Origin of the sequence: Microbacterium sp. NPDC087665 (genome assembly GCF_044743285.1) — a bacterium.
In the GTDB taxonomy this organism is placed as follows: Bacteria; Actinomycetota; Actinomycetes; order Actinomycetales; family Microbacteriaceae; genus Microbacterium.
Window position 1 is genome coordinate 1 of the sequence record NZ_JBIUWD010000003.1, and the last position, 55,255, is coordinate 55,255.

The 55,255-nt window shown below is 68.8% G+C and carries 58 protein-coding genes and 1 riboswitch (1 of these 59 cut by a window edge); of the genes, 31 read left to right on the forward strand and 27 right to left on the reverse strand.

The annotated features are described in order from the left end of the window. Window positions 1–96: 96 nt before the first annotated feature. The 10 genes from ACIOSY_RS06695 to ACIOSY_RS06740 form a co-directional block, all read right to left on the reverse strand. Entirely contained in the window at window positions 97–264 is a 168-nt protein-coding gene (locus ACIOSY_RS06695) for a hypothetical protein (protein ID WP_400850984.1), read from the reverse strand. Continuing rightward, complete coding sequence (locus ACIOSY_RS06700) at window positions 261–827, reverse strand: YdeI family protein (RefSeq protein WP_400850987.1); 567 nt, start codon at window positions 825–827, stop codon at window positions 261–263. Before ACIOSY_RS06700 ends, ACIOSY_RS06695 begins: the two co-directional genes overlap by 4 nt. A gap of 1 nt (window position 828) precedes the next feature. Continuing rightward, window positions 829–1,638, reverse strand: coding sequence for an HAD-IIA family hydrolase (locus ACIOSY_RS06705; RefSeq protein ID WP_400850990.1), 810 nt, complete (start codon window positions 1,636–1,638; stop codon window positions 829–831). Window positions 1,639–1,647: 9 nt separating this feature from the next. Further along, complete coding sequence (locus tag ACIOSY_RS06710; protein WP_400850993.1) at window positions 1,648–1,920, reverse strand: hypothetical protein; 273 nt, start codon at window positions 1,918–1,920, stop codon at window positions 1,648–1,650. A 16-nt stretch (window positions 1,921–1,936) separates the two neighbouring features. Next, window positions 1,937–2,611, reverse strand: a complete 675-nt coding sequence (locus tag ACIOSY_RS06715; RefSeq protein WP_400850996.1) for a hypothetical protein — start codon at window positions 2,609–2,611, stop codon at window positions 1,937–1,939. A 16-nt stretch (window positions 2,612–2,627) separates the two neighbouring features. Then, window positions 2,628–3,299, reverse strand: a complete 672-nt coding sequence (locus ACIOSY_RS06720) for a hypothetical protein (RefSeq protein ID WP_400850999.1) — start codon at window positions 3,297–3,299, stop codon at window positions 2,628–2,630. Next, window positions 3,296–4,900 carry an alpha/beta hydrolase gene (locus ACIOSY_RS06725; protein ID WP_400851002.1) on the reverse strand — a complete coding sequence of 535 codons (1,605 nt, stop codon included), beginning with the start codon at window positions 4,898–4,900 and terminating at the stop codon, window positions 3,296–3,298. Before ACIOSY_RS06725 ends, ACIOSY_RS06720 begins: the two co-directional genes overlap by 4 nt. Window positions 4,901–5,469: 569 nt before the next feature. Continuing rightward, the gene (locus tag ACIOSY_RS06730) at window positions 5,470–6,102 is read right to left on the reverse strand and encodes a metal-dependent transcriptional regulator (protein WP_400851005.1); all 633 of its coding nucleotides are present in this window, start codon (window positions 6,100–6,102) and stop codon (window positions 5,470–5,472) included. A gap of 26 nt (window positions 6,103–6,128) precedes the next feature. Then, on the reverse strand, window positions 6,129–6,428 hold the full coding sequence (locus tag ACIOSY_RS06735) for a hypothetical protein (protein WP_400851008.1): 300 nt from the start codon (window positions 6,426–6,428) through the stop codon (window positions 6,129–6,131). Window positions 6,429–6,464: 36 nt separating this feature from the next. Then, complete coding sequence (locus ACIOSY_RS06740; RefSeq protein WP_400851011.1) at window positions 6,465–7,745, reverse strand: Nramp family divalent metal transporter; 1,281 nt, start codon at window positions 7,743–7,745, stop codon at window positions 6,465–6,467. 103 nt (window positions 7,746–7,848) lie between these two features. Between ACIOSY_RS06740 and ACIOSY_RS06745 the strand changes: the two genes are divergently transcribed. After that, window positions 7,849–8,478, forward strand: a complete 630-nt coding sequence (locus ACIOSY_RS06745; RefSeq protein WP_400851014.1) for a TrmH family RNA methyltransferase — start codon at window positions 7,849–7,851, stop codon at window positions 8,476–8,478. Window positions 8,479–8,499: 21 nt separating this feature from the next. Here the strand turns inward: ACIOSY_RS06745 and ACIOSY_RS06750 are convergent, their stop codons facing one another. Further along, the gene (locus ACIOSY_RS06750; RefSeq protein WP_400851017.1) at window positions 8,500–8,691 is read right to left on the reverse strand and encodes a hypothetical protein; all 192 of its coding nucleotides are present in this window, start codon (window positions 8,689–8,691) and stop codon (window positions 8,500–8,502) included. 132 nt (window positions 8,692–8,823) lie between these two features. Next, window positions 8,824–10,146, reverse strand: a complete 1,323-nt coding sequence (locus ACIOSY_RS06755) for an MATE family efflux transporter (protein ID WP_400851020.1) — start codon at window positions 10,144–10,146, stop codon at window positions 8,824–8,826. 229 nt (window positions 10,147–10,375) lie between these two features. Between ACIOSY_RS06755 and ACIOSY_RS06760 the strand changes: the two genes are divergently transcribed. From ACIOSY_RS06760 to ACIOSY_RS06770, 3 genes are all read left to right on the forward strand, one after another. Beyond that, entirely contained in the window at window positions 10,376–10,948 is a 573-nt protein-coding gene (locus tag ACIOSY_RS06760) for a DUF1992 domain-containing protein (RefSeq protein WP_400851023.1), read from the forward strand. A gap of 105 nt (window positions 10,949–11,053) precedes the next feature. Beyond that, the gene (locus ACIOSY_RS06765; RefSeq protein ID WP_400851026.1) at window positions 11,054–13,018 is read left to right on the forward strand and encodes a M13 family metallopeptidase; all 1,965 of its coding nucleotides are present in this window, start codon (window positions 11,054–11,056) and stop codon (window positions 13,016–13,018) included. 110 nt (window positions 13,019–13,128) lie between these two features. Then, entirely contained in the window at window positions 13,129–14,064 is a 936-nt protein-coding gene (locus tag ACIOSY_RS06770) for a serine hydrolase (protein ID WP_400851029.1), read from the forward strand. A 49-nt stretch (window positions 14,065–14,113) separates the two neighbouring features. Here ACIOSY_RS06770 and ACIOSY_RS06775 read toward each other — a convergent pair whose 3' ends face one another. Next, window positions 14,114–14,530, reverse strand: coding sequence for a MarR family winged helix-turn-helix transcriptional regulator (locus ACIOSY_RS06775; protein WP_400851032.1), 417 nt, complete (start codon window positions 14,528–14,530; stop codon window positions 14,114–14,116). Between the two features lie 76 nt (window positions 14,531–14,606). On the opposite strand from ACIOSY_RS06775, the gene ACIOSY_RS06780 reads away from it, so the two are divergent. Both ACIOSY_RS06780 and ACIOSY_RS06785 read left to right on the forward strand, forming a co-directional pair. Continuing rightward, window positions 14,607–15,551 (forward strand): zinc-binding dehydrogenase, encoded by a 945-nt coding sequence (locus tag ACIOSY_RS06780; protein ID WP_400851035.1) that lies wholly within the window; start codon window positions 14,607–14,609, stop codon window positions 15,549–15,551. Window positions 15,552–15,580: 29 nt separating this feature from the next. Next, a complete protein-coding gene (locus ACIOSY_RS06785) occupies window positions 15,581–15,982 on the forward strand; it encodes a hypothetical protein (RefSeq protein WP_400851038.1) in 402 nt (133 codons plus the stop codon). A gap of 93 nt (window positions 15,983–16,075) precedes the next feature. On the opposite strand, the gene ACIOSY_RS06790 is transcribed toward ACIOSY_RS06785, so the two are convergent. From ACIOSY_RS06790 to ACIOSY_RS06800, 3 genes are read right to left on the reverse strand one after another with little or no spacing between them, the layout of a single operon-like run. Next, the gene (locus tag ACIOSY_RS06790) at window positions 16,076–17,518 is read right to left on the reverse strand and encodes an MFS transporter (RefSeq protein ID WP_400851041.1); all 1,443 of its coding nucleotides are present in this window, start codon (window positions 17,516–17,518) and stop codon (window positions 16,076–16,078) included. Window positions 17,519–17,567: 49 nt separating this feature from the next. Continuing rightward, complete coding sequence (locus tag ACIOSY_RS06795) at window positions 17,568–17,981, reverse strand: VOC family protein (protein WP_400851043.1); 414 nt, start codon at window positions 17,979–17,981, stop codon at window positions 17,568–17,570. Window positions 17,982–18,036: 55 nt separating this feature from the next. Beyond that, on the reverse strand, window positions 18,037–19,506 hold the full coding sequence (locus ACIOSY_RS06800; protein WP_400851045.1) for a peptide MFS transporter: 1,470 nt from the start codon (window positions 19,504–19,506) through the stop codon (window positions 18,037–18,039). A 136-nt stretch (window positions 19,507–19,642) separates the two neighbouring features. Here ACIOSY_RS06800 and ACIOSY_RS06805 point away from each other — a divergent pair, with 136 nt between their 5' ends. Beyond that, window positions 19,643–21,028 (forward strand): glycine--tRNA ligase, encoded by a 1,386-nt coding sequence (locus ACIOSY_RS06805; protein ID WP_400851048.1) that lies wholly within the window; start codon window positions 19,643–19,645, stop codon window positions 21,026–21,028. 133 nt (window positions 21,029–21,161) lie between these two features. Beyond that, on the forward strand, window positions 21,162–21,644 hold the full coding sequence (locus ACIOSY_RS06810) for a hypothetical protein (RefSeq protein WP_400851051.1): 483 nt from the start codon (window positions 21,162–21,164) through the stop codon (window positions 21,642–21,644). Window positions 21,645–21,706: 62 nt separating this feature from the next. Here the strand turns inward: ACIOSY_RS06810 and ACIOSY_RS06815 are convergent, their stop codons facing one another. Genes ACIOSY_RS06815 through ACIOSY_RS06825 form a run of 3 tightly spaced genes read right to left on the reverse strand, consistent with a single transcriptional unit; the run spans window position 21,707 to window position 24,084 of the window. Beyond that, window positions 21,707–22,132 (reverse strand): DUF1801 domain-containing protein, encoded by a 426-nt coding sequence (locus ACIOSY_RS06815; protein ID WP_400851054.1) that lies wholly within the window; start codon window positions 22,130–22,132, stop codon window positions 21,707–21,709. Window positions 22,133–22,140: 8 nt separating this feature from the next. After that, window positions 22,141–22,713, reverse strand: coding sequence for an HhH-GPD-type base excision DNA repair protein (locus ACIOSY_RS06820; RefSeq protein WP_400851057.1), 573 nt, complete (start codon window positions 22,711–22,713; stop codon window positions 22,141–22,143). A gap of 48 nt (window positions 22,714–22,761) precedes the next feature. Beyond that, on the reverse strand, window positions 22,762–24,084 hold the full coding sequence (locus tag ACIOSY_RS06825) for a glutamyl-tRNA reductase (protein ID WP_400851060.1): 1,323 nt from the start codon (window positions 24,082–24,084) through the stop codon (window positions 22,762–22,764). Window positions 24,085–24,166: 82 nt separating this feature from the next. Here ACIOSY_RS06825 and hemE point away from each other — a divergent pair, with 82 nt between their 5' ends. Together hemE and ACIOSY_RS06835 are read left to right on the forward strand one after the other, a co-directional pair. After that, window positions 24,167–25,195: a uroporphyrinogen decarboxylase gene (hemE, locus tag ACIOSY_RS06830; protein ID WP_400851063.1), complete on the forward strand. Its 1,029-nt coding sequence runs from the start codon at window positions 24,167–24,169 to the stop codon at window positions 25,193–25,195. Window positions 25,196–25,293: 98 nt separating this feature from the next. Next, the gene (locus ACIOSY_RS06835; RefSeq protein WP_400851066.1) at window positions 25,294–26,433 is read left to right on the forward strand and encodes an acyltransferase family protein; all 1,140 of its coding nucleotides are present in this window, start codon (window positions 25,294–25,296) and stop codon (window positions 26,431–26,433) included. Between the two features lie 15 nt (window positions 26,434–26,448). Here the strand turns inward: ACIOSY_RS06835 and ACIOSY_RS06840 are convergent, their stop codons facing one another. After that, on the reverse strand, window positions 26,449–27,354 hold the full coding sequence (locus ACIOSY_RS06840) for an NAD(P)H-binding protein (RefSeq protein WP_400851069.1): 906 nt from the start codon (window positions 27,352–27,354) through the stop codon (window positions 26,449–26,451). A 66-nt stretch (window positions 27,355–27,420) separates the two neighbouring features. Here ACIOSY_RS06840 and ACIOSY_RS06845 point away from each other — a divergent pair, with 66 nt between their 5' ends. From ACIOSY_RS06845 to ACIOSY_RS06895, 11 genes are all read left to right on the forward strand, one after another. Continuing rightward, complete coding sequence (locus tag ACIOSY_RS06845; protein WP_400851072.1) at window positions 27,421–27,726, forward strand: metalloregulator ArsR/SmtB family transcription factor; 306 nt, start codon at window positions 27,421–27,423, stop codon at window positions 27,724–27,726. 74 nt (window positions 27,727–27,800) lie between these two features. Then, entirely contained in the window at window positions 27,801–29,366 is a 1,566-nt protein-coding gene (locus ACIOSY_RS06850) for a protoporphyrinogen/coproporphyrinogen oxidase (RefSeq protein ID WP_400851075.1), read from the forward strand. Window positions 29,367–29,491: 125 nt separating this feature from the next. After that, window positions 29,492–29,953, forward strand: coding sequence for a hypothetical protein (locus ACIOSY_RS06855; protein WP_400851078.1), 462 nt, complete (start codon window positions 29,492–29,494; stop codon window positions 29,951–29,953). A gap of 1 nt (window position 29,954) precedes the next feature. After that, window positions 29,955–30,365, forward strand: a complete 411-nt coding sequence (locus ACIOSY_RS06860) for a phage holin family protein (protein ID WP_400851081.1) — start codon at window positions 29,955–29,957, stop codon at window positions 30,363–30,365. Then, window positions 30,352–30,621, forward strand: a complete 270-nt coding sequence (locus ACIOSY_RS06865) for a hypothetical protein (RefSeq protein ID WP_400851084.1) — start codon at window positions 30,352–30,354, stop codon at window positions 30,619–30,621. The genes ACIOSY_RS06860 and ACIOSY_RS06865 overlap by 14 nt, the downstream gene beginning before the upstream one ends. 170 nt (window positions 30,622–30,791) lie before the next feature. Next, window positions 30,792–31,469, forward strand: a complete 678-nt coding sequence (gene hemQ, locus ACIOSY_RS06870; protein ID WP_400851087.1) for a hydrogen peroxide-dependent heme synthase — start codon at window positions 30,792–30,794, stop codon at window positions 31,467–31,469. A gap of 8 nt (window positions 31,470–31,477) precedes the next feature. Beyond that, a complete protein-coding gene (gene hemC, locus ACIOSY_RS06875; RefSeq protein WP_400851090.1) occupies window positions 31,478–32,470 on the forward strand; it encodes a hydroxymethylbilane synthase in 993 nt (330 codons plus the stop codon). Next, entirely contained in the window at window positions 32,470–33,270 is an 801-nt protein-coding gene (locus ACIOSY_RS06880) for a uroporphyrinogen-III synthase (RefSeq protein WP_400851093.1), read from the forward strand. Before hemC ends, ACIOSY_RS06880 begins: the two co-directional genes overlap by 1 nt. Next, a complete protein-coding gene (gene hemB, locus ACIOSY_RS06885; protein ID WP_400851096.1) occupies window positions 33,267–34,244 on the forward strand; it encodes a porphobilinogen synthase in 978 nt (325 codons plus the stop codon). The genes ACIOSY_RS06880 and hemB overlap by 4 nt, the downstream gene beginning before the upstream one ends. A gap of 130 nt (window positions 34,245–34,374) precedes the next feature. Next, a complete protein-coding gene (locus ACIOSY_RS06890; protein ID WP_400851099.1) occupies window positions 34,375–35,697 on the forward strand; it encodes a glutamate-1-semialdehyde 2,1-aminomutase in 1,323 nt (440 codons plus the stop codon). Window positions 35,698–35,818: 121 nt separating this feature from the next. Beyond that, window positions 35,819–36,268: a hypothetical protein gene (locus tag ACIOSY_RS06895; RefSeq protein ID WP_400851102.1), complete on the forward strand. Its 450-nt coding sequence runs from the start codon at window positions 35,819–35,821 to the stop codon at window positions 36,266–36,268. 61 nt (window positions 36,269–36,329) lie between these two features. Here the strand turns inward: ACIOSY_RS06895 and ACIOSY_RS06900 are convergent, their stop codons facing one another. Continuing rightward, window positions 36,330–38,093 (reverse strand): ABC transporter ATP-binding protein, encoded by a 1,764-nt coding sequence (locus ACIOSY_RS06900; protein ID WP_400851105.1) that lies wholly within the window; start codon window positions 38,091–38,093, stop codon window positions 36,330–36,332. A gap of 112 nt (window positions 38,094–38,205) precedes the next feature. Here ACIOSY_RS06900 and ACIOSY_RS06905 point away from each other — a divergent pair, with 112 nt between their 5' ends. The 3 genes from ACIOSY_RS06905 (at window position 38,206) to ACIOSY_RS06915 (ending at window position 43,503) form a co-directional block, all read left to right on the forward strand. Continuing rightward, window positions 38,206–39,267: an enoyl-CoA hydratase/isomerase family protein gene (locus ACIOSY_RS06905; protein WP_400851108.1), complete on the forward strand. Its 1,062-nt coding sequence runs from the start codon at window positions 38,206–38,208 to the stop codon at window positions 39,265–39,267. A 169-nt stretch (window positions 39,268–39,436) separates the two neighbouring features. Further along, window positions 39,437–41,164, forward strand: coding sequence for an ABC transporter ATP-binding protein (locus ACIOSY_RS06910; protein ID WP_400851111.1), 1,728 nt, complete (start codon window positions 39,437–39,439; stop codon window positions 41,162–41,164). Beyond that, a complete protein-coding gene (locus tag ACIOSY_RS06915) occupies window positions 41,161–43,503 on the forward strand; it encodes an ABC transporter ATP-binding protein (RefSeq protein ID WP_400851114.1) in 2,343 nt (780 codons plus the stop codon). The genes ACIOSY_RS06910 and ACIOSY_RS06915 overlap by 4 nt, the downstream gene beginning before the upstream one ends. Window positions 43,504–43,727: 224 nt before the next feature. Here the strand turns inward: ACIOSY_RS06915 and ACIOSY_RS06920 are convergent, their stop codons facing one another. Beyond that, window positions 43,728–45,254, reverse strand: coding sequence for a D-alanyl-D-alanine carboxypeptidase family protein (locus ACIOSY_RS06920; protein WP_400851117.1), 1,527 nt, complete (start codon window positions 45,252–45,254; stop codon window positions 43,728–43,730). Window positions 45,255–45,336: 82 nt separating this feature from the next. Then, window positions 45,337–45,448: riboswitch (TPP riboswitch) on the forward strand. Here ACIOSY_RS06920 and ACIOSY_RS06925 point away from each other — a divergent pair. The 3 genes from ACIOSY_RS06925 (at window position 45,439) to ACIOSY_RS06935 (ending at window position 48,349) form a co-directional block, all read left to right on the forward strand. Beyond that, entirely contained in the window at window positions 45,439–46,119 is a 681-nt protein-coding gene (locus ACIOSY_RS06925; protein WP_400851119.1) for an ECF transporter S component, read from the forward strand. (Overlaps the previous riboswitch by 10 nt.) Window positions 46,120–46,121: 2 nt before the next feature. Then, window positions 46,122–47,573 (forward strand): ABC transporter ATP-binding protein, encoded by a 1,452-nt coding sequence (locus ACIOSY_RS06930; protein ID WP_400851122.1) that lies wholly within the window; start codon window positions 46,122–46,124, stop codon window positions 47,571–47,573. Continuing rightward, window positions 47,570–48,349 (forward strand): energy-coupling factor transporter transmembrane component T family protein, encoded by a 780-nt coding sequence (locus tag ACIOSY_RS06935; protein ID WP_400851125.1) that lies wholly within the window; start codon window positions 47,570–47,572, stop codon window positions 48,347–48,349. Before ACIOSY_RS06930 ends, ACIOSY_RS06935 begins: the two co-directional genes overlap by 4 nt. A gap of 16 nt (window positions 48,350–48,365) precedes the next feature. Here the strand turns inward: ACIOSY_RS06935 and ACIOSY_RS06940 are convergent, their stop codons facing one another. Next, window positions 48,366–49,091 carry a phosphotransferase gene (locus tag ACIOSY_RS06940; RefSeq protein WP_400851128.1) on the reverse strand — a complete coding sequence of 242 codons (726 nt, stop codon included), beginning with the start codon at window positions 49,089–49,091 and terminating at the stop codon, window positions 48,366–48,368. A gap of 242 nt (window positions 49,092–49,333) precedes the next feature. Between ACIOSY_RS06940 and ACIOSY_RS06945 the strand changes: the two genes are divergently transcribed. Together ACIOSY_RS06945 and ACIOSY_RS06950 are read left to right on the forward strand one after the other, a co-directional pair. Continuing rightward, entirely contained in the window at window positions 49,334–50,098 is a 765-nt protein-coding gene (locus ACIOSY_RS06945) for an SDR family NAD(P)-dependent oxidoreductase (protein WP_400851131.1), read from the forward strand. A gap of 64 nt (window positions 50,099–50,162) precedes the next feature. Next, the gene (locus tag ACIOSY_RS06950) at window positions 50,163–50,996 is read left to right on the forward strand and encodes an SDR family oxidoreductase (RefSeq protein WP_400851134.1); all 834 of its coding nucleotides are present in this window, start codon (window positions 50,163–50,165) and stop codon (window positions 50,994–50,996) included. A 23-nt stretch (window positions 50,997–51,019) separates the two neighbouring features. Here the strand turns inward: ACIOSY_RS06950 and ACIOSY_RS06955 are convergent, their stop codons facing one another. The 3 genes from ACIOSY_RS06955 to ACIOSY_RS06965 all read right to left on the reverse strand — a co-directional run bounded on the left by ACIOSY_RS06955 (window position 51,020) and on the right by ACIOSY_RS06965 (window position 53,050). Then, entirely contained in the window at window positions 51,020–51,784 is a 765-nt protein-coding gene (locus ACIOSY_RS06955) for a sulfite exporter TauE/SafE family protein (RefSeq protein WP_400851137.1), read from the reverse strand. Window positions 51,785–51,790: 6 nt separating this feature from the next. Further along, entirely contained in the window at window positions 51,791–52,429 is a 639-nt protein-coding gene (locus ACIOSY_RS06960; protein ID WP_400851140.1) for a bifunctional 4-hydroxy-2-oxoglutarate aldolase/2-dehydro-3-deoxy-phosphogluconate aldolase, read from the reverse strand. A 69-nt stretch (window positions 52,430–52,498) separates the two neighbouring features. Next, window positions 52,499–53,050, reverse strand: coding sequence for a hypothetical protein (locus tag ACIOSY_RS06965; RefSeq protein ID WP_400851143.1), 552 nt, complete (start codon window positions 53,048–53,050; stop codon window positions 52,499–52,501). Window positions 53,051–53,121: 71 nt separating this feature from the next. On the opposite strand from ACIOSY_RS06965, the gene rlmN reads away from it, so the two are divergent. Next, window positions 53,122–54,423, forward strand: coding sequence for a 23S rRNA (adenine(2503)-C(2))-methyltransferase RlmN (gene rlmN, locus ACIOSY_RS06970; RefSeq protein ID WP_400851146.1), 1,302 nt, complete (start codon window positions 53,122–53,124; stop codon window positions 54,421–54,423). On the opposite strand, the gene ACIOSY_RS06975 is transcribed toward rlmN, so the two are convergent. Next, entirely contained in the window at window positions 54,372–55,013 is a 642-nt protein-coding gene (locus ACIOSY_RS06975; RefSeq protein ID WP_400851149.1) for an NAD(P)H-dependent oxidoreductase, read from the reverse strand. The two genes, rlmN and ACIOSY_RS06975, sit on opposite strands and share 52 nt — an antisense overlap. A 64-nt stretch (window positions 55,014–55,077) precedes the next feature. On the opposite strand from ACIOSY_RS06975, the gene ACIOSY_RS06980 reads away from it, so the two are divergent. Further along, window positions 55,078–55,255 carry the beginning of a TetR/AcrR family transcriptional regulator gene (locus tag ACIOSY_RS06980; RefSeq protein ID WP_400851152.1) on the forward strand. Its footprint extends 395 nt past the window's final position, so 178 of the gene's 573 nt are visible here — the first part of the coding sequence; it begins with the start codon at window positions 55,078–55,080; its stop codon lies off the right edge, out of view.

Here is a 55,255-nt window from a genome sequence, read left to right on the forward strand (position 1 = left end):
CACCTGGCTCGACTACTACAACCTAGAACGAGCCCACCTCGGCATCAGAGGCAAGACCCCCATCGACCGAATCAACAACGGTCGAGGTCAGTACACCTAGCGCCGGTCGTCGTCGTCCCAGGGACCTTCCCACCAGCCCGCGCGTCCGTCGCCCTCGGAGCCCGGGCCCCGGCGACGCGAGCGCACGAACTGCACGATGATGACGGTCAGCGAGCTCAGACCGATCAGGATGAGCACGAGGAACAGCAGGTCGCTCTGGTTCATGGTCGCTTTCCTTCCGCGGCATCCGCCACGATCTTCGCGATGCGGGCATCGCGGGTCTCGGTGCGCTTCGCCATCGCGATGTGCGTGAGTCCGAACTTCTTCACCGATTTCGGGAACGCATCCCAGTGCTCGCGCGCCGCCGGAACGGCATCGAGGGCGGCGGTCAGTGCGGGCGGCTCGATTCCGGCCTCCGGACCGTCGAGTAGGGTCCACGAACCGTCGGCCTTGGCGGCGTCGAGCACGCGGATGCCGGCCGGTGCGAGCAGCCCGGCTGCCTCGAGTTCGATGAGGCGGGCCTTGTTCGTCGCCGCCCAGCCGCTGCCGCGGCGCCGTGGTGAGAACCACTGCGCGTTGACCCCGTCGAAGACGCGCACCGGGCCGTCGATCCAGCCGAAGCAGAGGGCGTGCCGCACGGCGTCGTCGTAGCCGAGGCCGTCGGCGGTGGTTCCGCGCACGCTCAACAGCCACACGCCGGGGGTGTGCTCGTGGTTCTCTTCGAGCCAGGAACGCCAGGCTGCAGCATCCGCCGCCGTCAGTCGTTCGCCCTCGTCGAGCACTCCCATGTCAGTCCTCGTCGAGCGTCGGGATCGATTCGGTGACGGTGGGCAGCAGGTCGGCGACGGAGTCGACGATCTCGTCGGGACGGAACGGGTACTTCTCGATCTCGGCCTGGTCGCTGATGCCGGTGAGAACGAGCACGGTGTGCAGGCCCGCTTCGATGCCGGCGACGATGTCGGTGTCCATTCGGTCACCGATCATGCCGGTCTTCTTCGAGTGCGCGCCGATCTTGTTGAGAGCCGAGCGGAACATCATCGGGTTCGGCTTGCCGACGACGTAGGGCTCTTTGCCGGTGGCCTTCGTGATGAGGGCGGCGATCGCGCCGGTCGCGGGCATCGGGCCCTCGGCGCTCGGGCCGGTGGCGTCGGGGTTGGTGACGATGAAGCGCGAGCCCTTGTTGATGTGGCGGATCGCCTTGGTGATCGCCTCGAACGAGTAGTTGCGCGTCTCGCCGACGACCACGAAGTCGGGGTCGGTCTCGGTCATGATGAACCCGGCTTCGTGCAGCGCGGTGAGGATGCCGGCTTCGCCGATCACGAACGCCGAACCGCCGGGCAGCTGCTGCGCGAGGAAGTCGGCGGTGGCGAGAGCCGAGGTCCAGATGCGCTCCTCGGGAACGACCAGCCCGCTCTGGCGCAGACGCGCCGAGAGGTCGCGCGCCGTGAAGATGGAGTTGTTGGTGAGCACGAGGTACGGGATCTCGTTCTGCTCCCACCCGGCGAGCATCTCGGATGCTCCGGGAATAGCGGTGTTCTCATGCACGAGAACGCCGTCCATGTCGGTCAGCCAGCACTCGATGTCATCGCGATGTCCCATGACCACAGCCTAGAGGGAGCATGTGACAGTCGCCTGGGGTGTTTCGTCGGGGCTGGGCTGCATGCCGTAGGAACCCAGCGATCCCACCTCCCAGGGGCCGTCGTGGTACTCGAGTTGAAGCTCGTTCACGAGTTCTCGGTAGGAGAAGTAGGTCTGTTCCGCGTCGGCGTAGAGCGCGTCGCCGGTGGGGGCGGGGGTGCATCCGGTCATGAGGAGGGCTCCTGTCAGCGCCAGCACGATGCCCGGGCTGAACCGCTGTGTGGTCGGACGCTTGCGTATCACCGCTGCCGTCTGTCCATCAAGGGATTGGTGTCGGCGTGGGGGTGGGATCCTCGCGAACGAACTGTGGGTCACCGGGCGTGATGCCGAAGAACAGAGGATCCGTCGGAGCCTCAACATCGGAAGGGAGGTAGCCGCCGAGGAAGTTGACATCTCCGAAGAGCATGTCGGAGAGCTCGAAGGCATCTCCGGGACGGCAGGCGGTGTCAACGCTGATTCCGATGCTGCCGTTCTTGAGGAACCGGACCAGGAACAGCTCGTAGTCGGCTTGGTTGCGGACGATGACCTGGAGCACTTGACCATCGTTGTCGTCGGCACCGATGACTTGACGTGACGGAGAGAGACCCTTGTCTTTCAAGAAGCGCTCGGCGATGTCCGCGTACTCCTCGCGTTGGGACCCGTCCAGTCGGATGCTGCGGTGCAGAGAGAAGTTATAGCCCTTGTCGTTGTCGCACTGGTTTGGCTGCATGCCGTAGGAGCCCATCGATCCAACCTTCCAGGGGCCGTCGTGGTACTCGAGCTGAAGCTCGCTCACGACTTCCCTGTACTCGAGGTATGTCTGTTCCGCGTCGGCGTAGAGCGCGTCGCCGGTGGGCGCGGGGCTGAGGTCGCATCCGGTCATGAGAAGGGCTCCTGTCAGCGCCAGCACGATGCAGGTGCTGAACCGTTGCGCGGTCGGGCGCTTGCGTGTCACCGCTGCCGTCTGTCCATCAGGGGGTCGGTGTCGGCGTGGGGGTGGGATCGTCGCGCACGAACTGCGGGTCGCCGGGGGTGATGCCGAAGAACAGCGGATCGGTGGGCGCCTCAACATCGATAGGAAGATACCCCAGGCCAAGATTCGTATCCCCGAAGAGCTGGTCTCCGAGTTCGAAGGCGTCACCGGGACGGCAGGCAGTGTCAACGCTGATACCGACGCTACCGTTCTTGAGGAACCGAACCAGGAACAGTTCGTAGTCGCCTTGGTCGCGAACGATGACCTGGAGCACTTGACCATCGTTGTCGTCGGCACCGATGACTTGTCGTGACGGCGAGAGCCCCTCGTCTTTCAGGAAGCGTTCGGCGATGTCTGCGTACTCCTCACGCTGGGAGGCGTCCAGTCGAATGCTGCGGTGCAGAGTGAAGTTGTAGCCCGCGTCGTTGTCGCACTGATTGGGCTGCATGCCGTAGGAACCCAGCGAGCCAATCTCCCACGGGCCGTCGTGGTACTCAAGTTGAAGCTCGTTGACGACTTCCCGATAGGAGAAGTAGGTCTGTTCCGCGTCAGCGTAGAGCGCGTCGCCGGTGGGGGCGGGGGTGCATCCGGTCATGAGAAGAGCTCCTGTCAGCGCCAGCACGATGCCGGCGACGTGTCGTCGCTGTCGGTCTTTCGGGGTCGAAGTCATCCTTGCAACGCATTCTGGCTGCCAAAGCCGCCTGGGGTTGTGACCGGTTCGCCGTCGGTGATGACTCCGATGATGTTCGCGAACGATTCCGAACCGTCTTGGAGGTACCCGCCGGGCTGATCCCATGGGAGGGGGATGGTGCCTTCGCTGTGGGTGCCGTGACCGGGGGTGTTGAGAAGGGGCGTACCGTCGTGCTGCTCCCAGGTAGGTTCGGACCCGTCAAGGTTGGGCGTGTAGCCGCCGTCGGAGTCGAAGGACACTGCCCCGTCGATGCTGCCGGGATCGATGGGGTGAGGGCTCAGCCGGCCTATCCGAGCCAGGGCGTCGTCGGGGGAGGTGGTGGCGAAGACGTTCGTGCCTGAGTAGTCGACCCGGGCATCGGGGTCGGTGCCGAGCGCGTGATCGGTGAGGCCTGCGGACCCGACCGCTATCAGGTTGTCCACCCCCAGATTGTCTGCGGCGCTGCCGACAGCGAGGAACGCGGTCGTACTGCCATAGGAATGCCCGATCACCGTCGTGACCGCGTTGGGCGGTGCCGCCTGGTCGAGTCCGCGCAGGAAACCGGTCAATGTCTCTGCCCCCACGACCGCCTGCGCGGTTGAGGGCTCCGTGGCGAAATTCGGCGAGTCATACCCGAACCACACGATCGTCGCGCCTGTCCCACCAGCCTCGGCGATGTAGTCGTTCATGTCGGCGGCCGATCCGCCCCAATCCCCGATGCCGTTGAGCTGGGACATCATCCCGGCGACGAGCACGCTCACGTTCGTGACGCCTGCAAGCGGATCGCTGAGTTTGTCCGGGTCAAAAGTGACTCCGTCAACGTAGAGCAATGCTGCAGTGCCCTGGTTCTTGTCGAAGAGGTTGAGGGAGACCGGAAGACCACCCTTCCGGTTCAGTTCGATGAGAAGCTTCTCGATCTCGGTATCTGTCGGGTCTCCCCAACTCGTCTCACTGGCCTCTTCGAGCACGGCGACGTTCGCGGCGATGCGGTACTCATACGGGATGCCTTCGAGGTTGCCGACGAACTCCGGATAGGTCGCCGCGAGGCGTTCGCGCTCGGCGTCGCTCAACGAGTCCCACGCTGCCGCGACCTCCTCCGGGGTATCGGCGTCGGCGAGCCTGGTCAGGTTCGGATCAGCAGGGTTCGACACAGTGCCCGAGTCCGATGATCCGTCGAAACGCGCATCGACCCCGGCGAGCGAGGCGACGGCGCGCGCATACGCGTCGTCCCAAAAGGAGAACTGCGTCTCCCACGCCATCCACGCCTCAGTGAGCGTCTCCTCGGCCTGAGCGAGAGAGTCCTGGGCCGTGGTGGCGGAGTCCCGGTAGCGCTCGTTACGTGCAAGAAGAGTTGCGCTCGTCGCATCGGTGTTTGCCCCGGCGATCCATTGAGAATACTCATCGCTGCGCATCCATGTGCTCAGCTCGGTCTCGGCCATCACCGTTGTGTGATGCGCAGTATCCCGTGCAGTGATCGCTTCGGTCACATCCGCCATGAGCAGATTCGCGCGACCGCCATACGTTTCGACGTCGTTGCCGTACTGTACGACGATGCGCGAGAGCCGCCTGAGCATCTCCACCGGGTGCTCGAGCGAAGACATTCACCTCGCCAGCCGAGCTGCGGGCTTTGTCGAGCGCCTGGCCTGTGCCCTCGAGGTTGTCACTCACGTTGCGCAAGACGGTCTGCATCTGCTTCACGTGGCCCTTGGCGGTGCCGAGCCTGTCGTTCAGCGTGTTGATCTGTCCGACGTCGTAGACGATCGTCTCGAACGGATAGCCCTGTGGTGAGGTGGTCATCGACCCACTTCCTCCCAGCCGGAGCCGAGACTGACGTCGAGATCCTGAACCTGACTCTCGATCGTCTGTAAGCGGGTCGCCACGTTCGTTACGTCGTCTTCGTGGAGCCGGAGCTGGGCTCGTATTGAACCAATCGTTCCCTCGAGCGACTCCCGTAGACCTGTTCGCCCTACCGGTGCCTGCACCCCGGTCTCAGAGCCGTGGGCAGATTCCATCGCGCCTCCAAGGTCGAACGACGCTGCTTCCAAGGCTGTGCGTTGGTTCCATAGCGCCGTATAGACGACGCCAAATTGTTCGGACATAGCTTGGCCCCCCGACCGATGTATCTGCGGCAGATTAGCACGTCCGTACTGTAGGCCGGAGCGCAGCAGGCTTACGCGCTGATCCAGACGACCTCGGCCGCACCGTCCGGCAGCGCGACTTCCGCGCCGTCGAGCTCGACACCGGATGCTGTCACGCGCACCGTCGACGAGACATCGAGGCCGAGCGTTTCGAGGCTGCGCAGCAGCTCGGGGTCGCGGTCGTCGACGCGCAGCACGTGGCCGGTGTGCCCGGCCGGAGCATCCGCCAGCAGCACGAAGGGCTCGCGTTCGATTCGCCCATCGGCATCGGGGATCGCGTCACCGTGCGGGTCGAACCGGGGGCGTCCGAGACGCTCGTCGATGCCCTCGAGCAGGCGGTCGCTGATGGTGTGCTCGAGCACCTCGGCCTCGTCGTGCACCTCGTGCCAGCCGTAGCCGAACTCCTGCACCAGCCACGTCTCGATCAGCCGGTGGCGGCGTACCATGGCGAGCGCGCGCTGGGTTCCGGCATCCGTCAGTCGCACCGCGCCGTACGGCACATGCGAGACGAGACCGGCAGCCGCGAGCTTCTTGACCATCTCGGTCACCGACGACGGCGCGATGCCGAGCTTCGCCGCGAGCACGGACGGGGTGATCGGCGCATCCTGCCATTCGGTATGCGCGTACACCGTCTTCAGGTAGTCGTCTGCTGCCGGGGATGCCACCGCACCATCTTAGGCGGCGGTGGCGATCAGTTCGCGACCGCGACCAGCACGCCCCAGGCCGCCTGGCCCGCGAAGAAGACGACGAGGAAGCCGAGGATCGCGGCGGCCAGCGACAACCGGCCGTCGTAGTCGGGCAGGTCGGCGATGCCGATCCGGCGGGCGCGGAACGTCAGAACGAGCGTCACGATGCCGAGCGCCAGCTGCACCCACGGACCACCGAACGGCAGTACCTGGGGGAACGCCACGAGCAGACCGCCGAGCAGCCCGGTCGCGAGTCCGATCCAGCTGAGGAGACGGACGTTGCGGCGGGCGGTGTCGGAAGACATGACATCGAGCCTATCCGCGCCTCGGAATGCTCGGGTTCAGGCCCCCGTGAGCACCAGCCAGAGCAGTGCGCCGTTCAGTGCGATCAGCAGTACCGAGGCGATGACACCGGCGGCCGTCGTCCAGACGCGGTTGGTCCATGCGCCGAGGGTGCGGCGCTGCGCGGTGAGCACCACCAGAGGGATCAGCGCGAACGGGATGCCGAACGACAAGACGACCTGGCTGAGCACCAGCGCGAGCGTCGGATCGATGTTGAGCCCCAGGATCACGAGCGCCGGGATGAGCGTCACCAGGCGACGAGCGAGCAGGGGGATGCGCACGTGCAGCAGGCCGTGCATGATCTCGGCGCCGGCGTACGCGCCCACCGATGTCGACGCGAGGCCCGAGGCGAGCAGTCCGACCGCGAAGAACGTCGCCACAACCGGGCCGAGCCCTGCGGCCAGCGCGGCGTGCGCGCCCTCGAGCGAGTCGGTGCCCTCGACGCCGGCGAGGTTCGCGGCGGCCAGCAGCAGGATGCCGAGGTTGACCGAGCCCGCGATGATCATCGCGATCGTGACATCCCAGCGGGTGGCGGTGAGGATGCGGCGGATGCGCGAGGTCTCGGTGCGGGCGGCCTCGGCCACGGCATCCGTCTTCTGGTGGCGAGGGTTCGCGCCGAACCGATCGCGGCTGAGCGCGGAGTGCGCGTAGATGGCGTGCGGCATGATCGTGGCGCCGAGGATGGATGCCGCGAGCAGCACCGACCCGGTTCCCTCGAAGCGAGGCACCAGGCCACCGACGACACCGGCCGGGTCGGGCGGTGCGATGAAGACGCCCGCCACGAACCCCACGGTGATGATCACCATGAGTCCGATGATCACGAACTCGAACGGGCGTGCGCCGCGTCGCGATTGCACGGCGAGCAGCACCATCGAGACGGCGCCGGTGATGAGGCCGCCCAGCAGCAGCGGCACATTGAAGAGCAGATTGAGGGCGACGGCCCCACCGATGACCTCGGCGAGATCGGTGGCCATGGCGACCAGCTCGGCCTGGAGCCAGTACGAACGGCGCGCCCACTTGTTGCGGATGCGCGAGCCGAGCACCTCGGGAAGGCTCTGCCCCGTGACCACACCGAGCTTGGCCGAGAGGTATTGGATGAGCCATGCCATCACGTTGCCCGCGAGCACGACCCAGACGAGCAGGTAGCCGTACTGGGCGCCCGCGGTCATGTTGCTGGCGACGTTGCCCGGATCGAGGTAGGCGACACCCGCGACGAGGGCGGGGCCGAGCAGCCACATGCTGCGCGGCGGCCCGGTGCGGGTCGTCGGGGCATCGATCATCGAGGAATTTTTAGGCACACCGAAACCGTAGCGTATTTTTAGGCACACCGAAATATCAGGATGGGCGGCGGGCGACGGATGCTGCGCCGGATAGCCTGGCGGGATGGATGAGCAGACGCCCGAACGCACCACCCACGGCGTCGGCCCCTGGCCCGGAGGGCCCACCGAGTGGCCCGACGGCGAGCAGTACGACCCCGAGCTGCTCGAGAACGGCGACACCCGCAACGTCATCGACCGCTACCGGTACTGGCGCATGGAGGCGATCGTCGCGGAACTCGACACGCACCGGCATCCGTTCCATGTCGCGATCGAGAACTGGCAGCACGACATGAACATCGGCTCGATCGTGCGCAGCGCCAACGCGTTCCTCGCCGACACCGTGCACATCATCGGTCGCCGCCGCTGGAACAAGCGCGGCGCCATGGTCACCGACCGCTACCAGCACGTCGTGCACCACGAAGACATCGAGACGTTCGCGGCCTGGGCCGCCGAGCAGGGTATGCCGATCATCGCGGTCGACAACGTCGCAGGATCCGTCCCCGTCGACAAGGCCGACCTGCCGCAGCGCTGCGTGCTGCTGTTCGGTCAGGAAGGCCCCGGCCTCTCGCCCGAAGCGCTCGCCGCGGCATCCGGACACATCGAGATCACCCAGTACGGGTCGACCCGATCGATCAACGCCAGCGCCGCCGCCGCCGTGATCATGTACGAATGGTGCCGCCGCTACGCGGACTGAGGGTCGGATTCGGGCCGGGCCTCACTCACGGTCGATGCCGAGTACATGCCGATACAGCGCGCTGACATCGCGGTCGAGTGTGTCGATGCGAGTGTGGACGCTTCGGATCTCGGCCTTGATGACCTGCACGAAGAGCGTCGACACGATCGTGATCATGCCGAAGATGGCTGCGGCGAAAACACCGATCAACACCCAGATCTGCGGTTCGTTCATGCTCAGCATCCCCCCATTGTCGTTCGCCGGAGTTCAGGATGCCAGGGGGGAGAGGGTGAGATTTTCGCCTCTCGCGGGGAGTGTGGATAACTCGGCATCCGCCTCTGTTGTGCAGTCTTCGTCCGCGCAGCCCTAGGCCGTGGCGTTCAGCCAGCGCCCGGAGCGCACCCGCCAGCCGAGCGTGGCGAGGCGCGCGAGCAGATACACACCGAAGAAGGCGACGGCGAGCCAGATGAGTCCGGCGCTGCCCGTGAGTCCGAGAGCGGCGATGATCCACAGCGCGGGAAGGAACGGCACGAGGTTGAGCCCGCCCGCGATGGCGAGGTAGCGCGCATCGTTGGCGCCCATCAGCACGCCGTCGAGCACGAACACCACGCCGGCGATCGGCTGCGCGACGGCCAGGATGATGAGGGCGGGCTGCACGAGGGCTGCGATCTCGGGGTCGCCGGTGAAGACGATGCCGAGCACGCCCGAGAGGGCGCCGATCACCACGCCCACGATCACGCCGAACCACGCACCCCACGCGACCGTGCGCCCGAGCACGCGGTGCACCTGCCTCTTATCTCCGGCGCCGAGCTCTTTGCCGATCAGAGCCTGTGCGGCGATCGCGAGCGCATCGAGGGCGAAGGCTGCAGCCGAGAAGATCGTGAAGACGATCTGCCACCCGGCGAGCTCGTCGGTGCCGACCGCCGTCGCGACGGCGACCGTCGCGAGAAGGGCGGCGCGCAGACTCACGGTACGCAGGAACAGCCAGCCGCTCGATCGCGCGGTGCTGCCCATGCCGTCGCGTTGCACCCGCAGAGACGCGCTGTGGGTGGTGGCGAGTCGACGAACGACCAACGCGTAGGCGGCGACCATGCCCCACTGCGCCGCGACCGTTCCCGCCGCGGATCCGGCGATGCCCCAGCCGAGGCCGTAGATGAAGAGCACGTTGAGCAGCGCGTTCGCGCCGAATCCGAGCCCGGCGATCCACAGCGGTGTCATCGTGTTCTGCAGACCGCGCAGCAGCCCGGTCGCGGCGAACACGATGAGCATGGCCGGAAGCCCCCACATCGAGATCACGAGGTAGTCGTTGGCCTGGGCGGAGACCGCCTCGCTCGCGCCGAACAGCGACACCAGCCAGGGAGAAGAGACCGCTCCGACGACAGCCAGTACGGCTCCGAGCCCGAGGGCGAGCCACATACCGTTGATGCCCACCGACACCGCTTCGCCCGGGCGACCCGCGCCGAACCGCCGGGCGACGGCCGGGGTCGTCGAGTACGCGAGGAACACCATGAGGCCGACGATGGTCTGCAGCACGGCTCCGGCGATGCCGAGTCCGGCGAGCGGGGTGGTGCCCAGGTGGCCGACGAGCGCGGCGTCGACGATGAGGAACGCCGGCTCGGCGATGAGGGCCCCGAGGGCCGGGAGGGCGAGGCGCAGGATCTCTCGATTGAGGGAGGCGCGCGCGGTCATCCCCTGAGCCTATGGGCTGGGGCCGACACGGGGTCGCGCGGGGGAGGGGCGGGCGCCCCGCGTCATTCGGGAGGAGATCGACGCGGGGGAGGATGCTCGCGCCGAATCCGCCCTCCCGAATGCCGATCTCCTCCCGAATGACAGGACCTGACGGGACGGAACGGCGCGCGCCGGGGCTGCTCGGCCGTCGTAGGCTGGATGCCACTCGGATGCGGCAGAACGGAGCATCATGACGGATCCTCGTGACGCGGCGGCTCAGTACCGCGCGCAGCAGCAGGCACGATCCCGCGGTGAGGGCGACGACGCCCCGGAGGCCGAGGGCTCGCCGCCGGGCATCGCCGCAGCGGTCGATCGCTCGGCCTTCATCGAGTCGGCGATCCAGGTCGCGATCCGCCAGGGCGCGTTCGACGATCTCCCCGGAGCGGGGAAACCGTTGGAGGGTCTGGGCAGCCACCACGATCCGGACTGGTGGATCCGGCGCAAGATCGAGACCGAGAACCTCACCGGTCTCCGGCCGCCCGCCCTTCTCCTGCGCACCGAGGACCGCGGTCTCGACGCCGAACTCGACCTCCTCGGTCGGGAAGCGGATGTGCGCGCAGTGCTGGAAGACTTCAACCGACGCGTGGTCGAAGCGCGCCGTCAACTGCAGGGCGGGCCACCGGTCGTGACCACGCCGCGCGATGTCGAGGCCGAGGTCGCCGCGTGGGAGCGTCGTCGTGCGGAGCGATCGGTCGCCCCCGCGGCGGAATCGGAATCGGAGTCGCGCGTGCGTCGGCCGTTCCGGTTGCGCCGCCGCCGCTGAGGACCGGCCGCTGAGGCCGGGCCGCTGACGTCGGCGCGACGCTGGTCGGGTCATCGTGGGTCGCGTTCTGGCCCGATGTCGGGGGCGCGACATAGGGTGGAACGCATGACTGACGTGCTCCCCGTAGGCCTCGCCCTTGACGAGTTCAGCTCCGACATCCGCCCCCAGGACGACCTGTACCGCCACGTGAATGGCGCGTGGCTCGCGCGCACCGAGATCCCCGCTGACAAGGCTCGCTGGGGGTCGTTCCACCTCCTCGCCGAGCAGGCCGAGGCAGATGTGCGGGCCATCATCGAGGAGTCGCAGGATGCCGAGCCCGGCACTCTCGCGCGCAAGATCGGCGACCTCTTCGCGAGCTTCATGGACACCGAGCGCATCGCCGCAGCGGGCACTGTGCCGCTCGCCGAGACCCTCGCCGAGATCGACGCGATCGACGGCATCCCCGCGTTCCTGCGCACGGTCGGTGCGTACGACCGCGACGGTCGCGCCCACCTGATCGGGTTCTACGTCGACGGCGACCCGGGCGATCCCGAGCGGTACGTGCCGGTGCTCGTGCAGTCCGGCCTGTCGCTCCCCGACGAGAGCTACTTCCGCCTCGACACGTTCGACGAGACCAGGGCCGCCTACCGCGCGCACCTCGAGCGACTGCTCGGTCTCGCCGGCATCGCCGATGCGTCGGTGAACGCCGACCGCGCGATCGCGCTCGAGACCGAACTCGCCGGTCACCACTGGGACAACGTGCGCAGCCGCGATGCGGTGGCGACGTACAACCTGAAGACCTGGGACGAGATCCAGCAGCTCGCCGGTGTCGACCTCGCCCCCTGGCGCGACGCGGTCGCCCCGTCGAACCCGGCGGCCTTCGCCGAGGTCGTCGTCTCGCAGCCCAGCTTCCTCGAGGGCCTCGGCACCCTCCTCACGGCCGAGCGCCTCGACGACTGGAAGGCCTGGCTGCGCGCGCAGATCGTGCACGCCGCAGCTCCCTTCCTCACCGACGACATCGTCCACGAGAATTTCTCGTTCTACGGCACCGAGCTCACCGGCGTCCCGAGCATCCGCGAGCGGTGGAAGCGCGGCGTCTCGGTCACCGAAAGCTCTCTCGGCGAGGCGATCGGCAAGGTCTACGTCGAGCGGCACTACCCGCCGACGGCCAAGGCCGCCATGGACGAGTTGGTCGCGAACCTCATCGAGGCGTACCGCCAGAGCATCACCGACCTCGAGTGGATGACCGCCGAGACGCGCGAGCGCGCCCTCGCGAAGCTCGATTCGTTCACGCCCAAGATCGGGCACCCCGACGTGTGGCGCGACTACTCCAGCCTCGAGATCGATCGCGCCGACCTGTTCGGCAACATCCGTCGCGCGGCGACCTTCGAGCACGACCGGCACGTCGACAAGGTCGGCAAGCCGATCGATCGCGACGAATGGCACATGCCGCCGCAGATGGTCAACGCCTACTACAACCCGTCGATGAACGAGATCGTGTTCCCCGCGGCGATCCTGCAGTACCCATTCTTCGATGCCGCCCGCGACGCGGCCGCGAACTACGGCGGCATCGGCGCGGTGATCGGTCACGAGATCGGCCACGGCTTCGACGACCAGGGCAGCCGGTACGACGGCGACGGCCGACTCGAAGACTGGTGGACCGATGCCGATCGCTCGGCGTTCGAAGAGCGCACCAAGGCTCTGATCGCGCAGTACGACGCGCTGGTTCCCGAGGGTCTCGACGCCGAGCACCACGTCAACGGTGCCCTCACGATCGGCGAGAACATCGGCGACCTCGGCGGGCTGGGCATCGCTCTCAAGGCCTACGAGCTGTCGTTGAACGGCGGGGAAGCACCGGTCATCGACGGGCTCACCGGAGTGCAGCGACTGCTGCTGTCGTGGGCGCAGGTGTGGCAGCAGAAGAGCCGCGATGCCGAGACCCTGCGTCTGCTGACGATCGACCCGCACTCGCCGAACGAGTTCCGCTGCAACCAGATCGTGCGCAACATCGATGCCTTCTACACGGCCTTCGACGTGGGTGCGGATGACGCTCTGTGGCTGCCAGAAGACGAGCGTGTGACGATCTGGTGACCAATCTCCGGAGTCTGTGAGGGTTCCCCACGCGGCGGGGTTACGATAGCCCTGCCGCGGGGGACGAGCCCCACGGCATCCCGCCATCCATCCCCCGGTAAGGATCACGCGTGGGCTCCCCCCAACCCTCGATTCCCGAGCCTTTCGACGGCTCGAACGCCGTGCTGCGACGCTCGCAGCGCCCGAGCCGACGTGCTCCGCGACGTGCCGCGCTCGGCCGCCGTTCGTTTACGGCGACGCTGAGTGCCCTCGAGAATCTCGTGGATTCCGGGGCACAAGTCTCGGTGCACGTCGTCGACCTCGACAGCCACGTGCACGTCCTCGCCGGTGACGATCACGTCACCATGCCGGTCGCGGGGCTCGGGGTCGTTCCGCTCCTTATCGAGGTGGCCGCGGGGTTCGAGAGCGGCGCCCTCGATCCTCTCGAGATCATCGAGCGATCGAGCGTCGACGAGGTGTCGACCTCGGGGCTCTGGCGTCATCTGCACGCGCCCGCCCTGCCGCTCGAAGACCTCGCGGTGCTCGCGGCGACCGCCGGCGACCCGATCGCCGTGAACGCCCTGTTGAAGAAGGTCGGGCACGACAGGGTGCGCGAGCGCATCGACGCGCTCGGCCTGCGGCGCACCGCCCTGCTCGACCGCTTCCGCGACCAGCGCGGGCCCGATGACGCACCCCAGGTGGCCGTCGGCTCCGCCCGCGAGCTCGCCGGGCTGTTCTCGGCGCTCGTGAACTCGGCCGTCGTCGATGCCGCCGTCAGCGCCCGGGTATCGGAGTGGCTGAGCCTCAACCAAGATCTCAGCTTGGTCGCGGCATCCACGGGCCTCGATCCCTTCGCCCACGACCATGACGCGCACGGGCTGCTGTTCGTGAACAAGACCGGGCGTGACCGCGGCGTGCGCGCTGAGGCGGGCGTGCTCGCGGGCCCCCGCGCCGGCGTCGCCTACTCGCTCATCGTCTGCTTCGACGACCTCTCGATCACGCACCGCCTGCGCGCACACGACGCGTTCCGCGTGCTCGGCGTCGAACTCATGGAGTACACGCACTGACGCAGGGAGCGCTTCTGCTCGATCGCCGCCGCGGAGTCGACCGGCCGGCTCAGGGCAGCATCCGGCGCAAGAGTGCGCCCAGCGCATCGCGATCCGCGGGCGAGAGCCGCGCGGTGAAGGGCAGCATGGCGTCGCGGATGGCGGCTTCGAGTTCTTCGGCGACCGTGCGTCCTCGGTCGGTGAGAACGACATCGACGGCTCGGGCGTCTTGCGCATTCGGCTCCCGCGCGAGCAGTTCTTTGCGTTCGGCCCGGGCGACCAGACCCGTCATCGTGGATTTCTCGAGACCCAGGTAGTCGGCGAGGTCGCTCATGCGCAGTCGTCGATCCCGCAGGATCGCGAGCACGCGCAGCTGAGTCAACGACAACCCGGCGTCGGCCGCGAGTCCGGTGAGGGCGCCCATCGTCATGAACGCCGTCTGTCCGAGGGCATCGATGAGGCGGGCATCGTCTGTGGCGCGAGTCATGCGTCGAGCATAGTTGACGACATTCGTATTGCGAACTATCTTTATTCGTAATACGAAGTAAAACAAGGAGATCATCATGAACGCAGCCGTCGTCACAGCCTTCGGATCCGCGCCGGTGTGGCAGCCATTTCCCGATCCCGAGCCGAGAGAGGGCGAGGTCGTCGCCGAAATGCTCGCGGCGGGGGTTCACCCGCGCGTGCGTTCTCAGGCCGATGGTTCGCACTACACGAGCGAGGGGTCGCTCCCGCTCGTGCCAGGGGTCGACGGGGTGGGGCGCTTCCCCGACGGAACCGTGCGCTACTTCGCCGTCGCCAGCGACACTCGGGGGACGATGGCCGAGCGCGTCGCGGTCGACCCCCGCGCCAGCGTCGTGCTTCCGGAGGGCGCCGACCCGGTGGTGGTGGCGGCCGCCGTCAATCCCGTGATGTCGTCGTGGGTCGCGCTGCGTCAGCGCATCGACCTGCCTGAGAAGGCCCGCGTTCTCGTTCTCGGTGCCACCGGTGCGTCCGGTGCCGCCGCCGTGCAGGTCGCGAAGCACCTGGGTGCCGCGAGCGTCATCGCGAGTGGGCGCAACGCCGCACGGCTCGCAGAACTCGCCGCCCTCGGAGCAGACGCGACCATTCCCCTGGACGATGTCGATGCTCTCGGTCGCGCAGCGGCAGACGTCGACGTGGTGATCGACTACGTCTGGGGGCAGCCCGCCGCTGAGGTGATGCGTGCGATCGTGACATCGCGCACTGCGCCCGGAGCACGACTCGATTGGATCGCCATCGGATCGACCGCAGGTCAGACCGCCGAGATCCCCTCGGCAGCTCTGCGCTCATCCGGCCTCACGATCGTGGGGAGTGGTCAAGGATCGGTCGATCGCCGAGCGTTCATCGCCGAGCTGCCGAACATCGTCAGAGTGATCGCCGATGGTCGCATCCGCACCACTGCGGTGGCGGTTCCTTCAGCCGAAGTCGAGACGGCTTGGCAGAGTGGCGGGCGATCAGCCGGGGCGCGGGTTGTGCTCACCTTCTGAGTGGGCAGGCAGGTAGGTAGGCTCGTCGGATGCCCCGCACCGACTGGACCCCGCACCGCCGCGACGACGGCGAACTTCTGGGCTGGATCCACCCGGCGGGCGACGACTGGGTCGCCGTCGATGTGCTCGGGCGGCCGGCATCCGCCCCCACCGAATGGCTCGACGCCGAGGCGGCGCTCGAAGCGCACGGCATCGCCTGGCTCGCCGATGCCTGGATGCTCGAGGGGGAGGATGCCCGCACGCTGCGTGTGCGCATCGTCGAAGTCACGCCCGACCGGGAGGGCAGGCCCGGGCGCATCGTGGTGAAGGTCGACGACTTCGGCGATGTCACGCGCCCGCCGACCGCGCAGTTCGTGCTGCCGTGGCCGATCCCCGCGCGGCTGCGTGCGCCGCACGACGGCGACCCCGATCCGCACGTCTTCGGCGGCTGAGGCTCCGACCCACCGCTTGCGGGATCGATATGTCACGCCATTCGGCCTCACACCGTGACATATCGATCCCGCAGCGAGAATCGCGCTTCCGGGTCAGGCGGGCAGCGACGGATGCTGTTCGGCCGCGCGCTGCTTCGGGATGAAGAGCGAGAGCACGAGCGCGATGATGCCGGCGGCGATCGCCAGCCAGAAGCAGACCTGGAAGGCATCGTGCGTGGGCACCGAGACCCCGTCGACCTGGATGCTCATCGCCGCGAGCACGCCGCCCATCACCGCGGAGGCGCTCGACGTGCCGACCGAGCGGAACAGCGCGTTCAATCCGTTCGACGCCCCCGTCTCGTTCGCCGGGACGGAGCGCATGATGATCATCGGCATGGCGGCGAACGTGAACCCGATGCCGACGCCGATGAGGATGTTCGCGACGAGGATGTGCCACACCTCGCTCGACAGGAGCAGCACGAACACGTAAGCGAGAACGATCGCGGCCGCGCCTACCGTGAACAGCGGACGCGGGCCGACGGTGCGCTCGAGCCATCCGGAAAGGGGCGAGATCACCATCATCACGAGGCCCGCGGGCATGATGACGAAGGCCGCCGAGACCATGTCGAGTCCGAATCCGGCTCCCGTGCCGGCGGGCATCTCGAGCATCTGCGGGAACGTCACGTTCGACGCGAACAGTGCGAAGCCCATGCCGATCGCCGCGATGTTCGTGAAGAGCACGGCGGGCCGTGCGGCGACCCGCAGGTCGAGCAGCGGGTCGGTCGTGCGCAGCTGGTACCAGCCCCAGATGAGCAGCACGAGCAGGCCGCCGATCACGCAGGTGAGAGTCGGCACCGAGGTCCAGCCCCACTCCGCGCCGCGCGAGACGAAGAGCAGGATGCCGGTGAGGCCGATCGCGAGGCCGATGGCGCCGGGAATGTCGAGGCGTCCGGGGGAGCGCAGCACGTCTTCGGGCACGACGAGGAGGATCAGCACGAGTCCGATCACGCCCAGCCCCGCGGCGAGCCAGAACAGCGCGTGCCAGTCGGCGTTGACCGCGAGGTAGGCGGCGAGCGGCATGCCGATGGCTCCGCCGACTCCCATGGTCGCGCTCATCAGGGCGACGGCCGTGCCGAGGCGCTCGGGTGGCAGCACGTCGCGCATGATGGCGATGCCCAGCGGGACGACGCCGGTTACGGCGCCCTGCAGCCCGCGGCCGATGATGACGCCCACGATCGAGCCCGAGAGTGCGGCGATCAGCGATCCGACGATGAGCAGTGCGAGCAGCACGATGGACACCCGGCGCTTGCCGTACATGTCACCGAGGCGACCCGAGATCGGCGTCGCGACCGCGGCGACCAGCAGCGTGATCGTCACCACCCAGGTGGTGTCTTCGCGCGAGGAGTTCAGCAGTGCGGGAAGCTCGGCCTGCAGCGGCACCACGAGCGTGAACATGAACGACGAGCAGAGCCCGGCGAAGGCGAGGACCGCGACGATCGCCCACCTCGGCGGGGTTCGGGAGAGTCGTTTTCTGGCCTTGTCGTCGTTCACTCCCACCGACTCAGGCTATCGGCGCTGGAGTGGGCGAGGGTCGATGCGGTGAACCTCACCGCGGCGGCAGCACGAAGTCGCCGGTCTCGCCGGGGTTGACGGCGATCTCCCAACGGAAGCCGTCGGGGTCGGCGAAGTACCCCGAGTAACCGCCCCATTCCCGCTGCGTAGCGGGATGCACGGGGGCGCCCAGGTGTGCCGCCTCGGCGAGCACGTCGTCGACCTCGGCGGGTGTGGCGAGGTTGTGCGCGAGGGTGAGGGGCGCGATCCCGGATGCCGGTGCCTCACCGATCTCGGCGGTGAAACCCTCGATCGACCAGAGCGAGAGGATCAGGCGCTCGCCGACCGGCAGCATCAGCACGTCGTCGCCGGCGAAGATCGGTTCCCACCCGAGTCCGTCGACGTAGAAGGCGCGGCTGCGGGCGAGATCGGCCACGGCGAGGGTGATGAAGCTGACGCGTTGTTCCATGCCGCGAGTCTGCCACCGGCATCCGACATCCGGAACCGACCGGTGCGGCGCCCCCTCAGCGCACGTCCTTCATGAGCTTCAGCACCGGCTTGACCGACAGCAGCAGCCCGATGCCGACGAGGATCGCGATGGCTCCGAGCGTCGAGAAGTACGGCACCTCGTCGTCGGGGTTGTAGAACTGCACGAGCCACCCCGAGATCGCCGTGCCCAGCGCGACCGACAGGAAGAACAGCGCCACCATCTGCGTGTGGAACACCGAGGGTGCGAGCTTCGTGGTGACCGACAACCCGACCGGCGAGAGCAGCAGCTCGGCGACGGTGAAGACGAACAGGATGCCGACGATCGCCAGCAGCGGTGTGGAGTTCGGCCCGCCGCCCGAGAACGGCAGGAACAACAGGAACGCCGACCCCATGATGATCGCGGCGAGGCCGAACTTCACCGGCGTCGACGGCTGGCGCTTGCCCAGGCGCGTCCAGATCACGGCGAAGACGCCCGACAGGATGATGATGAAGACGGGGTTGATCGACTGCACCCACGAGACGGGCATCTCCCAGCCGAAGAGGTCGCGGTTCAACCGCTCGTCGGAGTAGACCGTGAGCACCGTGAACTGCTGCTGGTACAGCGACCAGAAGGCGACGCTCGTGATGAACAGCGGCAGGAATCCCCACACGCGCGAGCGCTCGGTGCTCGTGATGCGGCGGCTCGAGAGGATGACCGCGAAGTAGGCGATCGCGGCGACCGCCGTCACGCCGATGACGATCGGGGCGAGGTTGTCGGCGCGGATCACGCCCACGAGCACCAGTACGACGATGAGGGCGATCCCGGCGACGGCGATGATGCCGACCATCGGATAGCGCGCGGCCGGTAGCGGGTTGGGCACGTGCCGCGCCTCATCGGGCAGCGAACGTCGACCGAACGAGTACTGCACGAGACCGAGGGTCATGCCGATCGCGGCGAGTCCGAAGCCGTAGTGGAATCCGAGCGACGTCTGCAGGATGCCGGTGAGGATCGGGCCGAGGAACGCGCCCAGGTTGATGCCGAGGTAGAACAGTGAGAATCCGGCATCCCGGCGGATGTCATCGGGGGCGTAGAGCGTGCCGACCACCGCGGTGGCATTCGCCTTGAGCCCGCCCGACCCGAGCGCCACGAGGATCAGCCCGACGCCCACGCCCAGCAGGCCGGGGAGCGCCGCGAGCGCGACGTGCCCGGCGACGATCACCATCGCGCTGACGAACAGCACCCGCTCCGACCCGAACAGCCGGTCGGCGATCCACGCGCCGAGGATGGTCGACAGGTAGACGGCGCCGCCGTATGCGCCGACGATGCCTCCGGCCACCGCCTTCGGGATTCCGAGGCCGCCCTCGGTCACCGAGTAGTACAGGTAGATGAGCAGGATGCCCTGCATGCCGTAGAAGCTGAACCGCTCCCACATCTCCACGCCGAACACGTGCACCAGAGACCAGGGCTGGCCGAAGAAGCGGGTGTTCTCATCGCGGGTCTGGGGCTGCGGCGACGTCGTACTCATGGTTCGACGGTAGTCCTCCGGGCTTCCGCGCACGAGATCGAAGAGGCCCCTTGGTGGTTTCCTGCCGCAGATAGAATGGAGGATGCCGCGGCTTCCGCGTGCCGACTCCCACTCGCATCCGACCATTGGAGCCACCATGGCCGAACAGTCCCGCCTCGACAAGGTCATCGCCCTCGCCCGCCACCGCGGGTTCGTGTTCCAAGCGGGTGAGATCTACGGCGGTTCGCGTTCCGCCTGGGACTACGGCCCCCTCGGTACCGAGCTCAAGGAGAACATCCGTCGGCAGTGGTGGCAGACGTTCGTGCGCGGCCGTGGCGACATGGTCGGTCTCGACTCGAGCATCATCCTGCCCAAGCGGGTCTGGGAGGCTTCGGGTCACGTCGCCACCTTCACCGACCCGCTGGTCGAGTGCCTCAGCTGCCACAAGCGCTTCCGCGCCGACACCCTCATCGAGGACTTCGAGGCGCGCAAGGGCCGCAAGGCCGAGAACGGCCTGGCCGACGTGCCCTGCCCGAACTGCGGCAACAAGGGTCAGTACACCGAGCCGAAGTCGTTCTCGGGTCTCGTGAAGACGTACCTCGGCGTCGTCGACGACGAGTCGGGTCTGTACTACCTGCGCCCCGAGACCGCGCAGGGCATCTTCGTGAACTTCTCGAACGTGCTCACCGCCAGCCGCAAGAAGCCGCCGTTCGGCATCGGCCAGGTCGGCAAGGCGTTCCGCAACGAGATCACCCCCGGAAACTTCATCTTCCGCACGCGCGAGTTCGAGCAGATGGAGATCGAGTTCTTCACCCCGCCGGCGGATGCTCCGGAGTGGTTCGCGCACTGGGTCGAGGCCTGCTGGAACTGGTTCATCGACCTCGGCATCGACCCCGAGAACATGCGCCAGTTCGACGTGCCCGAAGACGACCGCGCGCACTACTCGGCCGGCACGATCGACGTCGAGTACAAGTTCGGCTTCGCGGGCAAGGAGTGGGGCGAGCTCATGGGTGTCGCCAACCGCACCGACTACGACCTCTCCAGCCACAGCGAGGCCTCGGGCCAGAGCCTGACCTACTTCGACCAGGCGACCGGTGAGCGCTACACGCCCTTCGTGATCGAGCCGTCGTTCGGGCTCACCCGCGCGATGATGGCGTTCCTCGTCGACGCGTACCGCGAAGAAGAGGTGCCCAACGCCAAGGGCGGCTCCGATCTGCGCACCGTGCTCAAGCTCGACCCGCGTCTCGCCCCGGTCAAGGCCGCGGTGCTGCCGCTGTCGCGCAACGAGCGCCTGTCGCCGCTCGCTCGCGAGGTCGCCGACACGCTGCGCAGCTCATGGGCCGTCGACTTCGACGACGCGGGTGCCATCGGCCGTCGCTACCGTCGCCAAGACGAGATCGGCACCCCGTTCTGCGTCACGGTCGACTTCGACTCGCTCGACGACCACGCCGTCACCGTGCGCGACCGCGACACGATGCAGCAGGAGCGCGTCTCGATCGACACGCTGCACCAGTACCTCGCGGAGCGTCTGAAGGGCGCTTGAGTTCTCGGCATCCGCTCTTCGGATGCCGCGACACCCCTTTCGATCGAACCACCCCCGGGCCTGCTGCAGGCACGGGGGTGGTTCGCGTCTCAGGGGTGGTTCGCCGCCGTTCGCCCGGGGCTATGCTGACCGCATGATCGAGCAGTGGAGCGAGTTCAACGTCGCCATGGCGGGAGCGACGGCCGCCCTCGCCGGCCTCGTGATCGTCGCCGCGAGCGTCAACATCGCCGAGATCGTGAAGTCGCGCACGCTCACCGCGCGGCTGCTCGCCGGCATCGCCGCCCTGGTGCTCGCGCTCGCCGTGTCGGCGATGGGTCTCGTGCCCGACCTCGATCTCGCCTGGTACGGCGGGCTGATCGTCGCGTCGACCCTGTTGGCGGCGGCGTTCCAGGTGAACGTGACCCGGCTGATTGCGCGCGACCCCGACCCCGCCGATCGTGCGCGCCCGCTCAAGTATCTGGTCGGGTTCCTGCCGATTCTGGCGTATCTGGCCGCCGGGGTGATGGTGTGGGTGGGGCATCCGTCCGGCCTGCATCTCGCCGCCGCCGGATGCCTGCTCGCGATCGTCTCGGCGATCGTGGTGTCGTGGGTCGCCCTGGTCGAAGTGCTGCGCTGAGCGCCGTGCGGGTCGATGGGTCACTCGGGTCGGTTCGGCGCAGGACAGCGGATGCCGCGGCGTCAGCCCGTGACGGTGAGCTGCATCTCGGCGGTGCCGCCGGCCTCGACCCAGGCGAGCGAACGTTCGAGCACACCCCGGAGCACATCGAGGTCGACGTCTTCGAGATCGGGGATGTAGAGGCATCCGGCGCCGGTCGTGTGCGGGCCGAGGTTCGCCAGCGCCTCGGTGTGCGCGGCGACGCCGTCGAGCAGGTAGATCGTCGAGGCGGCCTTGCGCGGCGCAAAACCGAGCACGCCCGAGTCGCCCTCGGTGCCTGTCGGATAGCGGTAGTGGCACGAGCCGAAGCCGATGATGGTGCCCCAGGTCAGAGGCTCCCGCCCGGAGATCTCCTGCATCATCGCGGTCAGCGTCTCGGCGTCCCGGCGGCGCTTCGCGGGAGTCGAGCGGGCGATCAGGCCCGCGACGTCGTCACCGGTCGGTTTCATGGCACGGCCTACTTCGCGGCCTTCGCGGCGGCCTTCATGGCCTTCTTGTGCTCGCGCACCTTCGTGAGCGACTCCGGCGAGACGATGTCTGCGACGCTGCGGAACGAGCCGTCGACGCCGTAGTCGCCCGCCGCCTCGCGCCAGCCCTCGCCCGTGAAACCGTACTGCTTGCCGAGGAGTGCGAGGAAGATCTTCGCCTTCTGCTCGCCGAACCCCGGCAGTGCCTTCAGTCGCTTCAGCACCTCGGCGCCGTCGGGCTCGCCGCGCGTCCAGATCGCCGAGGCATCGCCGCCCCAGTCGTCGACCAGCGTCTGGCACAGCGTCTGCACGCGCGTCGCCATCGATCCCGGGAACCGGTGCACCGCCGGCGTCGTGCGGAACGCCTCGAGGAACTCGTCGGGATCCATGCTCGCGATCGCCGAGGCATCCGCGGCGCCCGTGCGCTGTTCGATCTTCAACGGACCCGCGAAAGCCGTCTCCATCGGCACCTGCTGATCGAGCAGCATGCCGACCAGAAGGGCGAGCGGATTATCGGTCAGGAGCGCGTCGGCGGCGGTGTCTCCGGTGATGTGAAGGGCCATGCGTCCAGTGTCTCACCGGCAAAGGGCGAGCGGATGCCTCGGATCGCGTCAGGCGGAGGCGGCGTCGTCGAGCGGTGAGACGGCCGAGACGGCGGGCGCCTCGGGCGTCAGACCGTAGAGCGTCGAGAGTGCGGCGGCGAAGTCATCGGCGCGACCGGCGGCGGCGAGTTCGTGCGCCCGCGTCGTCGGGGTGTGCAGCAGCACGCCCGTGAGGTGGCGGAGCGCCTGCTCGACCTTGCCGTCGTCATCGCCGCGTGCGCGCGCACGGTCGACCTCGGCTTCGAGCAGCGAGAAGATGTGCGAGCGCAGCGCCACGACCGACGGGGTCACGCTCTGGCGGGCGCCCACGACGTGGAAGGTGTCTGCGGCTTCGCGCACGACGGTGCGGGCGGCATCCGTCGCCTGCAGCTCTTCGAGCGGAGCATGCAGCCGGATGGTCTCGAGGTCGAGCAGTGCGACGCCCTCGAGAGCGGAGACGGCCGGGTCGACGTTGCGCGGCATGCCGAGGTCGACGACCAGCTGGTTGCCGTGGGCGACCGGGCACGTCGTGGCCGAGGCAGCGGCGATGCCTACGGGCGCCTGTAGGTGCTGCGGTCCGAGCACGGGCTCGGTGGCGGTGGTGCAGGTGATCAGCAGGCTCGAGCGGGCCGCCGTGTGTGCGTAGTCGGCTTCAGCGACGGGTCGGATGCCGTGCTTCGCGGCGAAGATCTCTGCGCGGCCCGAGGGCGAGTAGACCGAGATGTTGACGGCGCCGCGCTCGCGGAGCGTGGCGAGGGTGACCGCGGCGTAGGCACCGGTTCCTACGAGCAGCACGCGTTCGGCCGACCAGTCGGCGATGCGGCTGTCGGCGAGTTCGAGGGCGAGACGCACGAGCGAACGCCCGGCGCGACCGAGGGCGGTGACGTTCTTGACCTTGCGCTGCGCCTGGCTCGCGCGCTGGAAGAGGCGCTCGAGCTCGGGGGAGGTGGTGCCTTCTTTACGGGCCGACTTCAGCGCGCGGCGCACTTGGCCCGCGATCTCGCCCTCGCCCGAGACGACGGATTCGAGGCCGGAGGCGACCGAGAAGAGGTGTTCGGCCACACGGCGGCCGGAGTGCACGGTGTAGGCGCCGTCGAGTTCGGTGGCGGGAACGCCGGTCGCGGCCTCGACCGCTTCGAGCACGGCTTCGACGCCGATCGCGCCGGCCGCAGTGACCGGTTCGTCCATTTCCACGTACGCCTCGAACCGATTGCACGTCGCGAGAACGACCGCACCCTGCACGCACGGCGTCATGCCCACCAGAGTGGGAGCGACGTCGTCGGGGGTGCGGCTCAGGCGTTCGAGCAGATCGAAGCTGGCGGTCTTGTGACTCGCCGTGACACACAGCAGCACTCTTCGATTATACCGGAGGTGACGGCGGGGTCGGTCGGTCGGGGCGCAGCATCTCCACAACAGCCGATGGGAGGATGGAGGCATGGCCCTCTCTGACGCTCCGCTGCTGCGCGCCCTCGCCGGCGACCGCCCCGCCCAGACCCCCGTCTGGTTCATGCGCCAGGCCGGTCGCTCGCTTCCCGAGTACCGCGAGCTGCGGGTCGGCACGCGGATGCTCGACGCCTGCCTCACCCCCGATCTCGCCGCCGAGATCACGCTGCAGCCGGTGCGCCGCCACGGAGTCGATGCCGCTGTCTTCTTCAGCGACATCGTCATTCCGCTGCGTCTGGCCGGTGTCGATGTCGAGATCGAGCCCGGGCGCGGGCCGGTGTTCGCGAACCCGGTGCGCACCGCCGCCGATGTCGACCGCATCACGGCGATCGACCCGGATTCGCTCGACGCGACCGCCATCGCCGATGCGGTGCGCCTGGTGGTGGCCGAGCTCGGCGACACCCCGCTCATCGGTTTCGCGGGTGCCCCCTTCACACTTGCGGCGTACCTCGTCGAGGGCGGCCCGTCGAAGGAGCACTTGCGGGCGCGGGCCATGATGCACGCCGACCCGGAGTCGTGGAACCGCCTGGCGGGCTGGCTGGCGCAGATCTCCCGCAGATTCCTCCTCGCGCAGCGCGATGCCGGAGCATCCGTCGTGCAGCTCTTCGACTCGTGGGCCGGCGGCCTCAGCCGCGCCGACTACCGCCGGTTCGTGCAGCCGCACTCGCACACGGCTCTCGAGGGCATCGGTCTGCCGAGCATCCACTTCGGCGTCGGCACCGGACCGTTCCTCGCGGACATGCGCCTCGACGGTGTGGCGAACGGCGTGGGCGTCGACTGGCGTCAGCCTCTCGACGAGGCCGCCGCGATCCTCGGCCCCGACGTCACCGTGCAGGGCAACATCGATCCCGCGCTCCTGTCGGCGCCGTGGCCGGTTCTCGAGGCGCACGTGCTCGACGTGCTCGAGCGCGGCCGTGCGGCCAGGGCGCACATCGTCAACCTCGGCCACGGGGTGCCGCCCGAGACCGATCCCGACCAGCTCACGCGCATCGTCGAGTTGGTGCACGCCCAGCGTTCCTGAGCAGCTGTCGGGCGGTTCTTCGCAGGGCAGCGAAAAGGGCCTGTCCGGCCTGCCCGCTGTCGATAGGCTTCACAGGTTGCCCTCTCAGAAAGACAGCCGTGCGGAAAACAGAACTCGACTCCCTTCGTGGGATCGCTGCCCTTGCAGTCCTCCTCTACCACGCCACAGCGGCGTCGATCCCGGCGTTCTTCGACGGTGCTGATCTGCTGCCCGTCGAGGGGTTCTGGAACAACGCCCTGATGTACTCCCCGCTGCGGATCTTCACCGCCGGGCCCGAGGCCGTCTGGCTGTTCTTCGCACTGTCGGGCTTCGTTCTGGTGCGCTCGGCCGCACGCCCGGGGTATCGGTGGGATGCGTACTACCCGAGCCGCATCATCCGTCTGTATCTGCCGGTCATCGGCGCGGTCTTGGTCACCGCCCTCGTCTTCTGGCTCATTCCGCACACTCCCCGCCCCGAGTTCAACCGCATGGTCATCGGTCTGCCGAGCTCGTACTCGGTCGAGAGCGCGCTCGCCGATGCGACGCTCGTGACGGGCACCAGCATCGCGAACGTGCCGCTCTGGTCGCTGCAGTGGGAGGTGCTGTTCTCGCTGCTGCTGCCCGTGGCCGTGCGGATCGCTCGTCGGTTCCCGTGGATCAGCGTCTCCGTCGGGATGATCGCCTCGGTCGCGAGCGTGTGGACCGGCTCGCTCTTCCTGCTCTACATGCCGATGTTCGTGATCGGTGCAGTGCTGGGCTACCACTGGGAGGCGATCGCCGAACGACTCAGCGGTCTTCGCGCGAACAAGGTCGTCGGGAACGCCGTCGGCGCGGTCGCGTTCGTCGTCGCGGTCTGCTTGATCACGGCGGCCTATTCGTTCAACTTCGTCGTCGACCGCGACTCCGAGACGAGCGTGAACCTCTTCTCGAGTGTGTTCACGGTGTCGAAGATCGTCGGGATCGTCGTCCTGCTCGGCGTCGTCATGCTCTGGGCTCCGCTGCGCTCGTTGCTCCAGCTGAAGCCGTTCGTGGCGCTCGGCAAGATCTCGTTCAGCCTCTACCTCACGCACGGTCCGATCGTGATCGGCATGCTCTTCCTCCTCGGGCCGGGCAAGCGCACCACGATCATCCAGATCGGCCTGAGCCTGGTCGTCGCGATCATCTTCTACTTCCTCGTCGAGAGGGGCGCTCACCGCCTGTCTCGACGGGTGGCTCAGAGCATCCGCTCCGAAGAGCGCACCGCTCCCGTCATGGCGTGACCTCCTCTCCGGCGGTCACGCCCGCCGCGCCCGCCACCACCGCGTGATCCTCAGGTCGTCGAGCGTGAAGCGTCCGTCGGGCAGTGCCTCGCGCACGCGGTCGTCGCTGAAAGGGCGTCGCGGGCGGAACTCCTCCGGTGGCTCGGGGGCGAACGGGGCGGGCACGGTCACGCCCTCGGCGAGCATCCGTGCCTGCGCCTTCGCGACCAACGGCGTGACCATCGTCCATTCCGTCACCTGTGCGAGCACGCGGATGATCCAGAGGGGTACGGGGAGGAAGACGGGGTTCCGCCCGGCGACGCGGGCGATGCGGCGCAGCGCCTCGCCGAGCGTCACCTCGTCGGCCCCCATCACGGCGATGGTCGGTTCGGCGATGCGGCCCTTCGCGGCGGCGACAAGAACGTCGACCGCATCGTCGACGGGCACCGGCCGCGCGCGCCGCTCGCGGAAACCGACGGTCCAGAAGAACGGCAGGGTACGCGCTGCGCGGGCGACGTGATCGATCATGTGGTCGCCGCGGCCGTAGATCATGCCCGACTTGAGGATGGTGTGATCGATGCCGGAGTGGCGGATGATCTCCTCGGCCTCCCATTTGGACTCGTGGTAGCCCGAGCCGCAATCGGGGCGTGCGCGCAGGAAGCTGACCATCACGATGCGCTGCACGCCGGCGCGGCGTGCGGCCTCGACCACGGCGCGGGTGCCGTCGACGTGCACGCGCTGAAACGTCTGGTCGCCGATCTCTCGGTTGATCCCGGCGCAGTGCGCCACCACGTCGCATCCGGCGAAAGCGGCGGTGAGGGCATCGACGTCGTCGAGACCGACGCCGGTGCGGCGCGAGACGATCACGGACTGCTCGGCGCCGAGACGCTCGGCGAGATGGCGACCGACGAATCCGGTGCCTCCGGTGATGGCGACTCTCATGGGATGCTCCTTCGCTAGTTAGCTTTGCGGCTAAAGACTATCTAGCAAGAGTGCTATATTGCAAACATGACAGACAGCGCGACCGACATCTTCGCCGCGCTGGCGCATCCCACCCGTCGGCAGATCCTGCAGGACCTCAAGGACGGCGAGATGGCGGCCGGCGAGATCGCCGCGCGGTTCTCCTCGAGTGGCCCGACCATCTCGCGCCACCTGTCGGTGCTGCGCCAGGCCGGTCTCGTGAGCGAGCGCCGCGACGCGAACCGCATCCTCTACTCCCTGGTCGGCGAACGCCTCGCGTTGTCGGTCGGCGACTTCCTCTCGACGGTGTGCCCCGAGCAGATCGTGCTGCGCGAGATCCGCAAGCGCGCCTGACCTTCGCGCGAGGGAGTCCGGGGCGCGGGTTATCTCCGGTCGAGGCGCGAGCGCCTCGATGAAAAGATGGAGACATGACCGAATCCGCAGAGCTCGCCGCCCGCGCCGCCCGTGCCGCTGAGAAGCATGTCGTCGTCGTGGGTGCCGGCATCGGTGGCCTGATCGCCGCGCGGGAGTGCGCCAAGGTCGGCATGCGGGTGACGGTTCTCGAAGCATCGGATGCTGTCGGCGGCGCGATCCGTCGGGCGGAACTCGACGGTGTCGTGGTGGATGCCGGTGCCGAGAGCTTCGCCACGCGGGGCGGGCACGTGCGCGCACTGCTCACCGAACTCGGCGTGGCCGATCGCATCGTCGCTCCGACTGCCGGCGGTGCGTGGCTCGCGGGCATCCCCGGTGTGGGCGCCGCACCGCTCCCCGTGGGCGGAATCCTCGGCATCCCGGCGAACCCCTTCCAAGACGACGTGCGTCGCATCCTCGGGTGGTCGGGCGTGTGGCGCGCCTACCTCGATCGGGTGCGCCCGCCCCTGACGATCGGGCACCAGCACAGCCTCGGCAAGCTCGTCGCCTCGCGTATGGGGGCGAAGGTGCGCGACCGCCTCGTCGCACCCGTGACGACCGGCGTCTACTCAGCGGCGCCCGACGACATCGATGTCGACATCGCCGCGCCCGGTCTGAACTCCGCACTCACCCGTGTCGGCTCGCTGTCCGGGGCGGTGCAGGCCGTGCGCGACGACAACGCGGCGCGCGCGGGTCGCGCGGCGGCGGATGCACCCGCGAAGACGCCCGGGGCTGCAGTCGAAGGGCTCGAGGGCGGCATGTTCGTTCTCGTCGAGGCGCTCCTGGCCGACCTCGAGCGGCTCGGAGTCGCGGTGCGCACGGGCTCGCCGGTGCACGCGGTGCACGCGACCGGTGAGACGTGGCGCGTGACGTCGGAGGGCGACGGATCGGATGCCGTCGCCGGCGAGACCCGTGACGAAGCCGTCGACCCTGACGACGCGGCGACCGTCGATCACGACGCGGACGGTCTGCAGGAGTGGGACGCGGATGCCGTCGTCATCGCCGTCGACGAGCGCACCGCCCGCGCGCTGCTGGCGACCGTGGTTCCCGCGCTCGCCGAGGTCGCGGATGTTCCCTCTCCGCAGATCGAGATCGTCACGCTGCTGCTGGATGCCCCCGCACTCGATGCGGCGCCGCGCGGGACCGGTGTTCTCACGGTGCCCGGAAGCCATGTCGCGAAGGCGCTCACGCATTCGTCGGCGAAGTGGGCGTGGGTGCGGGCGGCCGCGGGTTCGCGGCACTTCGTGCGCGTTTCGTTCGGCGCTCAGGGCGAGCCTGCGGCCACGGCGACCCTCGACGACGACGCGGCGTCCGCGCTCGCGCTGCGCGAGGCATCCGCTCTGCTGGGCGTCGAGCTGCCACCCCGCGCCCTCGTCGCGGCGCACCGCGCGCGGTACGTGCAGGCGCAGCCCGCATCGGTCATCGGCTCGGGAGAACGACGGGCGACGGCTCGCGCCGCCGTGCAGGAGGTGTCGGGACTCGCAGCCGTCGGAGCCTGGCTCGCCGGGACCGGACTCGCCCAGGTGATTCCGGACGCGACGGAGGAGACCGACCGCCTGCGCCGCGCCCTGATCTGGGAGTGAACCGGCCGCGCCTGTCAACCCCCCTGCCCCGTAGATGCCCAATTCGGCATATGGGGTTACTCTGGGTACCTGGCCGACGGGGATCTAACGCCTGCGGCTCGACCGGAACAACGTGAGGAGACCCCATGAAGGGGAAGATCGGACTCGTCGTCGGACTCGGCGTGGGATACGTGCTCGGAACGCGCGCCGGACGCGAGCGCTACGACCAGATCAAGACGCAGTGGCTGAAGGTCTGGAACCTCGATCCCGTGCAGGAACGGGTCGACCAGGTCAAGGGATTCGTGGGCCAGAAGGCCGCCGCGGTTCCCGGTGCACTCTGGAGCGGTGCGGTGAAGATCGTCAAGTCGGTGGGCAGTGACGCGACCCCCGGGCAGAAGCTCGACTCCGTGATCGCCGCCGGCAAGGACGTCGCCGAAGACCTCGAAGACGCCGCTGACGAGGCCAAGGACACCGTCGCGAAGAAGGTCGACGAAGCGAAGGCCTCGCCGAAGTCGTCGTCGTCGAACGCCTCCGCCTCGACCACAACGCGTACTGCGGCCAAGAAGCCCGCGGCGCGCAAGCCCGCTGCCAAGAAGACCGGCGACTGAGATGCCCCGCGGATATCGCGACCGTGCCGACGACAGCTTCCTGTCGCTGATCGGCGACCTTCCCGAGCTCGTCTCGAACCTGGTCAAGGCCGAGATCAACGCGGCGAAGACCTGGATCTCGAAGACGGCGAAAGACGCGGGCATCGGCTCGATCTGGTTCGTCGTCGCACTGTTCTTCCTCTTCTGGGCCATCCCGGTCCTTCTCGTCTTCGCGATCGCAGGCATCGCGTCGTGGTGGCCCGTGTGGCTCTCCGCGCTCGCGGTGTTCGGCATCCTGCTGCTCGCCGTGCTGTTCTTCGCACTGCTCGGCATCCTCAAGTTCCGCAAGGTGCTGCGACGCGAGAACCCCGCACAGGCCGTCGCCACCGACGTCCGCATCGTGAAGGAGGCTGGCGACAATGACGAATTCTGAGCTGGCTCGCACCGCCGTCCCCGGCGGCATCGTCGACCCCGTCGAGTCGGCTCGCGCCGAACTCAAAGCCGCTCTCGCTGCCATCGAGATCAAGGGCAACGTGCCTCGTCGTCTCGACAACGCCTCGAAGCGTGCGGCCGTGCGCCTGCGGCTTCTGGCCGATCGCAACCCGGCCGGCGCGGTCGCGCTCGGCGTCGCCGCTGCCGCTGTCGTCGGCAGCGCAGTCTGGGTGATCGCTAGGGCGCTGTCTCGCTGAGCGCTTCCGCGCTGAGCAGGGCGCTGTCTCGCTGAGCGCTTCCGCGCTGAGCAGGGCGCTGTCTCGCTGAGCGCTCGCGTTATCTCGCCGAGCGGGGCCACCCGACCCGGCGTTCATTTGCACGTCCGCGTGCATTCGCAGCCGTGAGACAAAAGGGGCAGACTGGGACCATGTCCGATGAGAGCGTAGAGAACCCGTCCGGCTTCACCCTCTGGGCGGTCTGGCGACGCAATCCCGATGTCGCGGTGACCGAGTCCGATTCCACCGAGCTCGAGACGATCGTCTCGTACATCGAGGACTCCGGTGTCACCGTGCGCGGCTTCTACGACGTCTCGGGCCTCAAGGCCGACGCCGACCTGATGGTCTGGCTGCACGGCGCCACCGCCGAAGAGCTGCAGCGGGCGCTGCGCCGCCTGCGGCGCACCGAGCTGCTGCGTTCATTGCTCCCCGTCTGGAACGCGATGGGCGTGCACCGCGATGCCGAGTTCAACCGCTCCCACGTTCCCGGATTCCTGCGCGGCATCGAGCCCAAGCAGTGGCTCTGCCTCTACCCGTTCGTGCGCACCCCCGAGTGGTACCTGGCCCCCGAGGCCGACCGCCGGGCGATGCTCGCCGACCACGGCCGCAAGGGTGCGGCGTTCACGGGCGTGATCGCCAACACGGTCGCCTCCTTCGCTCTCGGCGATTACGAGTGGATGCTTCCGCTCGAGGCCGATGACGTCACCGAGCTCGTCGATCTCATGCGCGACCTCCGCTACACCGAGGCTCGCATGTTCGTGAAGGAGGAGGTGCCCTTCTACACCGGGCGCAGGCTCCGCTTCGACGAGATCGCGGACGTGCTGCAGTAGGCCGCCCGATGAGCACTCCCATCCGTCTGGGGACTCGCCGCAGCGCGCTCGCGCAGGCGCAGTCCGGTCACGTCGCCGCCGCCCTCGAGAAGGTCGCCGGCCGACCTGTCGTGCTCGTGCCGATCACGTCCGAGGGTGACACCAACCGTGCGTCGCTGTCGGAGATCGGTGGACAGGGCATCTTCGCCACCCGTCTGCGCGAAGCGCTGCTCGCGGGGGAGTGCGACTTCCTGGTGCACTCGCTCAAGGACCTCCCGACGGCCATCCCCGACGGTCTGACGATCGCGGCGACGCCCGTGCGGGTCGACGCCCGCGATGTCGTGATCACCCGCGACGGCACTCCGCTGCGCGAGCTGCGGTCGGGCGCGACGGTGGGCACCGGCTCTCCTCGTCGCATCGCGCAGGTGCACCTGCGGGCTCCGCACGCTTCGGTGGTCGATCTGCGCGGCAACGTTGACTCGCGCCTGGGCCGTGTCGCCTCGGGTGAGCTCGACGCCGTGATCCTCGCGGCCGCCGGGCTGTCGCGCCTCGGCACCGACTCGCCGCTGCGTCGCGAAGAGCTGGGCCTGTCGGAGTGGCCGACGGCGCCAGGGCAGGGCGCGCTCGCGGTCGAGACGACGACGGATGCCCCGGCCGATCTCCGTGCGGCACTCGCGCAGCTCGACGATGAGCACACCCGGCTCGCCATCACTCTGGAGCGCGCGATCCTCGAGGGCCTCGACGCGGGATGCCAGGCTCCGATGGCCGCTCATGCGGTCGTGGAAGGCTCGTCGATCCGTGTGCGGACGGTCGTCTACGCCCCCGATGGCAGCCGTCGGATCGGCCTCGACGTCACCGAACCCCTGAACGAGCGGTATATTCAACGGAACGGCAGTGGCAATGGAGCGGATGCTGCCGATGGCGCTGTTCCGATCCCTGCTGTTCGATCGCTGGGGTTGGCTGTTGCCCGTCGGCTGCTCGATCAAGGGGCGGCCGCCCTCGTCTCCCGAGAGCAATCCTGATGACCACAACACCCGAATCGAAGCACGACAAGCCGCTCGACGGCTGGCGAATCCTCGTCCCCCGCGGCGGACCATGGGGAGACGGCGTCGCTGCGAGCCTGCGCACCCAGGGCGCTGTGCCCGTGGTCGCGCCGCTGATCAACTTCGCGTCGACCACCGACCAGGCCGCGCTCGATGTCGCCCTGGCGCAGCTCGCCGCGGGCTCGTACGACTGGCTGACGGTTACGAGTGCGACGACCGTCGACGTGTTGTTCGCGCACCGCGCCATTGTTCCCCCCTCCACGCGCATCGCGGCCGTGGGCGAGACGACCGCCGCGGCGCTGCAGGCCGTCGGTTACGAGGTCGCGCTGATGCCGGAGCAGGACAACTCCGCTGAGGGCATGGCCGAGCTGCTCATCTCGCTCGAGACCGAGCCCCGCCGCATCCTCGCTCTGCGCAGCGAGATCGCGAAGCCCGTTCTCAGCGTGCTGCTGACCGACGCCGGCCACGATGTCGACAGCGTGGTCGCGTACCGCACCGTCGGTGTGCCGGTGACCGACCGCATCAAGCGCGATGTCGAGAACGGCCGCATCAACGCGATCCTCATCACGAGTGGATCGGTCGCCGAGCAGGTGCGCGAGCAGTTCCCCGAGATCCCCGACGAGACGCTGCTCGCCGCCATCGGCCCGCGCACCGCACGCGATGCGCGCAAGGCCGGGCTCCCGGTCTCGGTCGTCGCCGACCGTCAGACGGTCGACGCACTGATCGATGCGGTGTCGCACTTCACCCTTCCGCACGCGGCAGACGAGTTCGCGCCGTGAGCTTCCCCGAGACCCGTCTTCGCCGGCTGCGTCAGTCGCCGGCGGTCCGTCAGCTCGTGCGCGAGACGACGCTCCAGCCGCAGCAGCTCGTGCTGCCCCTCTTCGTGCGCGAGGGTCTCACCGACCCGGCGCCGATCACATCCATGCCGGGTGTTGCCCAGCACTCGATGGACTCGCTGCGCGCGGCGGCCGTCGAGGCGGCCGAAGCCGGTGTCGGCGGCGTCATGCTGTTCGGCGTGCCCGCGGTGCGCGACGCACAGGGTTCGGGCGCGGACGCGCCCCACGGCATCCTCAATCTGGCCACCGAGGCGCTGGCCGCCGAGGTCGGCGATGCGCTGGTCGTGCAGACCGACCTGTGTCTCGACGAGTTCACCGACCACGGTCACTGCGGTGTGCTCGCGGCCGACGGATCGGTCGACAACGACGCGACGCTCGAGCGGTACACCTCGATGGCGCTCGCGCAGACGCGCGCGGGGTCTCAGCTGCTGGGGCTCTCGGGCATGATGGACGGCCAGGTCGCCGCCATCCGCCGTGCGCTCGATGCCGAGGGCTTCACGCAGACCCTTCTGCTCGCCTACGCCGCCAAGTACGCGAGCGCGTTCTACGGTCCGTTCCGCGAGGCCGTCGATTCGCAGCTGAAGGGCGATCGGCGCACCTATCAGCTCGACCCGGGCAACCGTCGTGAGGGTGTGCGCGAGGCCGTCGTCGACGAAGAAGAGGGCGCCGACATCGTCATGGTCAAGCCGGCGATGGCGTTCCTCGACGTGTTGCGCGAGGTGCGCGACACCGTCCATATTCCGGTGTGGGCATACCAGGTGTCCGGTGAGTACGCGATGATCGAGGCCGCCGCGGCCAACGGATGGATCGACCGCCGTGCGGCGATCCTCGAGTCGCTGCTGTCGATCCGCCGTGCCGGCGCCGACGCCGTGCTGACGTATTGGGCGACCGAAGCCGCCCGCTGGTTGCGCGACTGACTCGTTGTTCGACCGTGACGATCCGCACTCGCTGTGACGCTCGGCATCCGAATCGCCGCGAGAACGAGTGCAGATCATCCGAATGAGTGCAGATCGTCACGATTTGCCGAGTGACCCGAGAGGAATCACCATGACCGACCGCAACGACGACCTGTTCTCCGCCGCCCGAGAGGTGATTCCCGGGGGAGTGAACTCTCCGGTGCGCGCCTACGGTTCGGTCGGCGGAACGCCGCGCTTCCTCTCGTCGGCGAGCGGGGCGACGGTGACGGATGCCGCGGGCACGACCTACATCGACCTCGTCGCGTCGTGGGGCCCGGCCCTGCTCGGTCATGCGCATCCGGAGGTCGTCGCCGCCGTGCAGGAGGCCGCGACGCGCGGTCTCTCGTTCGGCGCCCCGACCGAGGGCGAGGTCGAACTCGCCGCCCTCATCGCCGACCGCGTGCGGTTCGGCGAGATCCGCCCCATCGAGCGCGTGCGCCTGGTGTCGACCGGCACCGAGGCCACCATGACGGCGATCCGTCTCGCACGCGGCGCGACCGGCCGCGATCTGCTGGTGAAGTTCGCCGGGCACTACCACGGCCACTCCGACGGTCTGCTCGCCGAGGCCGGTTCCGGCGTCGCCACGCTCGCGCTCCCCGGCTCGGCCGGAGTACCGGCACCGATCGCCGCGCAGACGCTGGTCATCGGCTACAACGACCCCGAGGCGCTGGCCGCCGTCTTCGCCGAGCACGGTCCGCGGATCGCCGCGGTCATCGTCGAGGCGTCCGCCGCGAACATGGGCGTCGTCGCCCCGCTTCCCGGCTTCAACAGCCTGATCGCCGCCACCGCGCACGCGCACGGCGCGCTCATGATCATCGACGAGGTGCTCACGGGCTTCCGCGTGCACCCCGCCGGGTACTGGGGTCTGCAGGCCGCCGCGGGCGAGAACTACCTGCCCGACATCTTCACCTTCGGCAAGGTCGTCGGCGGGGGGATGCCGCTGGCCGCCCTCGGCGGCCGTGCCGACATCATGGACCTTCTGGCTCCGCTCGGCCCCGTGTACCAGGCGGGCACGCTGTCGGGGAACCCGCTGTCGGTTGCGGCCGGCCTCGCCACGCTGCGGTTGGCCACGCCGGAGGTCTACGCCACGATCGACGCGGCATCCGATCGCCTGTCGGCCTCCCTCGATGCGGCGCTCACCGACGCCGGCGTGATCCATTCGGTCGCGAAGGCCGGCAACCTGTTCAACGCCTCGTTCCGTGCGTCCGCTCCGCGCGACTACGCCGAGGCGCAGGCGCAGGAGACGTTCCGCTACGCGCCGTTCTTCCACTCGCTGCGCGAGCAGGGTGTCGCACTGCCGCCCAGCGTCTTCGAGGCGTGGTTCCTCACGGCTGCCCACGGCGACGACGAACTCCAGCGGATCGAAGCGGCGTTGCCTGCTGCGGCAGCCGCCGCGGCATCCGCCCACGCCTGAGCACTCGAAACGCCCGGAGCACGCGAATCGCCCGGGAGTGAGCGTATTCCCACAACGGATCGTTGTGTTCCTGTGAGCAAGATCCAGACAACTGGCAGGGCCCCGCTGGCAGACTGGACTCATGGTGACGTTGCTGTTGGATCAGACGCAACTCGAGATCGTGCTCTCGCCGCTCGAGCGTGCCGCAAGCTTCCACCGCGACAACGTGCGCCTCGTGCGCGAGACGATCACCAAGGTGCAGCTCACCGATGACGCCTGGACGTGGCTGCGCGGAGTTCCGAACCCCGGGACGCACATTCCCGGTGTTCTCGCCGCGGGCAGCTGGAAGGCCGCCGGAAGCACCGACTTCGTGCTCATCCGCCGGCGTCGTCCGAGCGTCGTCATCGACCTGACCGGTGACGATCAGTACCGGCGACTCATTCTCACCACCCGGCACGGGCTCGCGCTCACGCAGGCGCTGCGACTCGAGGTGACCGACGAGCCGGCCGACGTCGAGGAGATCGTCGCGACGGGTTCGATCCCGACGTCGAAGGGCAGCCGCCGCCCGGTGATCCGCCCGCGTCCGGCCTGAGAGGCCACAGCGAAACGCCCTCCGGGACCTGACGGTCCGGAGGGCGTTTCTGCGTGGCGGCTCAGTTGTGCGAGTGATCGCCCTCGTGGTTCTCGTGGTGCTCGTGGTTCTGCTCGCCGTCGTTCTCGTGGCCGTCGGTCGCGCCGTGCTCGGGAGCGTCGGTCGCGGTGTCGACGACCTCGATCGTGCGGGTACGGTCGTCGTCGCCCTCGGCGGGAGCTTCGGCGAGCGGGTAGTCCTTCGGCTCGTCCTCGAAGTAGGCGCGCGCGGCGTCGGCGAGCATCGAGCTCACCGCGGCGGAACGCGGGTCGTTGGCCTGGTCTCCGGATTCGTCGTCGCCTTGAGGGGCGGCGTCGCTCCCGGAACCCTCCGACGACCCGAGGCCGTCGAAGACCTCGATGCCGGACTCATCGGTTGCCGACGCGTCGGCGCCCGATCCGTCGGCGTCCGGGAAGACCGAGGGGGCTTCGTCGGAGTGGGCGGGTGCGGCGCCGAACAGGATGTCGTCGAACGACGGTCCGGAGGATGCTTCGCCCGACGCGTCGACATCGTCGACGACCGGCTCCGCCGCAGCGGACTCGGCGGTGGCCGCCTCGGCGACCGTGGCTTCGGCGAGCACGGCGTTCGCGAGGGCGGCGTCGGCGTCGGCGTCGGCATCGGCGGTGTCGGCATCCGTAGTACCGGCATCCGTGTTGCTGCTGTCTGCGGAATCACCGCGGTGCTCTTCACCATCGTGTGCGATGGCGGTGCCGGCACCGGCCGCGACGACCGCGGTGGCGACGGGGCCACCGGGAACGGTGGCCGCCACGTCTGCGGCGATGGCCGCGGCGGCGACGGCAGCCTCGTCGTCGGCCGTCTGCGCGGTCGTCTCGGCCGACGCGGACGTGGGAGGCACGAGCTGCGAGGCGACGATCTCGGCACGCGGCTCGAGCTTGCCGCCCCGCACCAGCTGCATGAAGACGTCTTCGAGGGTCGGTCCGCGCTGCACGAGCGTGGTGAGTGCGATGCCGGCCTCGGCCGCCACGGCGCCGACGCGGCGGGCATCGCTGCCGCGCACGGTGAGTCCCGAACGCAGGATCTCGATGTCGAAACCGGCCGTCGCGAGCGCCGAGGTGAGGGCGACTCGGTCCGGAGCATCGACCACGACCGCCCCGGACGACGGGTCGGCGAGTTCTTCGATGCCGCTGGCGAGAACCAGCTGGCCCTTCGAGAGCACGAGCACGTTGTCGGCGACCTGCTCGACCTCGCTGAGCACGTGCGACGAGACGAGGACGGTGCGTCCTTCGTCGGCGAGGCGACGCATCAGCATGCGCATCCAGCGGATGCCCTCGGGATCGAGTCCGTTGGCCGGCTCGTCGAAGACGAGGGCGCCGGGGTCGCCGAGCAGTGCGTGGGCGACGCTCAGCCGCTGGCGCATTCCCAGCGAGAAACCGCCGATGCGGGAGTCACCCTCGTCCTCGAGGCCGACGATCGCGAGCACCTCGGCGACGCGGGCGAGCGGGATGTCGTTCGCCTTCGCGGCGATCGTGAGCTGGCGGTTGGCGGTGCGGCGCGTGCGATACACGGTCTCTTCGAGCACCGAGCCGATCACGCGCAGCGGCTGACGGAGGTCGGCGAATGCCGTGCCGCCGATCGTCGCCGTGCCCGAGGTGGGGCGCACCTGGCCCAGGAGCATCCGCAGCGTCGTGGTCTTTCCGGCACCGTTCGGGCCGAGGAATGCGGTGACGGCGCCGGGTTCGATACGTGCGGAGAAGTCGGAAACAGCGGTCACCTCATTGAAGCGCTTCGTCACGCTCGTGAATTCGAGAACCTGTCCGTCGGTCATGCGCGACCTCTCCTTGCTTGGTCAATTCTCTCTATCCTGCCGGAAAAGCGCCCGGATCGCGTATTTCCTGTGGATACCGGGGGCCGGAACGGATCGGAGTAGCCTGACATCCGTGACCGATTCCTCCTCCGATGACCGTGTCCTCGTCCGCACCGAAGGAGCCCTCGGAAGGCTCACCCTCAATCGGCCCGAAGCCATCAACGCCCTCGACCTGGGCATGATCGAGCAGCTCACGGCCGCCCTCGAAGCCTGGAAGACAGACACCGACGTGCAGATCGTGCTGCTCGACGGCACCGGGGATCGGGGCTTCTGCGCCGGCGGCGACGTGCGGGCGCTGCATGCGCAGATCGTGGCGGGCGAGCCCGAGCGCACGGCCGAGTTCTTCCGCGCGGAGTATGCGCTCAACGCGTTGATCGCCGAGTACCCGAAGACGGTCGTCGCGCTCGCCGACGGCATCACGATGGGCGGAGGCATCGGGCTCGCCGGCCACGCGGCCATCCGCATCGTCACCGAGCGCTCGAAGCTGGCCATGCCCGAGACCCGCATCGGATTCACGCCCGACGTCGGCGGCACCTGGTTGCTGGGCCGCGCCCCCGGACGCTTCGGCGAGTACTTCGGACTCACCGGCGATGCGATGAGCGGTGCGGACGCGATCTACCTCGGCTTCGCCGACCACTTCGTGCCCTCCGAGCGCCTCGACGCGCTGCGCGAGGCGCTCGCCTACCGCGCGGATCCGACCGGTCCGAGCGAGATCGTGCTGCTGTTCGACGAGACGCCGGACCCGTCGGAGCTGCCCGCAGACCGCGTCTGGGTCGACGAGGCGTTCGCGGCCGACACGGTCGTCGGCATCATCGAGCGGCTGCAGGCGCAGGGGATTCCGGATGCCGCGGCCACGGCCGACCTGCTCGAAGGACTGGCTCCCACCGGCCTCACGGTCACCCTCGACGCGGTGCGCGAGGCGCGGGCGTCGGCGGGGCTGCGCGCGGCGCTGGAGGGCGAGTACCGCCGGGTGCTCTGGTTCGTGACCGAGCACCCCGACCTCGTCGAGGGCATCCGTGCGCAGCTGGTCGACAAGGATCGCAACCCCCACTGGCAGCCGGCGACGCTCGCCGAGCTCGACGCGGATGCCGGGGCCGGAGCGCGCGAGTACGTGCCCGCCGTGCCGCTGTTCTGAGGTCCGCTCCGCGGGCAGCGCGAGACGGGTCTGGTTCGCTGTGAGCGAAGGTGGTAAACCCGACAGTACGAATGTCTGAGCTTCGTGGCACTCTTTGTTGTGGCCGATTTCGAGTCGGCATCTTCCCCCACACATGAGTCCACAGCTTCATCTCTCAGAAAGTCCGCCTGTGCTGGGTAAAATCCTCCTCCGCTATCTGTCCCGATATAAGTGGCTCCTTCTGGCTGTGCTGGTCTTCCAGCTCGCCAGTGTCGCGGCCACCCTCTACCTCCCGTCGCTCAACGCCGACATCATCAACGAGGGCGTGGCCACGTCCGACACCGCCTTCATCTGGCGCACCGGCATGTTCATGCTCGCCGTCTCGCTCGGGCAGATCATCGCCTCGATCATCGCGACCTACTTCGCCGCGCGCGCGTCGATGGGCGCCGGGCGCGACATCCGGGCAGACGTCTTCAGCAAGGTCAGCGGCTTCTCCGAGCGCGAGGTGTCGCAGTTCGGCGCCGGGTCTCTCATCACCCGCAACACCAACGACGTGCAGCAGGTGCAGATGCTGGCGATGATGGGCGCGACCATGCTGGTCACGGCTCCGCTGCTCGCGATCGGCGGCATCATCTTCGCCGTGCGCACCAACTTCGGGCTCAGCTGGATCATCGCGGTCTCCGTTCCGGTGCTGCTGATCCTCGCCGGAATCATCGTCAGCCGCATGGTCCCGCTCTTCCGCACCAACCAGCGCAAGCTCGATGCCGTGAACCGCATCATGCGCGAGCAGCTGACGGGTGTGCGCGTGGTGCGCGCATTCGTGCGCGAGACCATCGAAGAAGAGCGCTTCCGCGAGGCGAACACCGACATCATGATCGTCGGCCGCAAGATCGGGTCGCTCTTCGTGCTGCTGTTCCCGCTCTTCATGCTGATCCTCAACGTCACCGTCGTCTCCGTGATCTGGTTCGGCGGCATCGAGATCAACACCGGCACGGTGCAGGTCGGCACGATCTTCGCCTTCATGCAGTACATCGGTCAGATCATGGGCGGCGTCATCATGGCCAGCTTCATGGCGATCATGATCCCGCGCGCCGCCGTGTCGGCGGAGCGCATCGGCGAGGTGCTCGACACCGTCTCGACCATGGAGCGTCCCGTCGACGGCGTCACCGATTTCCCCGCGCCCGGCGCTGTCGCCTTTGATGACGTGGAGTTCTCCTACCCCGGCGCCGACTCGCCGGTGCTCACGGGCATCAGCTTCGCCGCTGAGCCGGGTGAGACCGTCGCGATCGTCGGATCGACCGGTGCGGGCAAGACGACACTCGTGTCGCTCATTCCTCGTCTCTTCGATGCCTCAGGTGGAGCCGTCTTCGTCGGCGGAGCAGATGTTCGCACCGCAGATGTCGAGTCGCTCTGGAAGACGATCGGCCTCGTTCCGCAGCGTCCGTTCCTGTTCACCGGAACCGTGGCGTCCAACCTGCGCTACGGGCGCGAAGACGCCACCGACGAAGAACTCTGGGCGGCGCTCGAGATCGCCCAGGGCCGTGACTTCGTCGAGGAGATGCCGGACGGTCTCGAATCACGCATCACCCAGGGCGGCACGAACGTCTCGGGAGGCCAGCGTCAGCGCCTTGCGATCGCCCGCGCGATCGTGCGGCAGCCGCAGGTTCTGGTGTTCGACGACTCCTTCTCGGCCCTCGACCTCACGACCGACGCCCGGCTGAGGCAAGCGCTGTGGCGCGAGCTGCCGCACGTCACCAAGATCGTCGTCGCGCAGCGCGTGTCCTCGATCACCGATGCCGATCGCATCGTCGTCCTCGAAGGGGGCACCATGGTGGGTGTCGGCACGCACGAAGAACTCCTCGAGACGAGCACCACCTATCGGGAGATCGTCGAGTCGCAGCTGGGGGTCGACGCATGAGCGAGCAGAACGAGTCCAGGACCCGTCGCGGCCGCGTAGCTGCCGCCACGGCCACCACCACCGTCGAGCCGGAACTCACCGACGAAGAGAAGTACGAGGCCGAGCTCGCCGAGAAGGCGCGCCAGGACGGTGGCGGCTGGGACAGCGTCGCGCCGGGCAAAGCCGACAACTTCGGCGTGAGTTTCGCGCGCATGATCGGGCTGCTCAAGCCCTCCGCCGTATGGTTCATCATCGTGTCGATCCTCGGCGCGATCGGTGTCGTGCTCACGGTCGCCGCACCCAAGGTGCTCGCCGAGGCGACGAACCTCATCTACAAGGGGTTCACCTCCGTACAGCTCTCGCAGCCGAACGGCGACTTCCCCGGCTTCCCCGTCGGTACGCCGAAGAGCGATGTGCTCGAGGCCCTTCGCGCAGCGGGCCAGACCGACTTCGCGAACCAGGTCGCCGCCATGGGCGACTTCACGGTCGGTGACGGCGTCGACTTCGACGCGCTGCGCTGGATCATCGCCGCGGTGCTCGCGATCTACGTCGTCGCCGCGTTCCTCAGCTGGATCCAGGGCTACGTGATCAACGTCATCATGGTGCGAACCATGTGGCGCCTGCGTGAGCAGGTCGAGGCCAAGATCAACCGCCTCCCGCTGTCGTACTTCGACAAGGTGCAGCGCGGAGACCTGATCTCGCGCGTCACGAACGACATCGACAACATCACGCAGACCATGCAGCAGTCCCTCTCGGGGGCGATCACTTCGGTGCTCACCGTCGTCGGCGTGCTGGTGCTCATGTTCTCGATCTCGTGGCAGCTGGCGCTCGTCGCTCTCGTGGCACTCCCGCTCATGGGCGTGATCTTCGGCATCATCGGACCGCGGTCGCAGAAGGCATTCGGCACCCAGTGGCGCAAGGTCGGTCGACTCAATGCCCGCGTCGAAGAGGCCTTCTCCGGCCACGCGCTGGTCAAGGTGTTCGGTCGTGAGCAAGACGCCCTCGACAAGTTCAAGGACGAGAACGAAGAGCTCTACCAGGCGAGCTTCAAGGCGCAGTTCCTCTCCGGCATCATCATGCCGGCGATGACGTTCATCGGCAGCCTCACCTACGTCGGCATCGCCGTGCTCGGTGGCCTCATGGTCGCGAACGGGCAGCTGCGCCTCGGCGACGTTCAGGCCTTCATCCAGTACTCGCAGCAGTTCACGCAGCCGCTGTCCGAGCTGGGTGGCATGGCCGCCGTCGTGCAGTCCGGCACGGCATCGGCCGAGCGGGTGTTCGAGCTGCTCGACACCGACGAGCAAGAGCCGGATGCAGACGATGCTCCGACCATCACCGGTGGGCGGGGTGTCGTCGAGTTCGAGAACGTCGCGTTCTCCTACACGCCGGATCGCCCGCTCATCACCGACCTCTCGTTCCAGGTCGAGCCGGGGCAGACGGTCGCGATCGTCGGTCCGACGGGTGCCGGAAAGACGACGCTGGTCAACCTGATCATGCGGTTCTACGAGCTCGACGGCGGGCGCATCATGCTCGACGGCCAGGACATCGCGCAGATCACGCGCGACGACCTGCGCTCGCGCACCGGCATGGTGCTGCAGGACCCGTGGCTGTTCAACGGCAGCATCCGCGAGAACATCCGATACGGTCGCTCCACCGCGACCGACGACGAAGTTCTCGAGGCTGCGAAGGCGACCTACGTCGACCGCTTCGTGCACGCGCTGCCCGAGGGCTACGACACCGTTCTCGACGAAGACGCCTCCAACGTCTCGGCGGGCGAGCGTCAGCTCATCACCATCGCCCGGGCTTTCGTCGCCCAGCCGTCGATCCTCATCCTCGATGAGGCAACGTCGGCGGTCGACACTCGCACCGAGCTGCTGCTGCAGCACGCGATGGCGGCGCTCCGCGAAGGACGCACGTCATTCGTGATCGCGCACCGGCTCTCGACGATCCGCGACGCCGACCTCATCCTCGTGATGGAGCACGGCGACATCGTCGAGAAGGGCACGCACGACGAGCTCATCGCCGCGCAGGGCGCCTACTGGCGGCTCTACCAGTCGCAGTTCGAGCAGGCGGCCTCAGACATCGACGCGGAAGACGCCCTCACCGGGTCGACGCCGGTCGTGGTCACCGGCGACGCAGACGCTGCAGCCGAGGTCGCGGCAGAGGTCGAGGCCGAGAAGGTCGCGGCCGCAGCGCGCGCTGGTGCGTCGATCGGAGCGCAGCTGCCCGGTGCCGAAGCGGCAGCCGCCGAGGCGGTCATCGAGGCGTTCACGTCAGACGGTGACCATCGCGGTGGCCGTGACGGTGACGGTGACGGTGACGGTGACGGTGACCGAGGCGGCGACAGCTCGCGAGCCTGAGCACTCGCCTCCGAGCACTCGCCTCCGAGCGACTCACAGCAGAACGGCCCCATCCCTCACCGGGATGGGGCCGTTCTGATGACACCCGACCCGCCCTCTCCACCTCGGCACCGAGAGGCATTCCCGTCGTAAAAACTGTCGGTCCGGGCGCGTCAGAACGACAGATAGTGCGACGGGAGCGCCGGACGGGAGTGCGACGGGAACGCCGGCCGGGGAGGCGGCTGCTAGTCCGCGTCGATGCCGAACAGCTCGAACGGGTGCGTGAGGCGCCACCAGAAGCTCGGGCCCTCGATGTCGGAGGCCAGGGTCAGCTCGGTCGTCGCCGCGTTGAGAGGGCCGGTCGTGCTCAACGTGCCGACCGTGGTGCCTTCGTCGCGCGCATCGCCCAGGGTGAACTCGGGAGTCGATGTCGCGGTCGCACCGTTCCACAGCAGCACATCGGTGTCGGCATCCGTCACGATGTCGATCTCCTCGCCCCACACCGTCTGCACCTGGCCGACCACGGTGCCCTCCGGCACGGCCGCGTCCTGCGCGGCGAGGGCGGCCTCGACCTCGGCGAACAGCGACCGCGTCGCCGCGAGGCGCTGCTCGTCATCGCCCTGGTTGAGCACCGCGGCGTACAGCTTCACCGTGGTGTCGTCGACGGTGATGTCCTTCGCGGTCAGCAGGTTCCATCCGACGAGCGTGCCCGTCTTGATGCCCACCACGCCGGGGTCGGCGAGCATCCCGTTGGTGTTGACGACCGTGCCCGCACCCGGCAGCTCGACGGATGCGGTGCCGACGATCTCGGCGAAGACCGGGTTCTTCATCGCCATCTCTCCCAGACGCAGAAGCGCCTCGGGGGTCGCGGTGTTCGCTTCGCTGAAGCCCGACGGAGTGACCACCGTGATGTCGCTGAGGCCGCGGTCGCGCAGCCAGATCGCCGCGGCCGCCGCGAACTCGCGGTCGGATCCCCAGATCTCGGAGGCCAGGCGGTCGATGTAGTTGTTCGCCGATCCGAGCAGTGTGCCCTGCAGCATCTGGTACTCGGTGAGGGTGCCGCCGACCGGCACGTCGAGTGCGGACTGATCCGAGCGGCGATAGCTCCAGTAATTCTGGCTGTCGGCGCGCGTGAACGAGAACGCCGGACCCTGTTCGCCCGGGGCCAACGGCATCCGATCCAGCACCATGAGGGCGCTGACGACCTTCGTGATGCTCGCGATGCTCGCGGCATCGGGTGACGAAGCCGTCAGGCCGATGCCCCCCACGCCGACGGCGGCGCTGCCCTGCGCCGGCCAGACGACCGACGCGACCGGGGCGGCGGTGACGGAGAACTCGACAGGAGCTGCGGTGGGGGCGACCTCGTGCAGCGGCCACAGCAGCGTGGTTCCGGCGTATGACGCGGCGAGGGCCACGAGCACACCGATGGGTACGAGCACGCGCGGGCTGGCGATCGCGGGGCGCAGACGCGCTCCTCGCAGAATTCCGATCCCGGAGGCGTCGAGCGGCTCGTCGAAGCCGCGGGCGGTGGATCCGGCGGCGACGGCGGCCGGATCGACCCAGGTGAGCGCTGTCGCCTGGCGGCCATCATCGGCCCACTCGGCGGAGGCATCGGCATCGTCGAGCTGCAACAGTTCGCCGGGGTCGTCGCTGAAGACGGCGGTCTCCGCCGGGGGCGTCTCGACCGCCGCTTCCGGCGGATCGCCGTCTGCGCGCACGCCGATCTGCGGCTCGGCGGTGGCGGTGGCCTCGGCGGGATCAGGAGCGGTCACTCGCTTACGGTACCGAATCCGCGGCCGGTTGCGTGGTTCTGCGGTCTGCGCTGCCGCCGGTGTCGGCACTCGGTATGCTGGGGACCACAACCACGGGAGTCCGGCGAGCCGGGCTGAGAGGGAGCGAATCGCGCTTCGACCGTCGAACCTGATCTGGGTCATGCCAGCGCAGGGAGGAGTTCAGATGAGTACGTCCACGTCCGCATCCGCCGCGAAGAACGCCGCGAAGAGCAGCGCCGCGAAGGCATCCGCGAATTCGGGGCAGCCCGCCCGCCAGATCTGGCGCTGGCGCGTCGTCGACATCGTCGTGGCCGCCGTGCTCGGCGTCGCGATCGGTCTCGTCTTCTGGGGATGGAACACCATCGGCTACGCCTGGTTCGGTGCCGCCGATGCGCTCACCCCGGGGCTCGGCGGCATCGCCGTCGGAATCTGGCTGCTCGGCGGCGTGGTCGGAGGCCTCGTCATCCGCAAGCCCGGTGCCGCCCTCGTCGTCGAACTGGTGGCGGCGATCGTGTCGATGCTCATCGGCAACGTGTGGGGTATCTCGACGATCCTTTCGGGGCTGGTGCAGGGTCTGGGCGCCGAGATCATCTTCGCGCTGTTCTTCTACCGCCGCTTCGGCCTCGCGGTCGCCGCGCTCGCGGGCATCGGTGCGGGAGCGGCCGCCTGGGTGTTCGAGCTGTTCTACGGCAGCTCGCCGAACATCCTCAAGTCGTTCGAGTTCAACACGATCTACCTCGTCAGCGTCGTGGTCTCGGGCGCCATCCTCGCGGGTGTGCTCGGCTGGCTGCTCGTGCGCGCGCTGGCGGTCACGGGGGCGCTCAGCCGCTTCGCCGCCGGGCGAGAGCACGTGCGCGAGGTCTGACGATGACTGTCGCCGCCCCGGCCCGGGTGCAGGCCTCGGGCTGGGGATGGCGCTACGCCGGGCGCAAGCGAGCCGCGGTGTCGGATCTCACCTTCACGATCGAGCCGGGCGAGCGCGTTCTGCTGCTGGGCGCATCCGGTGCCGGGAAGTCGACCCTGCTGGCCGGCCTCGCGGGTGTGCTCGGCGACGACGATGAGGGCGAGCGCGCCGGCGAGCTGCGCATCGACGGCGCCACGCCCGAGTCGCAGCGCGGTCGCATCGGTCTCGTTCTGCAGGATCCGGATGCCGGGATCGTGCTGTCGAAGGTGGGCGACGATGTCGCCTTCGGGTGCGAGAACCTCGGCGTTCCGGCATCCGAGATCCCTGCGCGGGTTTCGGAAGCGCTCGAAGCCGTCGGTCTCGCGGTTCCGCTGCAGCGCCCGACGAAGGCGCTCTCGGGTGGGCAGAAGCAGCGTCTCGTACTTGCGGGAGTGCTCGCCATGCGCCCCGGGCTGCTGCTGCTCGACGAACCCACGGCCAACCTCGATCCGGTCGGCGTGCGTGAGGTGCGTGCGAGCGTCGAGCGTGCGGTCGACGCGACCCAGGCGACCCTGATCGTCGTCGAGCATCGCACCCCGATCTGGGTCGACCTGATGACGCGGGTGATCGTGGTGGCGGCCGACGGGGGGCTGCTCGCCGACGGCCCGCCCGCACAGGTCTTCGCGGCGCACGGCGAGACGCTGGCCGATGCCGGGGTGTGGGTGCCGGACCGGGGTATCGATCTGCCGGTGCTCGGTAGGGTCGAGGCTCCGGATGCGCTGTCCGCCACCGCGCTGTCGATCGCGCGCGAGCCCGGCCGGCCGGTGCAGTCGGGGCTCGACCTGCACGTACCGCAGGCGAACGCCACCGTCATCACCGGTCCCAACGGCGCAGGCAAGTCCACCCTCGCGTTGACGCTCGCCGGACTCATCCCCGAGCATTCCGGCGAGGTGCGGACGGCGGAGCGACTGGCGGGCCGCCGGGGCGTGCGTCCGATCCGCTGGACCTCCCGCGAGCTCCTCACCCGCATCGGCATGGTGTTCCAGGAGTCGGAGCATCAGTTCCTCACGCAGACCCTGCGCGACGAGCTGTCGGTCGGGCCGCGCGCCCTGGGCTGGGATCGTGCGCGTACGGATGCCGTGGTCGACGGGCTCCTGGAACGGTTGGGTCTCGCTCCGCTGGCGCTCGCGAACCCCTTCACCCTGTCGGGCGGGCAGAAGCGTCGGCTCTCCGTCGCCACGGTGCTCGCCGGGTCGCCGGAGGTGATCGTGCTCGATGAGCCGACCTTCGGCCAGGATCGCCGCGGCTGGATCTCGCTCGTCGCGCTGCTGCAGGAGGAGATCGCGCGCGGACGCGCAGTCGTCGCGGTGACCCATGATGACGCGGTGAGCCATCACCTCGGCGGGCACCGCATCGTTCTGGGGGAGGCGTCATGACGGCCACCGAGGTCGAACGTCGGGTGTGGCTCGACGGCGTCAACCCGGTGACGAAGCTGCTGCTCGCGCTGCTGCTCTCGATCCCTTTGTTCGCGTCGATCGACGTCACGAGCGCGCTGGTCGCGATCGGTCTGCAGCTGCTGTGCATCCCGCTCACGGGGCTGCGAGCGCGCACCGTGCTGCTGCGCCTGCTGCCCCTCGCGATCTTCGCGCCGATCGCCGGGCTCAGCATGCTGCTCTACGCGGAACCCGCCGGGCGGATCTACTGGTCGTTCGGGTTCGCGACGATCAGCGAGGACTCGATCGGGCTGGCGATCGCGGTGAGTCTCCGCGTCATCGCCCTCGGGCTGCCCACCATCCTCCTGTTCGGCGGCACGGATCCGACGCAGCTGGCCGACGCCCTCTCGCAGGTCGCGAAGCTGCCGAGCCGGTTCGTGCTCGGCATCCTGGCCGGCACGCGGATGCTCGGACTCTTCCTCGACGACTGGCGCACGATGGGTCTGGCGCGGCGGGCACGCGGAGTCGGCGACCGGGGAGTGCTGCGGCGATTCTTCTCGATGGCGTTCGTGCTGCTGGTCTTCGCCGTGCGCCGCGGCACCAAGCTCGCCGCGGCGATGGAAGCGCGCGGCTTCGGATCGGGCATCCCCCGCACCTGGTCGCGGCCGTCGAGACTGCACCCGCGCGACGCGGTGGCGCTGCTCGGCGGCGTCGCCATCATGGCAGCGGCGCTCGCCGCCGCGGTCGTCGTCGGCACCTTCCGCTTCGTCTGGAGCTGACCGGGGGAGTGCTCGCTCAGGTCTCGTTCCACACGCGCCGGTAGTACTCCAGCCGTTCGCGGTCGGGTTCGAGGCCGTACGCCTCGATGAGAGCATCCGACCATCCGGGTCCGTAGTTCCATTCGGTGCTCATCGCGGCGACGGCGATGTCGGCCCAGCGGTCGGCGACGCCCAGGGCGGCGAGGTCGACGTGCGCCGCCCACCGGCCGTCGTCGGTGAGCAGGGTGTTGGGCATGCAGGGGTCGCCGTGGCACACCACGAGGAGGTCGATCTCGGGTGCGGTGCGCAGATCATCGGGGATCTCGACTCCGCGCTCGGTGGCGTTCGCCAGGCGTGTCTCGACACTCCAGTCCCACGGGCACTCGGCGACCGGCAGCGTGTCGTGCAGGGCGCGCAGCCCCTCACCGACGGCGCGCACCGCCGTGGCCGGATCGTCGGACCAGTGCGGGTCGACGGCGCTGCGCCCATCGACCGCTCGCGTGACGAGCCATTCGTGCGCGGCATCCTGCCCCTGCTCGAGCACCTGCGGCACCGTGGTGAACGTGTGGGCCCAGCGCATCCGTTCGGCTTCGTCGCGCATCGACGCCTCGGGGTCGAGCGGCCCCCACTTGATGTACCGCGCGTCGTCGGTGCGGAAGGTGAGTCCGCCGATGCCGTTCAGCCAGACGGGCGCGATGGCGGCGCCGCGTGCCAGGGCTCGCACGTGCGCGGGAACCTCGATGTCCGCTGTGGGGATGCTCACCCGTTCATCATCTCGCGGCGCGGCGCGTGGCGGTTCACAACTCCTCAGAATCGCGTGCGCTCCGCGCGTGGCCTCGCGCCCTTCCGCGGGGCGGGCGCGGTCGGTGATGAGGATCTGAGGAGTTATGAACCCCGACCCCGTAGGCTCGCTCACGACACAGCCGGCCCGCGGGGATCGTGGTGAAACCAAGAACCACGTAGGCTGGAACTCAGTCGCACAACGACGTTCGAAGGAGAACAGAGATGCAGATCAGCGGACAGGGAGCCCTCATCACGGGCGGCGCCTCGGGCCTCGGACTCGCGACCGCCAGACGGCTCACCGCCGCTGGCGCTTACGTCACGATCATCGATCTTCCGACCTCGGCGGGTGCCGACATCGCGGCCGAACTCGGCGGCCTCTTCGTGCCGGCCGACGTCACCAGCGTCGACGAGGTGCAGGATGCCGTCGCCCAGGCTCAGGCCGCCGCCCCGCTGCGCGTGGTCGTGAACTGCGCCGGCATCGCCCCGCCCGCCAAGGTGCTCGACCGCGACGGCAACCCGGCGGTACTCGCCGACTTCGAGCGCATCGTGCGCATCAACCTCGTCGGCACGTTCAACGTGCTGTCGCAGGCATCCGCCGTCATCGCGAAGAACGATGTCATCGGCGACGGTGCCGACCGCGGCGTCATCGTCAACACCGCCAGCGTCGCCGCGTTCGACGGGCAGATCGGCCAGCCCGCCTACTCCGCATCGAAGGGCGGCGTGCACGCGATGACCCTTCCGGTCGCGAGGGAGCTCGCCCGCTACGGCATCCGCGTCGTCACCATCGCCCCCGGCATCATGGAGACCCCGATGCTCATGGGTCTGCCGCAGGCCGCGCAGGACTCGCTCGGTCAGCAGGTGCCGCACCCCTCGCGCCTCGGCCGCCCCGACGAGTACGCCTCGCTCGTGCAGCAGATCGTCGAGAACGACTACCTCAACGGCGAGACGATCCGTCTCGACGGCGCGATCCGCATGGCGCCGAAGTAACCCGCCCGCGACCGAAAGCGCGACCGAGGTCGTCTTTCAGACGCATCGCTTACGAAGGAGAGACATGAGCACACTCGCAGGAAAGACCATTCTGATGTCGGGCGGGAGCCGCGGCATCGGGCTCGCGATCGCCTTGCGTGCGGCCGCCGACGGCGCGAACATCGCCATGCTCGCGAAGACCGATACCCCGCATCCGAAGCTCGAGGGCACGATCCACACGGCGGCCGAGCAGATCCGTGCGGCCGGCGGGCAGGCGCTCCCGATCGTCGGCGACGTGCGCGAAGACGACGACATCACCGAGGCCGTGCTGAAGACGCAGGGCGAGTTCGGCGGCATCGACATCGTCATCAACAACGCCAGTGTCATCGACCTGTCGCGCTCGCTCGAACTCGGAGCGAAGAAGTACGACCTCATGCAGGACGTCAACGTGCGCGGCACGTTCATGCTGTCGCGGGCGGCCGTGCCGATCCTCAAGGATGCCGAGAACCCGCACATCCTGTCGCTGTCGCCGCCCCTCAACCCGACGCCGAAGTGGCTCGGGGCGCACACGGGCTACACGCTGGCGAAGTTCGGCATGACGATGGCGACGCTGGGGCTGGCGGCCGAATTCGCGCGCGACGGCATCGCCGCCAACACCCTCTGGCCGCGCACGACGATCGCGACGGCGGCGGTGCAGAACCTGCTCGGCGGAGACAAGGTCATGGCGGCGAGCCGCACGCCCGACATCTATGCGGATGCCGCGTACCAGGTGCTGCTGCAGCCCGCGAGCTCGTACACGGGGCAGACGCTCATCGTCGAGGACGTGCTCGAGGCCGCGGGCGTCACCGACTTCTCGGGCTACGCCGCGATCGCCGGGACGCCAGACAGCGCGCTGTTCCCCGACATCTTCCTCGACTGAGGCGGGGTCGGTGATAGGGCGCCTCAGAACAGCAGATACACCGCGCCGACCACGGTGAGCGCGATCACGATGCGGTCGAACAGGCGCTGATCGAGGCGCTTCGCGACGGCGAGGCCGACGAGTGCGCCGACGACGACGAGCGGCGCGAGAGCGGCATCCATGAGCAGCACGGGGCCCTCGAAGAGTCCGAGTCCGGCGAGGAACGGGATCTTGACGAGGTTGATGATCGCGAAGAACCAGGCGGATGTTCCGAGGAACACCTGCACCGGGGTGCGCGTCGCGAGGAAGTACATCGACATCACGGGGCCGCCGGCGTTCGCGACCATCGTCGTGAACCCGCCGAGCGTGCCGTAGGTTCCCGCGAGCAGGATGCCGCCGGGCGGGGGAGCCGCGGCATCCGTCCCGCTCCGTCGCGCCCTGTTCTGCCGTGCCCGCCGCCACAGCGTCACCGCGATCATGACGAGCAGGATCACACCGATCGCCCGGCGCACCACCCCATCACCCGTGAGGGCGAGGAACGCGAAGCCCGCGAGCAGGCCAGCGATGACGGCGGGTGCGAGACGCAGCAGCGTCGGCCAGTGCGCGTGCCGACGGTAGGCGATCAGCGCGAACACGTCGCCGACGATGAGCAGGAGCAGCATCGCGGCGGTCGAGGTGCGCGCCGGCAGCACGGTCGCGAACAGGGCGATGGCGAGGATGCTGCCACCCGGAAGCGCCGTCTTCGAGATGCCGATCGTGATCGCGGCCAGCCCGAGCGCCACCCACGCCCACGGCTCGAGCGCGATCACCGGGGGTCAGCCGCGAACAGCGGCGAGGGCTGCGGCGAAGCGTGCGGAGCGCTGCTCGATGTCGGCCCAGTCCTGCGCCTTGAGCGAGGCGCCGTTGGCGAGGTCTCCGCCGGCGCCGACCGCGACCGCACCGGCGGCGAACCAGGCGGCGAGGTTGTCGGGGCTGACGCCCCCGGTGGGCATGAGGGGAGCGTCGGGGAACGGGCCGCGCAGCGCGCCGAGGTACGCGGGGCCGCCGAGCGAGGCGGGGAAGATCTTCACGACGTCGACGCCGAGCGCGAGCGCACCCATGACCTCGGTCGGGGTCATGGCTCCGGTCATGACGACGCGGTCGGTGTCGAGCATCGCGCGGGTGAGGTCGGGGAGGGTGCCAGGGCTCACGAGGAACTCGGCGCCCGCGTCGGCGGCGAGCGTCGCCTGCTCGGGGGTGGTGACGGTGCCGGCGCCGATGTAGGCGGCGTCGCCGTGGCGGGCGATCAGTTCGCGGATGACGGCGGGAGCGTCGGGGGTCGAGAACGTGACCTCGATACCGGTCACACCACCGCGGATGATGGCCTCGGATGCCTCGAGGGCGAGCTCGGGGGAGGAGGCGCGGAGAACGGCGAGCACTCCGGTGGCGCGGGCGCGGGTGAGACGGTCGGACATCATGCTCCTAGCGGTGGGGGTGGTTCCATTCTCCCTGACCGCAACTTGTCATTACAAGCCGGGTCGTGTTCAGCGCCAGGCGTCGATGAGGTCTTTCGTCTCCTTGAGCCCGAATCCGGTGTGCTGGCGCAGCAGCTTGATCGCGACGATCGGCTGGTTCGATGCGACGAGGCGATCGATCTCCACGGCGACGTTCACCGGCAGCGTGGCGCGGATCGAGGCCGGGGTCGCGGTCGCCGGGGTGATCGACGACGTGGCTGCCGAGGCGTTCGAGACGGCGGCCAGGTGCGGGGCGGTGGTGCTCACGGACCAGTGGTCGATGCGGTCCTTGGCGCCCTTGAGGCTGAGGCCCGTGTGCTCCCGCAGCAGCTTGATGGCGTGGATCTTCTGGCCCGCGCCGACCAGGCGGTCGATCTCGGCGGTCAGCTGCGGGGTGAGGCCGGTCGCCGTCGTCGGCGATGCCGAGGTGGGCGTCGTGCGCGACACCGCGACGCTCGGCGTGTACACCTGCGCCTCGGGAGCCTTCGGGCGCATCCCGCGGAATGCCGCGGTCAGGATCATCACCACGACGATCGCAGCGACGACGATTCCGACGATCCAGGCGACTCCGATGATGTCCATGGGCTCAGTCTAGGGAGCGGCTCCGCCTCGCCCCAGGCCCTTCCCATCCGCTCCCCGGTACCCTGGAAGGTATGACCGAGACTCCCCGCACGCGCGAGACGCGCCCCGCAGCATCCGCGTCCGCCCCGCAGGGGAAGCCGGCGCAGGGCAAGGTCCGCGCCACGGGCGCCGCACAGGTGCGCCCGGCGACCGAGGGTTGGACCCAGCAGAAGGATGCCGAGGGGCGCCCGCTGCTGCAGTTCGCGAGCCCCAAGCGCGGCAAGCCGCCCGTGCACCTCGCCGACCTGACACCCGACGAGCGCGTCGCGAAGGTGAAGGAGCTGGGTATGCCCGGCTTCCGTGCCAAGCAGCTGTCGACGCACTACTTCCGTCACTACACGTCCGACCCCGAGCAGATGACCGATCTCCCGGCCGACACCAGGGAGCAGCTCGTCGCGGGCATGCTGCCGCCGCTGCTCACCGAGGTGCGCCGCCTCGAGACCGACCGTGGCGACACGATCAAGTTCCTGTGGCGTCTGCACGACGGCGCGCTCGTCGAGTCGGTGCTCATGCGCTACCCCGGACGCATCACGCTGTGCGTGTCGAGCCAGGCCGGCTGCGGCATGAACTGCCCGTTCTGCGCCACCGGGCAGGCGGGACTGACCCGCAACATGTCGACCGCCGAGATCATCGAGCAGATCGTGCGCGCCAACCGCCTCATCGCCGAGGGTGGCCTCGGCGGCAAGAAGGCCGACGATCACAGCATGGAGCGCGTCTCGAACATCGTCTTCATGGGCATGGGAGAGCCGCTCGCCAACTACAAGCGGGTCATGGATGCCGTGCGCTCGATGGTCGCCCCGCAGCCCGAGGGTCTCGGCATGAGCGCCCGCGGCATCACCGTCTCGACCGTGGGCCTGGTGCCCGCGATCAAGAAGCTCGCCGATGAGGGCATCCCGGTGACCTTCGCACTGTCGCTGCACGCGCCCGACGACCACCTGCGCGACGAGCTCATCCCGGTGAACTCCCGCTGGAAGGTCGACGAGGCTCTCGACGCCGCCTACAACTACTACGAGAAGACCGGTCGCCGCGTCTCGATCGAGTACGCACTGATCAAGGACATGAACGACCACGCCTGGCGCGCCGATCTTCTCGCCGAGAAGCTCAACCAGCGCGGTCGCGGCTGGGTGCACGTGAACCCGATTCCGCTGAACCCGACGCCCGGCTCGATCTGGACCTCGTCCGACAAGGACGTGACCGACGAGTTCGTGCGTCGCCTCAACGACGCCGGCATTCCGACGACCCTCCGCGACACCCGCGGCAAGGAGATCGACGGCGCCTGCGGTCAGCTCGTCGCCACGACCGAAGACGAGGCCGCGTCCGCGGCGATGGTCTGAGCGCTCGCGGCCGAGCGGTCTGCGCCGTCACGACGCCCGTCTGAGGCGCCCAGGCTCTCGGCGCGGTCGAGCCAGCGGGTGATCTGCGCGTCATCGGCGTTCTTGACGCCGAGCATGCGGTGCGTGCGCACCGAGCGGACGCCGCAGAACTTCATCGTGTTGCGCACGACCTGACGCTGCGCCGGGAGTCCGGTGAACGGTGCCGCGTACCAGGGGGTGTCGGCGAGGAGCAGCAGGCGCCCCTGCCGGGCGGGGAGCAACCCGACCGGGAGGCCCTGCTTCGAGTAGCGGTACTCCTGCTGCGGCAGCAGGGCGCGGTCGAAGAATCCCTTGAGCAGCGCCGGCACCGAGCCCCACCACAGCGGCGTCGCGACGATGATCGTCTGCGCCTCGGCGAGGGCCTGCTTCGCATCGACCAGGTCGGGCTCCAGGGTCATGCGCTTGCGGTAACCGAACCGCATGTGGGGATCGAACTCGAGGTCGCGCAGGGCGAGCACCCGGGTGTCGCCGTGGCCTGCGGCGTATCGCTGGGCGAGGGCGGCGGTGAGGGATTCGGCGTGCGGGTGGCCGTCGATCACGAGAGCGGTCATGGCTGTTCCTATCTTGACACTGTCCATTAGGTGGGCACTGTCAAGATAAGAGAGAATGTTGCTCATGTCAAGTTCCAAGACGGGGTATCACCACGGCGACCTCCCGCGCGCCCTGGAAGACGCCGCGATGCAGCTGCTCGAGCGGATGCCGGCCGCCGACATCAGCCTGCGCGAGGTCGCCCGCGCGGCCAACGTCAGCCACAACGCGCCCTATCATCACTTCTCCGACCGCCTCGGCCTGC

Coding starts and splice junctions, on each gene's coding strand:
- ACIOSY_RS06695 (WP_400850984.1), bottom strand. CDS start 264: ATGAACCAGAGCGACCTGCTGTTCCTCGTGCTCATCCTGATCGGTCTG.
- ACIOSY_RS06700 (WP_400850987.1), bottom strand. CDS start 827: ATGGGAGTGCTCGACGAGGGCGAACGACTGACGGCGGCGGATGCTGCA.
- ACIOSY_RS06705 (WP_400850990.1), bottom strand. CDS start 1,638: ATGGGACATCGCGATGACATCGAGTGCTGGCTGACCGACATGGACGGC.
- ACIOSY_RS06720 (WP_400850999.1), bottom strand. CDS start 3,299: ATGACTTCGACCCCGAAAGACCGACAGCGACGACACGTCGCCGGCATC.
- ACIOSY_RS06725 (WP_400851002.1), bottom strand. CDS start 4,900: ATGTCTTCGCTCGAGCACCCGGTGGAGATGCTCAGGCGGCTCTCGCGC.
- ACIOSY_RS06735 (WP_400851008.1), bottom strand. CDS start 6,428: ATGTCTTCCGACACCGCCCGCCGCAACGTCCGTCTCCTCAGCTGGATC.
- ACIOSY_RS06740 (WP_400851011.1), bottom strand. CDS start 7,745: ATGATCGATGCCCCGACGACCCGCACCGGGCCGCCGCGCAGCATGTGG.
- ACIOSY_RS06745 (WP_400851014.1), top strand. CDS start 7,849: ATGGATGAGCAGACGCCCGAACGCACCACCCACGGCGTCGGCCCCTGG.
- ACIOSY_RS06750 (WP_400851017.1), bottom strand. CDS start 8,691: ATGAACGAACCGCAGATCTGGGTGTTGATCGGTGTTTTCGCCGCAGCC.
- ACIOSY_RS06755 (WP_400851020.1), bottom strand. CDS start 10,146: ATGACCGCGCGCGCCTCCCTCAATCGAGAGATCCTGCGCCTCGCCCTC.
- ACIOSY_RS06760 (WP_400851023.1), top strand. CDS start 10,376: ATGACGGATCCTCGTGACGCGGCGGCTCAGTACCGCGCGCAGCAGCAG.
- ACIOSY_RS06765 (WP_400851026.1), top strand. CDS start 11,054: ATGACTGACGTGCTCCCCGTAGGCCTCGCCCTTGACGAGTTCAGCTCC.
- ACIOSY_RS06775 (WP_400851032.1), bottom strand. CDS start 14,530: ATGACTCGCGCCACAGACGATGCCCGCCTCATCGATGCCCTCGGACAG.
- ACIOSY_RS06780 (WP_400851035.1), top strand. CDS start 14,607: ATGAACGCAGCCGTCGTCACAGCCTTCGGATCCGCGCCGGTGTGGCAG.
- ACIOSY_RS06785 (WP_400851038.1), top strand. CDS start 15,581: ATGCCCCGCACCGACTGGACCCCGCACCGCCGCGACGACGGCGAACTT.
- ACIOSY_RS06795 (WP_400851043.1), bottom strand. CDS start 17,981: ATGGAACAACGCGTCAGCTTCATCACCCTCGCCGTGGCCGATCTCGCC.
- ACIOSY_RS06800 (WP_400851045.1), bottom strand. CDS start 19,506: ATGAGTACGACGTCGCCGCAGCCCCAGACCCGCGATGAGAACACCCGC.
- ACIOSY_RS06805 (WP_400851048.1), top strand. CDS start 19,643: ATGGCCGAACAGTCCCGCCTCGACAAGGTCATCGCCCTCGCCCGCCAC.
- ACIOSY_RS06810 (WP_400851051.1), top strand. CDS start 21,162: ATGATCGAGCAGTGGAGCGAGTTCAACGTCGCCATGGCGGGAGCGACG.
- ACIOSY_RS06815 (WP_400851054.1), bottom strand. CDS start 22,132: ATGAAACCGACCGGTGACGACGTCGCGGGCCTGATCGCCCGCTCGACT.
- ACIOSY_RS06820 (WP_400851057.1), bottom strand. CDS start 22,713: ATGGCCCTTCACATCACCGGAGACACCGCCGCCGACGCGCTCCTGACC.
- hemE (WP_400851063.1), top strand. CDS start 24,167: ATGGCCCTCTCTGACGCTCCGCTGCTGCGCGCCCTCGCCGGCGACCGC.
- ACIOSY_RS06840 (WP_400851069.1), bottom strand. CDS start 27,354: ATGAGAGTCGCCATCACCGGAGGCACCGGATTCGTCGGTCGCCATCTC.
- ACIOSY_RS06845 (WP_400851072.1), top strand. CDS start 27,421: ATGACAGACAGCGCGACCGACATCTTCGCCGCGCTGGCGCATCCCACC.
- ACIOSY_RS06850 (WP_400851075.1), top strand. CDS start 27,801: ATGACCGAATCCGCAGAGCTCGCCGCCCGCGCCGCCCGTGCCGCTGAG.
- ACIOSY_RS06855 (WP_400851078.1), top strand. CDS start 29,492: ATGAAGGGGAAGATCGGACTCGTCGTCGGACTCGGCGTGGGATACGTG.
- ACIOSY_RS06860 (WP_400851081.1), top strand. CDS start 29,955: ATGCCCCGCGGATATCGCGACCGTGCCGACGACAGCTTCCTGTCGCTG.
- ACIOSY_RS06865 (WP_400851084.1), top strand. CDS start 30,352: ATGACGAATTCTGAGCTGGCTCGCACCGCCGTCCCCGGCGGCATCGTC.
- hemQ (WP_400851087.1), top strand. CDS start 30,792: ATGTCCGATGAGAGCGTAGAGAACCCGTCCGGCTTCACCCTCTGGGCG.
- hemC (WP_400851090.1), top strand. CDS start 31,478: ATGAGCACTCCCATCCGTCTGGGGACTCGCCGCAGCGCGCTCGCGCAG.
- ACIOSY_RS06880 (WP_400851093.1), top strand. CDS start 32,470: ATGACCACAACACCCGAATCGAAGCACGACAAGCCGCTCGACGGCTGG.
- ACIOSY_RS06890 (WP_400851099.1), top strand. CDS start 34,375: ATGACCGACCGCAACGACGACCTGTTCTCCGCCGCCCGAGAGGTGATT.
- ACIOSY_RS06895 (WP_400851102.1), top strand. CDS start 35,819: ATGGTGACGTTGCTGTTGGATCAGACGCAACTCGAGATCGTGCTCTCG.
- ACIOSY_RS06900 (WP_400851105.1), bottom strand. CDS start 38,093: ATGACCGACGGACAGGTTCTCGAATTCACGAGCGTGACGAAGCGCTTC.
- ACIOSY_RS06915 (WP_400851114.1), top strand. CDS start 41,161: ATGAGCGAGCAGAACGAGTCCAGGACCCGTCGCGGCCGCGTAGCTGCC.
- ACIOSY_RS06925 (WP_400851119.1), top strand. CDS start 45,439: ATGAGTACGTCCACGTCCGCATCCGCCGCGAAGAACGCCGCGAAGAGC.
- ACIOSY_RS06930 (WP_400851122.1), top strand. CDS start 46,122: ATGACTGTCGCCGCCCCGGCCCGGGTGCAGGCCTCGGGCTGGGGATGG.
- ACIOSY_RS06935 (WP_400851125.1), top strand. CDS start 47,570: ATGACGGCCACCGAGGTCGAACGTCGGGTGTGGCTCGACGGCGTCAAC.
- ACIOSY_RS06945 (WP_400851131.1), top strand. CDS start 49,334: ATGCAGATCAGCGGACAGGGAGCCCTCATCACGGGCGGCGCCTCGGGC.
- ACIOSY_RS06950 (WP_400851134.1), top strand. CDS start 50,163: ATGAGCACACTCGCAGGAAAGACCATTCTGATGTCGGGCGGGAGCCGC.
- ACIOSY_RS06960 (WP_400851140.1), bottom strand. CDS start 52,429: ATGTCCGACCGTCTCACCCGCGCCCGCGCCACCGGAGTGCTCGCCGTT.
- ACIOSY_RS06965 (WP_400851143.1), bottom strand. CDS start 53,050: ATGGACATCATCGGAGTCGCCTGGATCGTCGGAATCGTCGTCGCTGCG.
- rlmN (WP_400851146.1), top strand. CDS start 53,122: ATGACCGAGACTCCCCGCACGCGCGAGACGCGCCCCGCAGCATCCGCG.
- ACIOSY_RS06975 (WP_400851149.1), bottom strand. CDS start 55,013: ATGACCGCTCTCGTGATCGACGGCCACCCGCACGCCGAATCCCTCACC.